The organism is Flavobacterium sp. ZB4R12 (assembly GCF_048276375.1).
Taxonomy (GTDB): Bacteria; Bacteroidota; Bacteroidia; order Flavobacteriales; family Flavobacteriaceae; genus Flavobacterium; species Flavobacterium gawalongense.
Genome location: NZ_JBLNKS010000013.1, coordinates 1 through 57,671 on the forward strand (window position 1 = coordinate 1; position 57,671 = coordinate 57,671).

Sequence of the window (57,671 nt, forward strand, 5' to 3'; positions counted from 1 at the left end):
AAATCAATATTTGGAACATCATAGAAATCCGAATGAAAATAATAATGATAACTTCATAATTGAAGACTAGCAAGCGTGCAGACTTTAAGTCTGACAACCAAATCTATGGACTTTCAGCCCATAGTGGTTTAGTTTGATAATCGATGTAACGTGAAAGTCATTGCGGTCAATAAGAAAAAAGCACTAACTTGATGTAAGAGTCCTAACCACAAAGGAACGCCATATAACAACGTTAAAACCCCTAGTCCAAACTGAATAAAAACTAATAACAAAAGTAAATTAATTCCTTTGGTTTGTGCTTTGTCTAAAGAAAAATTTATGCTTTTGAAGTACAATAAAACTATTAATCCAACTACAAAATAAGCCAGAGTTCTATGTATAAATTGAACCCCACTTTTTCCTTCGGTAAAACTCAAAAATAGGTTTTTTTGTTCCAGAAAAACGCTGTCATGGATAAATTGTCCATCACTCATTAAAGGCCAGTGATTGTGAATTAAACCAGCATTTAAGCCCGCAACGAAGCCACCGTATATAATTTGTAACAATAGAATAGCAAGAGCTACACGGGCAATGGTTCGTAATGATTTTTCAATGGTTGCCTTTTTAGGATATAGTAGATCCAAAGCTACCCAAAACGTGTATGCAAAGGTGATAAAAGCTGTAGTCAAGTGAAGTGCCAGTCTAAAATGACTTACATCAGGATTATCAATCAATCCGCTTTTTACCATAAACCAGCCAAAAAAACCTTGTAATCCACCTAAGAATAAAAGAATTACGCATTTTTTAATGGTGCTTTTGTCTAATTTTTTTCTGATTAGAAAGTACACAAACGGAATAATAAAAACCATTCCGATGGCGCGTCCTATAAAGCGGTGAAACCACTCCCAGAAGTAGATGAATTTATAATCAGAAAGGGTAAAATCGTTATGAATATTAATTTTTTGATATTCGGGAAATTGCTTGTATCGCTCAAAAGCTTCTTGCCATTTTGCTTCTGAAAGTGGCGGAAATGTATCTGTTACCAAATGCCAGTCGGTCATAGAAAGTCCTGAATTAGTCAATCGGGTAATTCCGCCTACGACAACCATTATAAAAATTAATACACATCCGGATAACAACCAAATAATAACTGATTTATTCTCTTTTTTCATTTTTTTTTATCTTGAGTTTCAAAGTAGCATAGCTTTAGAGTTACAAAGTTTCTTTCACTTTGCTTATAAATGAACTTAACATTCGTTCGAGTTCTCTACTATTTTTATGTAGTTTATTAAAATCAATTTCAGATATATATTAAATTGTAAGCAATTTTTATTTGTGTTTGAAATTCAAATAAAGATTCAAGAAAATCTTAAAAAACGGTGATAATCTTTATTTGTACCTCTTCCATAACCTTCAGAAATGTTACTTGGTATTGAGATAAAACATCTTCTAATTTGTGAAGCCAAACCAAACAGCTCTTCTCTTGGAAAGTTTGATGAAATAGAGTAGCAATTAGTCACTAAAGTCATTGCTTTTTGCCAAATTAGTAAATCTCTAAATGTTTTCATTTTTTACTTTGTAACTCTGCTACTTTGTAACTTCCTTCAATCCTATTTTTTTTGCTCTTTTTAACATAAACCCGTAAGCAGCCTGGTATTCGTTTGGAATTTCTCCTTCTAATATGGCTTCTTTGATGGCCTCTTTGAGTATTCCAATTTCTTTTGATGGCTTTAAATTGAAGATTTCCATAATCTCTTCTCCCGATATTGGAGGTTGAAAATTTCTAACATGGTCGCGCTCTTCGACTTCCACAATTTTCTTGCGAACAATTTCAAAATTATTGTGGTATTTTTTGAATTTATTCGGGTTCTTGGTGGTGATATCGGCTTCACACAAAGTCATTAAATTTTCGACATCTTCACCCGCATCAAAAACCAAGCGGCGTACGGCTGAATCGGTAACAGTGTCTTGTGATAAAACAATGGGACGTGAACTCATCATGACCATTTTTTGTACAAATTTCATTTTGTGATTCAAAGGCATGTGTAAACGTTCGAAGATTTTCTTTGCCATTTTTCCGCCAAGAAATTCGTGTCCATGAAATGTCCAACCTTGTTTTTTATTAAAGCGTTTCGTTGGTGCTTTTCCAATGTCGTGCAATAAAGCCGACCATCGTAACCAAACATCGTCCGTATGTGGACAAATATTATCAACTACCTCTAAGGTGTGGTAAAAATTATTTTTGTGGGTATGACCTTCTATTTCTTCAACCTGATTCAAAGCAGTTAATTCCGGAAGAATGATATCCAAAAGCCCAGTTTTGAACAGTAACAAAAATCCAACAGAAGGTTTGTCCGTCGAAAGTGTTTTATTCAATTCATCTACAATACGTTCTCCGGAAATAATTTTAATTCGGTCCGCATTTTTCTCAATTGATTTCAGTGAATTTTCTTCAATTTCAAAACCCAATTGATTAGCAAAACGAATACCTCTCAACATTCTTAAAGGATCATCAGAAAAAGTAATATCCGGATCCAAAGGTGTTTTGATTCTTTTATTTTTTAAATCTTCCAGACCATTAAAAGGATCGGATAATTCTCCAAAGTTTTTTGTATTTAATGATAAAGCCAACGCATTAATGGTGAAATCACGTCGGTTTTGGTCGTCTTCCAATGTTCCATTTTCTACAACCGGATTGCGACTTTCAAAATGATACGATTCTTTTCTAGCGCCTACAAATTCAATTTCGGTATCTTCAAAACGCAACATCGCTGTTCCATACGTTTTGAAAACCTGAACTTTTGGTTTTTTTGGAAGTAATTGGGAAACTTTCAAAGCTAATTCAATTCCGCTGCCAACGGCAACGATATCAATGTCTTTTTTGAAGTCTCTGTTCAAAATCAAATCTCTCACGAAACCACCAATTACATAACTTTCAATGTTAAGTTCTTGAGAAGCTTGGGAAATGACTTCGAAAATTTTATTGTTTAATGCTTTTGTATAATTCATTCATTTTCTGTGTTTTGTCATTTCGACGAAGGAGAAATCACATTATTTTAATCACTTGATGAGATTTCTCCTTCGTCGAAATGACAAACAATAACGTAATTTATTTCCGAATCACTTTTACCTGTGAATCATTCGTCAATTTTATAATTGTTGAAGGGTTACAGGCAATTTTTTCGCGATGCAAATTTACAACATAGTCCACGCCTTTTATAATTTCAGGACTAATTTCTTTGAAACTTTTTGGAGTAGGTTGTCCAGAAATATTTGCTGATGTTGAAACTAATGGTTTTTTCATCTTTTCCATTAACTTAAAACAAAAAGGTTCTTTTACGATACGAACTCCCAAGGAGTTGTCTGATGAAACTAAATTTGAAGCGACGTTTCTGGGTTTGTCCAGTATCAGGGTAGTTGGTTTTTCGGATAAGTCCATGATTTGCCAAGCCACTTCAGGAATATCTTTGAAAACGTTATACATCATTTTTTCACCATTCATCAAAACAATCATGCTTTGGGTTTCGGCTCTTTGCTTGAGTTTATAGATTTTGGCAACAGCCTCAGCGTTTGTGGCATCACAACCTATTCCCCAAACGGTGTCAGTAGGATATAGGATGATCCCGCCTTCTTTTATGACTTCGTAGGCATTTTGGATTTCTTGGTTCATTATAATTATTTGGTTTTATTAATATTCATTAATGGTAATTCAATTAATTTGTAGGTTATTTGGCTTAAAATAATTACGGGAAATACACTAATTGCAATAATTCCCCAGTATTTTAATTCAGATAATTTTGAAACTTCTTCATAACATATGATATAGCGAAAAATTATAAATAGAACAATTCCATGGATTAAATAAATGCTATACGTTATTTGGCCAAATTTTCTAGAAAAAGCAGTTGATAAAATGCCGAAAAATGAGTTTCCGGATGCTATGATAATAAATAGAAATGTAGAAATAATTATTGGAACAATAGCTCTTCCATTATTAAAATATAAAACAGATAAAAACAAAAGAAATACAGCTATAAAAGTGAATTTTGTTTGTTTTAATATATTGCAATTTATATTTTTTAAAAGTAATGCACTAAAAATGCCTCCTAGGAATGGGATGAATTTTTTTAAAGACGATTGATTTATGTAAAGGATGATTAAAAAGACCAGCATAAGGATATTACTACTTTATAATTAACTTTAACTTTTAAAAAATCACAAAAATTGGAAGTAAAAAATAAAACATCAATTCATAGGGTAATGACCATGCAACTCCAGAATTAATTTGGAAAGTATTTTCTAAAGAATTAACATTAACTGAACCGTCAATGCTAAAGAAAATCCACGATAATGAGTTTTTAATAACTGTAGTAAAGGATTCTCTTAATTCAAAATTAGTTTCAACGGCTACAATAATTAAGACCAAACAGACTGAAAAAAAACACATAGGAAACATTCTAAAAAAGCGAGCAATGATATATTTGTTCCAATCAAAATCAATCTTTTTTTTATCGATTAATTTAGTAATAAATAGAAACGCAGTAATAATAAAAAAGAGTGTAACACTTGTTTGACCAAATTGATTAAAGAGATTCGATTCCGGCTCTTCCCATTTATTTGTTTTTAAATAGTGCGACCAAATATAGCTGTGATGTAAAAAAACAAAGAAAGCCAAATACCCTCTTAATCCATCAATTTCGGGATATTTTACTGGGACAATAGACAATTTTATCAGTCTGTTAGCTATTGTGATTGATAAATAGAGTGTTGTAATAACTAAACTGAGGTAGAGCAAATATTGGTATTCCATTTTGAATATATTTCAAATTTAATAAGTGATTGATTTTAAGTATTTTCTTTCAATAGAACTCTCTCCACCCACCCATCTAAAGTATATTTTTCAAGTATTTCTCGTGGAATTTCTTCATATTCATTATCAAAAAAATCTATTGGTATATTAGGTTTATTTTCATCAATGATTAAAATGTTATTAGGATTGTAAAAATCGTAATTTTTTATATCAAGATTTGTTGTTATCAGTTTTTTTTGCAATCCCATACTTTCAAATACTCTGAAAGTTAATCCTAACTGACTCCTTCGGTTGATGTCAAGCATTACTCTTGAATTATTTATATATTCATTTACCTCTGATAATGGAACATGTTTAGATATATATTCTAAATTTTTGTCTTTGCCTTTGTTTTTTTTGTCATAAATAATAAACTTATAATTTATTTTTTTTGAAACCAAATCACTTGCAATTCTTGATAGTATAGGTATTCGTTGATCCATAGAAATGATGTTGAAAACCTCATATTTTATAGAATTTTGTGTGTGAATTGTTATGTTAGAGTTATAAATCCAATTGGGAGCGAATTTTAAATTATACCTTTCGCAGTCTTGCTTTTCAAAGGAATAAACTTCGTCGAAACTAGGAATTACTCGAATAATTTTTGGGCATCTATAAGTGTTGTCATTAAAAAAACCAATTGATTTTTTTGTGAATTGTTTAAATTTTAATATACTTTTTCGATCTATAAAATCACCTTTTACGGTTAAGATAATATCTTGTGTTTCGCCAATTTCGTTAAGACGTTGAATGATTTCCTTCCCGTAATACAAGGTTTTTAAATTGGTTTTAAAAAAAGCTTTTAGAATAAAATTATAAATCTTATAAAAAAAATTAGGGTATTTATAAGTAAAAGTATTAAAATTAATATGGTGTACAAGATGTCCTTTTTCTTCTAAAGAAGTTACAATGTGATTATTAAAGCCCCAATTGTCAAGACTTATTAAAGTTATTCGCATAGGTTTAGGGAAGATATTTGTTAATTCCATCATTTATAAAAAACATTTTTTTTTCAAAGGTTTCTCTTTGGATAATTTCATTATTTGTGGTGTTACTTTTGCTGGCTTCAGGATGAAAAATATGATATTCAATACCAGCGAATTTCAATCGTCTTCCTGCAATACCGCTATTATGCAATCTATATCCCAATTCATAATCATCGCAACCCCAACCAATAAATTTCTCATTGTAACCATTAATTTTTATAATATCATTCTTCCAAAACGACATATTACAACCTCTTAATTTCGAGGAAACTAGATGGTTTTGTTTTATAAAATTAGTGTAAATTGGAATTCTTATTGTTCTAAAACGTTTTTTAATTCCTTTTGAAAAAAAGTTAAAATGTATTTTTTTTATTATAAAAAGCTCTTGTAGAAAGACTTGCTTTATATTAACTCTAGAACCAAATAAGAATTGACCCTTTTGAGCGTGTGTTAGATGGTCTTTTATAAAATTTTTATTTATTATAATATCACCGTCTATTTGAATAATATAATCAGACTTAGTAGTTGCAATTGCTTTATTAAGTATTTTTGATTTTTGAAACCCATTGTCTTCTTGCCAAATATGAAATAAAGGAAAGGGGAGTTTTTTTTTAAAATCATCAATTAATTGTTTGGTGTCTTCTCTTGATCCATCATCTGCAATGATCACTTCGTTCGGGAAAACCGTCTGATTTAAAACACTTAATAATAATAATTCTAATGCTTCAGGCCAATTATAAGTAGTAGCAATAAGAGCGCAAGAAGGATATTCTTTCATAAAAAATAAATTTTGATGTAAATTTAATTGATTTATTTCAAGTCTAAAAGACATTTGGTTACTTTTGTGATTAATATAAATATTTTAGTCTTTAGCACATGTCATTAGTCATCAATAAGAAATTTAAAGCAAAGGAAATCGAATTAAGAAATTACATTGTTAATTTTAATTCTTCAGGAGTTCTTTTTGGCGATGGGAAACGAAATAAAATAAAGCTCTTTGATTTAGAAGACAAAACGATTAATATCAAATCGTTCAAAATCCCAAACATAGTGAATCAAGTTGCTTATAAATATTTCAGAAAATCTAAAGCCAGACGCTCTTACGAATATGCAAACAAATTGCTTGAAAACGGAATTGGTACTCCGCAACCCATTGCTTATGCTGAAAACTTCAAATTATCAGGATTAGAAAAGAGTTTTTATATCAGTGAACATCTCCAAGCGGAATTGACTTTTAGAGAATTAGTACAAAACCCGGATTATCCAGATCATGAGAATATCTTACGTCAGTTTACCAAGTTTACTTTTGATTTACATGAAAAAGGAATTGAGTTTCTGGATCATTCGCCAGGAAATACGTTGATAAAAAAAATAGCCGAAGGAAAATATAATTTCTACTTGGTGGATTTAAACCGAATGAATTTTCATGACGATATGGATTTTGATTCCCGTATGAAAAATTTTAACAGGCTTACGCCAAAGATAGAAATGTTGGCAGTAATGAGTGACGAATATGCTAAACTTTATAACAAGGAATATGAGGAAGTTTTTAGTAAAATTTGTTTCTATACAAACGATTTTCAGTTCAAATTTCATAGAAAAATAGAACAGAAAAAAAAACTCCTATTTTGGAGATAGCTATTGTCCTTTATTCCAAAGCTTCTTTAGTTCTTGGTGCCTGATATGAACACCATAAGCATTTAGATAACAAATAATCAGTCCCTTTTTTCCGTCAAGAAAACCCAAACGGACAAAATAATTGTATAAAAAATTATAGGAAGGATGAAGAATTTGAAGTAAAATAGATGGTTTTTGGTTTTTAATGAACTTCTCTTGAGCTTTCAACTTCCCGTAACGGGTAGTTTTTGATTTATAACATTTGTAATCTGAATAGGAATAATGAATAAGCTTATTTTTAAAAACATCTGTTTTTCCAGTCACTGTTAATTTTTCATGAACCAATCGATCAGTAGTGTATTTTGCGAAGTTTTTATCAAAAAGGCGGAATATTTTATCGGTTTGCAATCCGCTAAAGTGTAATACTCTATTCTTGAACATGAAGGTTCTATAAAAGAAGAAAGCAGCATAAGTTTTGTTAAATCTTATCGTGTTTAATATTTCATTCTTCAATTCAGGGGTAAGTCTTTCGTCAGCATCAAGAAATAAAATCCAGTCATTCTTTGCCTGTTCAATAGCAAAATTTCTTTGAGAAGAATAATTTTCAAACTTATTTTGAATGAATTTTACTTTTTCGAATGATTTGCAAATAGCTTCCGTATTATCTGAACTGAATGAATCTACAACAATAATTTCGTCAGCAAAATCCAGATTAGCTAAAAGCGCTTTCATTTGATTTTCTTCGTTTAATGTAATAATTAAAACAGATAAATTAGGAGTCGATTTTGAATCCATTAATTGATTTTATTATGTCACAATATATAATTTATTAATTACTTTTGTCAACTATAATTTCAAAAAAATATATGAAAGCATCAGTTATTATGAGTACCTATAATGCAGTCCAATGGCTTGAGAAAGTTTTATGGGGTTTTAGTGTGCAAACAACGGCTGATTTTGAGGTTATTATTGCTGATGATGGTTCTAACTCAAAGACCAAGGAAAAAATTGATGAACTCCGAAAATTAATAGCTATTCCTATTATTCATGTTTGGCATGAAGATCACGGATTTCAAAAAACTAAAATTCTGAATAAAGCCATTTTAGCTTCCAAAACCGACTATCTAATTTTTACCGATGGCGACTGTATTCCTAGAAATGATTTTGTTGTAACTCATCTAAAATATAGAGAAAAAGGTTTTTTCCTTTCGGGAGGCTATTTTAAACTTCCAATGTCAATTTCCAAGCGTATCACAAAAGAGGATATTCTAAATCAAAATTGTTTCGATTTGAAATGGCTTAAAAATAATGGTCTTAAGTCAAATCTAAAGAATATAAAATTTACGACTTCTCCTTTTTTATCAAACCTATTAAATAAGCTTACGCCAACCAAACCAACTTGGAACGGACACAATGCTTCTGGCTGGAAAACAGACTTATTAGCTGTTAATGGTTTTAATGAAGAAATGCAATATGGTGGAGAGGACAGGGAATTGGGGGAAAGATTGGTCAATATGGGACTTTCATCTAAACAGATAAGATATAGTGCCTTTTGTCTGCATTTAGATCATGAAAGAGGGTATGTTTCCGAAGAAATTTGGAAAAAAAACAATGCAATTCGAGCCTACACAAAAGCGAATAAAATAATAAAAACGAGCTCAGGAATACGTCCTAATTAGATTTTATATATTTCTTTAAAATAGGTAAAATTAAATCTGGAGTGAATTTGTCGTATAAATTTAAAGCTTCATTTTTCATTTCTTTCGCTGTTTTTTTACCGTATAATTCAGGTTTATAGTCCTTTAAATGTACAGAAACAGTTGTAGTTTCGTTTTCAAACGAATTCCATGCTTCCTTAATTATCCAAGTTGAAAAAATAGTAAAAGTAGGTTTGTCCAATGCTTTTGCCATATTTACTGCACCTCCTTCATTTCCAATTAAAGCATTGCAATGATACGTCACGGATAAAAATTCACGAATATTTCTCAGCATTAAATCAATTTTAATTTTTAGTTGAGTCTCAGGAAGACACAAGTTATAGATAGTTTGTGCTTCTTCTTTTTGCGAAGGCATATAATTAAAAAGTAAAGTAGCATTTGTTTCTGCAACTATAGCATCCAACACTTTAGCCATATACGGAAATGGATATGTTTTGTTTTTGCCGCTACCCAGCACACCAATCATGTATATTTTATTCGAAAAATCAATGTTATTCTTTTCTAAAATCTGTTTTCCATTTTCAATTTCATCAGAAGTAAGAAAAATTTTTGGTTTGATATCCAGTTGTTTCTTGTTATCATTAAAATCAGATAATAATAAAAGTCTATTTTCAAGAGCTAAACCTGCATTAGTTGAAGGTTGCGATAATTCTTTTATGGTATCGGTATAGATAAAATGACTATATTTTTTATAGATACCTATTTTCTTTTTTGAACCTGAAAACAGTGTGATTAGGTTGCTTTCTGTTTTTCCGTAGGCATCAATAACAAGGTCGTAACGTTCTTTTTTTATTTTGAGTAAAAATTTAAAAAAAGCAAATTTACTTTTTCTATAGCCGTCTTTAAAAAGAATCAGATTATCGATATTAAGATTATTTTCAACAACAGGACTGGTAAATGGATAAATCAGATAATCCACTTGTGATTCGGGATATATGATTTTCAGATTATTGCATATAATGCTGCTTGCCAAAACATCACCAATCATTTTTTGTTGTATTACTAGTATCTTCATAATATAAAAAACCTCCCGTTTGAGGGAGGAATATACAATAATTTTTTATTTAAAAAAAGCATTAAACCGCTACGTCATATTCGCGTAACGCATTATTTAATGACGTTTTTAAATCAGTTGAAGGTTTACGGGTTCCAATGATTAAAGCACAAGGAACTTGAAAATCTCCTGCTGGAAATTTTTTAGTATAACTTCCCGGAATTACTACCGAACGAGCAGGAACAAAACCTTTCATTTCAACTGGAGTATCTCCTGTAACATCAATAATTTTTGTAGAGGCTGTCAAACAAACATTGGCACCAAGAACTGCTTCTTTACCAACATGAACACCTTCAACAACAATACAACGAGAACCAACAAAAGCACCGTCTTCAATAATTACCGGAGCTGCTTGTAATGGTTCAAGAACACCACCAATTCCTACACCACCACTTAAATGTACGTTTTTACCAATTTGTGCACAACTTCCTACGGTTGCCCAAGTGTCCACCATAGTTCCTTCGTCTACATAAGCACCAATGTTTACATAACTTGGCATCAAGATAACACCGCTAGAAATGTAAGCACCGTAACGCGCCACAGCATTAGGAACTACACGAATTCCTTTTTCTGCATAACCTCTTTTCAATAACATTTTGTCATGGTATTCGAAAATTCCAGATTCCCATGTTTCCATTTTTTGAATAGGGAAGTACATCACTACCGCTTTCTTAACCCATTCGTTTACTTGCCATCCTCCCGAAGTTTCGGGATCAACCGGCTCGGCAACACGTAATTTTCCTGTGTCTAATAATTCAATAACTGCTCTGATAGCATCAGTAGTTGTCGTTTCTTGTAACAAAGCACGGTTTTCCCAAGCTTGTTCTATAATAGTCTGTAATGGATTCATTTTAATTAGATTTTTGACAAAGATATGTTTTTTACCGAAAAGCAAAAAGGCAAATTGATTTGAAAATGTTACAGATTTAACTTGCTTTATATTTAATGTTTTTTAAATGTTGTAAATTTGGCGAATAAATGAAAATCATGGGAATATGAAAGATAATTTCTCCAAACAAGCTTCGGAATATTCTAAATTCCGACCACAGTATCCAAATAAAATGATTGATTATTTGGTTTCATTTGTCAAAAATAAATCCGTTGCGCTCGATATAGCTACTGGAAATGGACAAGTAGCGCATAAACTTTCTCGCTTTTTTGAAACAGTTTATGGGATTGATATTAGCCAGAACCAACTCGAGAATGCTGTTCCAACGGAGAACATAATTTATAAAGTGGCAGCTGCTGAAAATACCTTTTTTAAAAATCATGAATTTGATTTAATCACAGTGGCACAAGCGGTTCATTGGTTTGATTTTGATTTGTTTTACAAGGAAGTATACAGAATTTTAAAACCAGAAGGAATCTTTGCTGTGCTGGGTTATGGGCTGTTTTCTACCAATGCGGATTCGGATAAAATAGTACGAAATTTTTATCATAATATAATTGGTCCGTATTGGGATGCTGAACGAAAGTATTTGGATGAAAATTATAAAACGATTCCATTTCCATTTGATGAAATTGTTACAGAATCTTTCGAAAATCATTTTACATGGACTTTTGAAGAACTCATAGGATATCTTGAAACATGGTCAGCCACGCAACATTATATTTCAAAAAATAATCAAAATCCTTTAGACTTGATTTATGATGAATTGAAGGCTTCTTGGCAAAAAAATGATATGAAAGTGACTTTTCCTTTGTTGCTAAGAATTGGAAAATTAAAATAGTTATGTTGCTGATAATTATATTTTAAGGATTGTGAAATGCTAAATTAAAAAAGCAAAGCCGTTTTTTTGAACTCTGAAATTTTGTATATTTGTGTTATCAATACAATTAACATGGAAACAATTAGATTAGAATTTCAACCAAAAATAAAAGCCAAAATTCTGGAGTTATTGAGTTCGTTTTCATCAGATGAACTGAAAATAGTTCAAGAAGATTCTGACTTTGAAGAAAATAAACGAAAATTGGATAGTGCATTGGTTAAAGTTAAAAACGGAACAGCAGAATGTTGCTCTTTAGATGAATTAGATTTATTTCTTGAAGAGGCAATTTCTAAATATGAAAATTGATATTACCAAAGACTTTAGACTTGCGTTGTTAGATCAAGTGCTTTATATTTCTAAGGATAAACCAATAGCATCTAGAAAATTTAAAAATGAATTAATTAAAAATATCAGAAAAGATTTAAAAGAACCTTTTCGTTTTAAAAAGTCTGTTTATTTTAATGATGAAAATATAAGAGATTATGTTTTCAAAGGTTATACTTCTGTTTATGAAATTGATGTAAAACAAAATACCATTTTTGTTTTTGGATTTATCAAATATAAAGATTCCATTTAGTTTTATAAATCTTCCTTTCTATTCTTTACAAAAAAAAATAAAATGCCAAGAATACTCTCCATAGATTACGGACAAAAACGAACAGGAATCGCCGTTACCGATGAAATGCAAATCATAGCTTCGGGTTTAACTACCATTCCATCAGCAACTGCAATTGCTTTTTTGAAGGATTATTTTGCCAAAGAAAAAGTAGAAGCGGTCCTTATTGGTGAACCCAAACAAATGAATGGCGAACCCTCAGAAAGCGCTTCCATCATTAAAGGATTTGTAACGCATTTTACTAATCATTTTCCGGATATGAAAGTCATTCGGGTGGATGAACGATTTACTTCAAAAATGGCTTTCCAAACCATGATTGACAGTGGCCTGAATAAGAAACAACGTCAAAATAAAGCACTTATAGACGAGATTTCGGCAACGATAATGCTTCAGGATTATTTGACCCGAAAAATATTTTAAAATTCTTATTTAGAATGCTGTCTAATGGCTTAAACGTTTTCGTAAAATGTAACTTTTCAGCCGAAATTTATGCTTTTTTTTGCAATTTTATAAAGTATCTTTGCACTTTAAAATTTTGTTATGCCTGACACAACCATTCGTTCACAAAGTGAAGTAGTTCTTATAGGAGCTGGAATAATGAGCGCCACTCTTGGCTTAATCCTAAAAGAATTACAACCCGATATAAAAATTGAAATTTACGAGAGATTAGATATTGCCGCTGCCGAAAGTTCTGATGCATGGAATAATGCAGGAACGGGACATTCTGCTTTTTGCGAACTTAATTATACTCCAGAAAGTGCTGATGGTACTATTGATCCCAAAAAAGCAATTAGTATAGCAGAATCTTTCGAAGTTTCTCGCCAGTTTTGGGCTTATTTAGTCCAAGAACAAAAAGTTTCATCCCCTGAAAATTTTATAAAAAGTATTCCACACATGAGTTTTGTTTGGGGTGATAAAAATGTAGAATACCTTAAAAAAAGATTTGAAGCATTACATGCTAATCCACTTTTTAAGGATATGCTTTTTAGTACCGATTTTTCTCAGTTAAAGAAATGGATGCCTTTAGTTATGGAAGGCAGAAATGAATCTGAAAAAGTTGCGGCAACTTCTATGGCAATTGGAACGGATGTGAATTTTGGAGAATTAACCAGAAGCATGTTCAATTATTTAACTCAATTGGATGGTGTTACGATTCATTTTCATCACGAAGTTAAAAAAATGAGACAACGTGAGGATAAATCCTGGAGAATAAAAATTACTGATTTGGCTTCGGGCCAAAAGAGAAAAGCATATACCAAGTTTGTTTTTATTGGTGCTGGAGGTGGCTCCTTACCATTATTAGAAAAAGCAAACGTTCCTGAAGGGAAAGGTTATGGCGGTTTCCCTGTGAGCGGACAATGGTTAAAATGTACGAATCCTGAAGTGATTGCAAAACATCAGGCAAAAGTATATGGTAAAGCCAGTGTAGGCGCACCACCAATGTCAGTTCCACATATTGATTCCCGAATGATAAATGGAGAAAAAGCATTGCTTTTTGGACCTTTCGCAGGGTTTTCAACACGCTTTTTAAAAAATGGATCGTATTCGGATTTGCCATTATCTATAAAAACCGATAATATCATTCCAATGATTGCTGCCGGGGTTAAAAATATTCCACTTACAAAATATTTGATTGAGCAAGTGCGTCAATCACCAAAAGATAGAATTAACGCGTTAAGAGAATATGTTCCTGGTGCAAGATCTAAAGACTGGAAATTAGAAAGAGCAGGACAACGGGTACAAGTTATAAAGAAAGATGAAAAAGAAGGTGGAATACTAGAATTTGGTACTGAAGTAATCACAACTGCTGACGGTTCATTATCTGTTTTACTTGGAGCTTCTCCAGGCGCTTCGACTGCAGTTTCGATTATGATAGATTTAATAGGAAGATGTTTCAAAGAAGAAATTGGAACACCACAATGGCAGGAAAAATTAAAAATGATGATTCCGTCGTATGGTCAGGCTTTGAATACGAATCCAGCTTTATTAGAGGAAATTAGAAAAGATACTGCTGAAATTCTAAAACTGAATAATTAGACATTTTAAAATAATATAAAAAGCGCTGGTTTTTAGATATTCAATCTAATTCCGGCGCTTTTTGATTTTAGGAATCCATTAATTCTTTTGTCGTTTTTACAATGTTTTTGGATAAATTGGTCAACCAGATTAGCTGTTCTATAACCAATTGGGCTTCCTGCATTTTCAATTGAAATGCTTCCTCATCAATAGGAATACCTTCTTTTAATTCTTTTTCTCTAATGTTTTTTAACTCCGTAAAACGCATTGCTAAATCTTCTTTTGGCAGATTTTCTTTTATATCTAAATCATTTTCTTTCAAAAGCGCAATAGCGTTATCCAGATTTTTAATTACAGTATCGACCACAACATTAAATGCCTCTGAAGCCGATGTTGTTTTGTGCGATTGAATGTAAGTTCCCAATGATGCTGAAGCCGAAAGCAGGGAGTGATTGAGTATGGCCAGTTTATATACTTGTGGCAGTTGTTTTTGTTTTGATTTGGGTTCTTGAACCATTCTTTGAAAAGAAGCCATTAAATTGCCTATTTCGATAAAAGCATTCTTTCTGGCTAATCGGTAGGAAGTGGAAATAGTTCCTTTTTTGTTATAAAAAATAGAGATTTCCTTCAGGTAATTTTCATTTGCTTTAATAGATTTTTCCAAATAGATGGGGATATTTAAAAACTCCCATGAAGGCCATAAAAAGTGATTGGCAAGAAATGCTAAAGCCGCTCCAACAATAGTATCAAGAATTCTATATTGAATAACATCGGTAATATTAGGAGTTAATATTCCATAAATAAAAACAATATACATGGTCACAAATGTTGCGCTGACTTTATAATTTGTTTGCGTAAAGGAGAATCCCAAAAGCATACAAAGAATCGAAAAAATACTGATTGCAATGCTATTGTGTACCAATGAAAGAACTCCAAATGCAATTAATCCACCTAAAATAGTTCCAAAAATCCGATGAAAAGAACGTTGTTTTGTTAGGCCATACCCAGGTCGCATGATTACGATGATAGTCAACAAAATCCAATAAACATTGTGAAAAGGCAGTACATTACCAATGATAAAACCAATCAGAATGGTTATGGTTAGTCGTGAGGAATGTCTGAAAATAGTAGAAGAAAAACTGAGATTTTCAATCAGAGTACTCAAAGGATAATATTGTGGCGTTAGAAATTTCTCTAAGTCTTTATCTTTGCCTTTAAAATCCAGTGAATTGATAGCTAAGGTAAATGCGCGTTCTACAATTTTTATTTTTTCGACTTGTTTTTCGGCATATTGAAGCATGGTCGTCAGCATGAAAACACCTTCAGAAGCGGCAACTTTTCCTAAGTCATTTTCGTATTCTGTAATTGCAATTTGTAAGGCATTCAAATCCCCAAGTAAATTATGTTTAGAAACATATTTGGTTCGGTTTTGTACACTTTTGTGTACTTGTTTTAAACTTGCTGCAAGATTGTAAGCCAAGCTTTGATAGGTTAGTAACACCTTTGGATGATCGTCAAATTTTTGATGTAGTTTATCATGATCGAAAGACGTGGATAATGCAAGTTCCAGTATTTCGATTAATGAAATGAAAACAATAAGCATTTTTCGGTTTTGATTAGAAGAACCGGAATTAGTATGACTGCTAATAAGTACTTCTCTTATATTTTGGCGAATGGTATTCAGTTCTACCTGAAGATGTAATTGTTTTTCAATAATTGCTTTTTTATCAGCATTAATGGTCCATAAATCACCTCTTAGTTTTAAATATTTTGCCGTAAGTCTGATACATTCTGCAATTTGTAATTCGACATAGCGATGGGGTCTGATGTAATGAAAAGTAAGCGAAATGGTGAGGTAGAATAAACCTCCGGCAAGAATTAAGCCCGAATGTTGTACCATTGCCCAGCCTGTATTTATATTTGCAAATGCCAATGATACTGCAAGTAAAGCGGAGAAAGAAACCATAGTAGCTCGTTGCCCATAGACAGAAATCATTGATAAAAGGAAAATTAACACAGCTAGAAAAGGATAGAAAATCCAAGAATAGGGATACACAATATTCACTAACAAATTAACACCCGCAACTAGTAAAGCAGTAACCAGAACACCATTGATTTTATGCTTTAGACTGCTTGGAATGTCGCTCGGATACGTGAAAAATGCCCCAAGTGCTATTGTAAAACCCATTTCAAAATTACCAAAAAAAGAAAAAAGTAAAACGGGGATAACCGCTGCTATTGTTACTTTTAAAGCATTGGTGAAATAAGTGCTGTCGGTAAATTTTCGGATTTTGTAAATCATAGAATTGGATTACACACAAAGGTAAGAATTGTACGAATTATTCAAAGGATAAACAGAGGTCTTTTAAACTAAACTGTAAATATTAGCTAATTATCAATGGAGGATTATTCATTGTCTATTTTTTTACTATTTTTGCAAACTGAATTAAACTCGATTATATTTAGATTTTCAGTAGATAATACTTAATACAACAATAATGATTTTACCAATTATAGGATATGGTGATCCTGTTTTAAGAAAAGTAGGGGAAGTTCTTTCACCGGAACATCCAAACTTGAAAGAAACAATTACCAATATGTACGAAACGATGTATAATGCCTATGGTGTGGGACTTGCTGCACCGCAAGTAGGATTGGCAGTTCGCTTATTTGTAATCGATACGACTCCTTTTAGTGATGATGAAGATTTAGAAGATGCTAAACAAAAAGAATTGAAAGGATTCAAAAAAACTTTTATCAATGCAAAAATGATAAAAGAAGAAGGTCCAGAATGGAGTTTCAACGAAGGATGTTTAAGTATTCCTGATGTTCGTGAAGATGTATATCGAAATCCAACCATAACTATTGAGTATTGCGAAGAGGATTTTGTAATGAAAACTGAAGTTTTCGGCGGATTAATCGCCAGAGTAATCCAACATGAATACGATCATATTGAAGGGATTTTGTTTACAGATAAAATTTCGTCCTTAAAAAAACGGTTAATTCAAAAGAAATTAAAAAACATTCTGGAAGGAAAAACTTTTCAAGAGTACCGAATGAAATTTTTTGGCAAAAAAGGAAGATAAATTCCTATTTATAGCCTTATCTTGGTATGGTTTTTGGTTTTAAATGAAAAAATAAATAAGTCAAATTCTTAATAAATAATTACAAAAAAACATGAATTTAGAAAAAATATTAGCCATTTCCGGGAAACCTGGTTTATATGTTTTGAGAGTACAAACACGTACTGGGTTTGTTGCGGAATCATTATTAGACGGAAAAAAAATCACAGTAAATTTAAAAAGCAATGTGAGTTTATTATCTGAGATTTCTATTTATACGTATGAAGGCGAAAAACCATTAGCTGAAATCATGCAAAAAATTGCTGATAAAGAAAACAAAGGTCAAGCAATCTCCCATAAAGAAGACAATGCTACCTTAGCAGCTTATTTCAAAGAAATTTTACCTGATTATGATGAAGAAAGAGTTTATCCATCAGATATTAAGAAAGTTTTAAACTGGTATAATATGCTTCAGGCAAAAGGGTTAGTTACTGATGAAGAATTGGCTACAACAGAAGAAACACCAGTTGCTGAAGAACTTGTTGCTGTTGCTGATGAAACTCCAATAGCAGAAGTGAAAACTCCAGCAAAAAAAGCAAAAGCTAAAAAAGAGTAATTTCTATTTTAAAATATTATTTAATCCTGTTCAGCTATTTTTCTGGACAGGATTTTTTTATTTTTACCAAAAACCATTTCTTATGAATTCAAGACAAGACCAACTGCAAGCTTTCGAAAGACTATTAGATATTATGGACGATTTGCGGGAAAAATGTCCTTGGGACAAAAAGCAAACCATGCAAACTTTGCGTCATCTTACCATAGAAGAGACATACGAATTAGGCGATGCTATTTTAGATAATGATTTAAATGAAGTCAAAAAAGAATTAGGGGATTTGTTATTGCATATTGTTTTTTATGCCAAAATAGGAAGCGAAACGAACGATTTTGACATGGCAGATGTATGTAATGAAATTTGTGAGAAGTTAATTCATCGTCATCCACATATTTATAGTGACGTAGTGGTTAAAGATGAAGAAGAAGTAAAGCAAAACTGGGAAAAACTGAAGCTCAAGGAAGGAAAAAGATCAGTTCTTGAAGGGGTTCCCAAAAGTTTACCTGCATTAGTAAAGGCGAGCCGAATTCAGGATAAAGTAAAAGGAGTAGGATTTGATTGGGAAGAATCGCATCAGGTTTGGGATAAAGTACAGGAAGAATTAGAAGAGTTACAAGTTGAGGTTGAAGCCGGTGATCAGGATAAAATTGAAGCCGAATTTGGAGATGTTTTATTTTCGATGATCAATTATGCTCGATTTTTAAATGTAAATCCCGAAGATGCTTTGGAACGAACCAATAAAAAATTCATTAAACGCTTTCAATATTTAGAAAGTAAAGCGGGAGAATTAGGAAAACCATTGATGGATATGACTTTGGCAGAAATGGATGTTTTTTGGGAAGAAGCGAAGCGTCTTTAAGTAGTGTTCAGTGATCAGTATTTAGTGATCAGTAATAAACGTTAATAGAGATACTTATGGGTATTAAACCTTGTAGGTGTTTTTTAAATGTTATCACGAAAACTTTTGGACAATTGCTGTCGGGATTGAAGTTTTGCATATGAGCGTAGAGATTAGACTGAACACTAAATACTGAACACTTTATTTTGGGTCATAATCCGCCATTTTTTTCAGTTTGTTGATTTCTTTCAAAACTATCTTTTTACCGGTCAATTCAATGAGTCCTAATTTATTAAAATCAGATAGTAAACGGATACAGCTTTCTGTGGCTGTGCCAATCATACTAGCTAATTCGTCTCTTGAAAGTTGGACTTTTAAGGAGTTATCTTCATTTTTTCCAAAAGTATCGTGTAAATAAAGAAGTGTTTCTGCTAATCTTTCTTTTACTGTTTTTTGGGCTAAATTAACCATGTTATCATCAGCTTCTTTTAGATCACCACAAATAGTTTTCATCACATTCATCGAAAATTGATTGTTCTTATCAAAGAAACTCATTACTTCCGACTTTGGAATAAAACAAACCTCCATGTCTTCAAGAGCAACAGCACTTAGATTTACAGGTTCGTCACTAATCATGGAACGTTGACCTAATAATTCTCCTTTAGTTACTAATTTCACAATATGGTCCTTACCATTCGGACTCAGTTTTGTGAGCTTACAAATACCATCCTTAACGCAATAGATACCATTGACGTTTTCCCCCTCTTCAAAAATCACTTCACCTTTTTTAATAGTGTAAGATGTTTTGCAGTCAGAAAGTTGTAGTAATTCGTCTTTAGTAAGTGCTTTTAAAGAGCTAAATTCTCTAACGATACATTGTTCGCATTTGCTCATATTGGAAGGTATTTTAAATCTATTACAAATTTAGACATTTATATGACATATATCATATTTTTAACTCATTCAATTTGTCACCTTTGTTTCAGGTAAAATGAGCAAATTTATGGACACACAAAACTGTTTCCATTGTGGATTAGATATTATAAAAGAAGATGAAATTATTTTTGATGCCAAAAATTTTTGTTGCAACGGTTGCAAAACCGTGTACGAGATTTTTAGCCTCAATGATTTGACATGCTATTATGATTTTGAAAAATCCCCTGGAACAACCCCGCAAGAAATTAATGGTAAATATGATTTTTTAGATAATGAGAGTATTGTATCCAAACTTTTGGAATTTGAAGAAAATTCAACTGCTATTATTTCACTTAGTATTCCTCATATACATTGTAGCTCGTGTATTTGGATTTTGGAAAATCTACAGCGTCTTCAAAAAGGAATAAGCACTTCTCAGGTTAATTTCCCTGAAAAGAGAGTCCGAATCACTTTTAATCCGGAAGTGGTTTCCATCAAAAACATTGTTTATTTGTTGAGTTCTATTGGTTATGAGCCCTACATCAGTTTAGAAAACTATGAAATGGGGAGTAATAATGTTGATAGAAGTTTAACCTATAAATTAGGTGTTGCCTTCTTTTGTTTTGGAAATATCATGCTGCTTTCGTTTCCTGAATATTTTGAAGTAAAAGAATATTGGTTAGACCAATACCGTGGTTTTTTCAGATGGCTGATTTTTACTTTAGCGTTACCCAGTTTCTTTTATTCGGCTAGTGGTTATTATGTTTCAGCCTATAAAAGTATCAAGTCTAAAATGCTCAATATCGATATTCCGATTGCTTTAGGAATTATTGTAATGTTTATTCGAAGTACGTTTGATATTGTGATGGACTACGGGTCTGGTTTCTTCGACAGCTTAACAGGATTGATATTCTTTATGCTTTTGGGCAAAATGTTCCAAATCAAAACCTATAGTTTTTTGAGTTTCGAAAGGGATTTTAAATCGTATTTTCCAATAGCAATTACCAAAATTAATACGGATGCTTCGGAAGAAAGTGTGGCTATTTACGAAGTTCAGAAAGGCGACCGATTACTCATTAGAAACCAGGAACTCATTCCAGTTGATGGGATTTTAATTTCCGAAAAAGCGGAGATTGATTACAGTTTTGTCACTGGGGAAGCTATTCCCATTACCAAACAATCGGGGGATAAAGTATTTGCCGGTGGAAAACAAATTGGTAAAGTAATAGAAATGGAAGTCTTACATTCCGTTTCACAAAGTTATTTGACGCAATTATGGAGTAATGATGTGTTCCAAAAAAATGTAGAACAAAAACACAAAACCATAACCGATCGAATTAGTCGCTATTTCACGCCAATTTTATTGTTAATTGCCTTTTCAGGATTTGTATATTGGATTTTTATCGACGCTAATATTGCGTTCAATGTATTTACGGCTGTACTAATTGTTGCTTGTCCCTGTGCATTGGCATTGACGGCGCCATTCACTTTTGGGAATGTATTGCGAATTTTAGGGAAACAGAAATTCTATCTAAAAAACGCTTTGGTTATAGAGCAATTAGCCAAAGTAGATACCATAGTTTTTGACAAAACAGGTACTATTACCGCCAATAAGAAATCGAATATATCTTATGAATCCTCCCCCAACCCCTCCGAAGGAGGGGAGCAAAAAACAGTAGAGACAGATACAAATTTAATATTGATAAAAAACGCACTTCGTGGATCAAACCATCCATTGAGTAGAATGCTGTATGACTTTTTACCTGAAATGAAAAGATTAAAAATAGATGATTTTGAAGAGATTACAGGGAAAGGAATTAAAGTAAAAATAGAAGGGAATATAATTCAAATTGGTTCGGCAGAATTTTGCGTACCTCCTTTATCCGTATCGTCTCCCTCCCCTTCGGGGAGTCCCGAAGCATCGGGAGGGGAGGGGAATACCTCTGTCCATATAAAAATTAACGGTGTTTATTATGGAAAATTTATTTTCAACAATCAATATAGAGATGGGTTAGAGGAGCTTTTCAAGAATTTAAGCAGCAAGTATCAAATTAAGGTTTTGTCAGGCGATAATGAAGGAGAAAGGTCAACATTAGAAAAACTTTTGCCGAAAGGCACGGAATTAATTTTCAATCAAAAACCGGAAGAGAAACTGGAATTCATTAAGAAATTACAGGAAGAAGGCAAAAATGTAATGATGGTAGGTGATGGATTGAATGATGCAGGAGCTTTGGCACAAAGTAACGTTGGGATTTCAATTTCAGAAAACGTGAATGTTTTTTCACCGGCTTGTGATGCTATTCTAGATGCTAGTGAGTTTGAAAAATTGAGCTATTTCTTAAAGCTTTCTAAAAATGCAATAACCACTATAAAAATGAGTTTTACGCTTTCTCTTTTATACAATGTCGTAGGATTATCATTTGCCATTACAGGTAATTTATTGCCTTTGGTTGCGGCTATTATTATGCCATTAAGTACAATTACCATCGTTAGTTTTGTGACTGTGATGAGTAGTTATTATGCAAATAAAAAATAGAATTATGTAAGTTTTTTATTTTTTATTTCACATAAGTTTAACATGTATCAAAAGTATGACAAATGTCATATTTTACCACAAAACGTAAAAGTAACTTTGTTAACACAAATTAAGGTATGAGTGTCATTTATTTATTAATCTCCATCAGTATAGTAGTTGCTATTGGTTTTTTTATTGCTTTTATACGAGCTGTAAAAACAGGCCAGTATGACGACGATTATACACCATCGGTCAGAATGCTTTTTGACGATGAACTAATTCAGTCTAAAGTTGAAAAGCCTAAAGTCAAAAGTCCAACGACTTTATAATTTTCAACAATAATCTTTAAATTTTTCAATCATTTAATATTTTAATTTATGGAAATGCAGCAGTTTTATTATGACAACAAAATTGTAAAAAAATTCATTTACGCGACCATCGTTTTTGGAGTGGTAGGAATGTTAGTGGGTCTTACATTGGCCTTCATGTTTCTTTTTCCAAATATAACTGATGGAATTTCGTGGTTGAGTTACGGTCGATTAAGACCTTTACACACGAATGCCGTTATTTTTGCCTTCGTTGGAAATGCAATGTTTGCAGGGATTTATTACTCGTTGCAGCGATTGTTAAAAGCTAGGATGTTCAGTGATTTTTTGAGTAATCTTAATTTTTGGGGTTGGCAATTAATCATTGTTGCTGCAGCTATATCATTGCCATTGGGTTATAGTTCTTCAAAAGAATATGCCGAATTAGAATGGCCAATAGATATTGCGATTGCATTGATTTGGGTTGTTTTTGGTGTCAATATGATTGGAACCATTTTAAAACGAAGAGAGCGCCATTTATATGTTGCGATTTGGTTTTACTTGGCAACATTCGTAACAGTTGCGGTTTTACATATTTTCAATAGTTTATCATTGCCGGTTTCTGGTATGAAAAGTTATTCTGTTTATGCAGGAGTTCAAGACGCTTTAGTACAATGGTGGTATGGTCATAATGCGGTTGCGTTTTTCTTGACAACACCTTTCTTAGGATTAATGTATTACTTTGTTCCAAAAGCGGCGAATCGTCCGGTATATTCTTATAGATTATCAATTGTTCACTTTTGGTCGTTGATTTTTATTTATATCTGGGCTGGACCGCACCATTTATTATATTCAGCATTGCCTAACTGGGCACAAAATTTAGGAGTTGCTTTTTCTATTATGTTGATTGCGCCATCTTGGGGTGGTATGATAAACGGACTTTTAACGTTGAGAGGAGTTTGGGATAAAGTACGTGTAGAGCCAGTTTTGAAATTCTTTGTTGTGGCGATTACAGGTTACGGAATGGCTACTTTTGAAGGCCCGATGTTATCGCTGAAAAATGTGAATGCTATAGCGCATTATACGGACTGGATTATTGCCCACGTTCACGTAGGTGCATTAGCCTGGAATGGATTTATGGCTTTTGGTATGATATATTGGTTGGTTCCTAGAATGACCAAAAGTAGTTTGTACTCCCTTAAGTTAGCTAATTTTCACTTTTGGATTGGTACTTTAGGGATTATATTATATACGATTCCAATGTATGTTGCAGGTTTTTTGCAAGCATCTATGTGGAAACAATTCAATCCAGACGGAACTTTAACCTATGGTAACTTCCTTGAAACAGTAACTCAAATCATGCCAATGTATTGGATGAGAGCAATAGGAGGTTCTTTGTATTTAATTGGAATGCTTGTTTTGGTTTATAATGTTATTCAAACAGTAAAAGCAGGAGCTTCAATCGAAGATGAATTAGCCGAAGCGCCGGAATTATTGAAAATCAGCTCTGGAAGAGTTCAAGGAGAGAAATTTCACCCTTGGTTAGAAAGAAAACCGATTCAGTTAACCATTTTAGCAACAGTCGCTATTTTAATTGGTGGGGTTATCCAAATTGTACCAACGATTATGGTAAAATCGAATATTCCAACAATTGCAAGCGTGAAACCCTATTCTCCATTAGAATTAGAAGGTCGCGATTTATACATTCGTGAAGGTTGTGTGGGTTGTCACTCGCAGTCTGTTCGTCCTTTCCGTAGTGAAGTAGAACGTTATGGACCACAATCTAAAGCAGGGGAATTCGTGTATGATCATCCATTCCTTTGGGGTTCAAAACGTACGGGCCCGGATTTATTAAGAGTTGGAGCAAAATACAATGACAATTGGCATTTTAACCACTTTTGGAATCCTCAAAGTATATCAGCAGGTTCAATTATGCCAGGTTACAAATGGTTGTTTGCCAATAAACCAATGGATATTTCTTTAACTCAAAAGAAAATGCAAGCTATGGTTACACTTGGTGTACCTTATACAGAAGCTCAGGTTGCAAGTGGTTTAGATGATTTAAGAAAACAAGCTATTGAAATTGAAGAAAGCTTGAAAAACGATCCTGACTTTGTAAAAAGCTATGATGAAAGCAAGAAAAAAGCGGAAGCAAGAGGAGAAAAATTTGTTCCAATGAACGAAAGAGAAATTGTAGCGATGATTGCTTATATGCAAAGACTTGGAACCGATATTAAAGTAAAAGATACTGCTAAAAAATAAAAGTCATGTTCGAACAAATAAAACACAATATGGAAACGATTGAAGATGTGGCGATATATCCCATCTTATCATTATTAATTTTTTTCGTCTTTTTTGTAGGTCTCGGTTTATGGGTATTCTCCTATAAGAAAGAAACGATTAATGAATTGAGTCAAATTCCATTGAGAGACAATTAAATAGTATAATTTTTTAAAATTCAGAAAATGAAAAAATTAATTCCAGCATACGTTAGAGTACCAGTTATTTTCTTTGCTGTATTTATGGCAATGGAATATTTTATTGACTCAGGAGATAGACCTGCTTTTATAAAATTTCCTATGGTTTCTATCTTCTTATTCGTATTTCTTTTTTTACTGATAGCGATAGAAATTACGTTGAGTGCAGTCGATACTATTACATACAGTTTATTGACAGAAGAGCAGAAATTAAAGTTGGATTCAGCAAATGAGTTAGGCTTCAAGGAAAGTGAATGGTACAAAAATCTGATGAAAAGGGTGACTAAATCCGAGTCATTAGAGCATGAAGATCAATTGTTATTGGAGCATGATTACGACGGCATCAAAGAGTTAGATAATAATTTACCGACATGGTGGGTGTATTTATTTTATGCTTGTATCGTTTTTGGGGTTGTTTATATGGTGCAATATGAAGTATTAGGGGCTGATAATCAGGAAATGGAACTTAAAAAAGAAGTTGCTCAAGCCAAAATTGATATTGCAGAATATATGAAAACGGCTCCAGATTTAATGGATGAAAAAACAGTTACCTTGTCAACAGAACCTGCAGATTTAGCTGAAGGGAAAGAAATTTTCACAACGAATTGTGCTGCCTGTCACAGAGCAGACGGAGGAGGGCAAATTGGACCAAACTTAACGGACGATCAATGGATTTTAGGTGGTGGCATAAAAAACATATTCCATACTTTGGTAAATGGCGGTAGAGATGGAAAAGGAATGATTGCTTGGAAAGGAACGCTGAAACCAAAAGAAATGCAAAAAGTGGCCAGTTACATTATATCATTGAAGGGAAGTAATCCTGTAGATCCAAAAGCACCGGAAGGGGAAGTATGGGTGGATGAAAATGTACCGGTAGCGGTTAAATAAAAAGTAAAAACACGAATTTTATTTAGCTTTTAAATTTTTTATAAAAATGAATAAAATTTGTGTTTAAAATAAAAAAAATGTCAAAATTACCAGACGAAGCTTTTAGAGATACCATCGGAACGATTGATGAAGAAGGAAACAGAAAATTTATTTTTCCAAAAAAGCCTTCAGGAAAGTTTTATGATTATAGAAAATGGGTCAGTTATTTTTTGTTGATTGTTCTTGTTGCTAATCCCTTTATAAAGATAAATGGCAATCAGTTTATGATGTTCAATATATTGGAAAGGAGATTTAATATTTTCGGATTTCCATTTTGGCCACAAGATATTTATCTTTTCGTTCTTTTTATGATTATTGGCGTCGTTTTCGTCATCCTTTTTACGGTAATTTTTGGACGTATATTTTGCGGATGGATTTGTCCGCAGACCATCTTTTTAGAAATGGTTTTCCGAAGAATTGAATATTGGATTGAAGGCGATCGTGGTGCTCAGATCCGATTGGAAAAACAAGAATGGGATGCAGAGAAAATCAGGAAAAAAGGATTTAAGTGGTCTATATTTCTGATCATTTCTTTTTTTATTGCCAATGTCTTTCTTGCCTATCTTATCAGTAGCGATAAGTTGTTTTTAATGATTGAAGAAGGACCGGAAAACCATGTAAGCACCTTGGTTTCTGTATTGATTTTTACGGGAGTTTTCTATTTTATTTTTGCATGGTTTAGAGAACAGGTTTGTATTATTGCCTGCCCTTACGGAAGATTGCAAGGCGTTTTATTAGACGATAAATCGATAAATGTAGCCTATGATTTTGTTCGAGGTGAAAAAGAAGTTGGTAGGGCTAAATTTAATAAACAGGAGGATAGAGCCGCAACAGGAAAAGGAGATTGTATTGATTGTAAACAATGTGTGAACGTTTGTCCAACCGGAATTGATATTCGGAACGGGACGCAAATGGAATGTATTAATTGTACCGCTTGTATTGATGAGTGCGATACTATTATGGACAATGTGGGATTGCCTAGAGGACTGATTCGCTATGCTTCTGAAGATGAAATTGAGAAAAAAGTCAAGTTCAAATTTACGCCCAGAATGAAAGGCTATTCCGCTGTATTGTTTATTTTGACAGGAATTTTAATTGGATTATTGTTTTTACGTTCCGATGTCGAAGCCAGTATTTTGAGGTTGCCAGGACAATTGTTTCAACACAAAGGGGATAATATCAGTAATGTTTATACTTTTAAAATTATCAATAAAACCAATACTGATTTTAATGATATTCATTTCAAATTAGTGGGTATAAAAGGAGCTTTAAAAGTAGTTGGTAAACAAGCTTTAAAAGTACCGAAACAAGGGATGAATGGAGGAACACTGTTTGTTGAAATCAATCAAAATGTATTGGACAGCGATAAAACAAAATTGAAAATCGAGGTTTATAATGGGGATAAAAAAATTGAAACCAGCACAACAAGTTTTTTAAGTCCTCGAAGTTTTGATTAAATCCCCTAACCCATGATGGGGGAACTCTAATAGGAAAGGAAAATGGGAATAGAATTTTAATTTGTACAAAACATGGAAAATAATAATATAAAAGATTTAAATACTCTAACAGCAGTTCCCCCTTCGGGGGCTAGGGGGATTAATTGGGGAGCAGGAATCGTTATTGCTTTTGGTTTGTTTATGACCTTCATTTTGTATTTTGTTTTTACAGTTCAATCCGATTCAAAATATGATAATGAGCTGGTTGTAGAAGAATATTACAAGCATGATGCTCATTTTGGAGATGAAATGGGACGGATTCAAAACGTACAAAATTTGGCTCAAAAGCCAAAAATAACGACTACTTCAGAGGGAATTCTAATTGTATTTCCAGATGTATTCATTCCGAAAAACATTAAAGGAAAAGTGTCCCTTTACAGACCGTCTAACAAAAAATTAGATTTTGAAATTCCAATTTCGTTGTCTAATCCTACTTTGCTCATACCTAAAAAAAGTTTGGCAGGCGGTCGTTGGGACATTAATATGGAATGGCAATATGAGGGAAAATCCTATTTGTCCAAAGAAACGATATATATCAATTAGTCATAAAGTCAAAAGTCATAAAGTCCATCGTTTGACTTTAAGACTTTTGACTTTATGACATTAGACTAAAAAAATGCTTTACACTGCCTTTATTTTCGGTTTAATAAGTAGTTTTCACTGCATTGGTATGTGTGGTCCTATTGCTATGATGTTACCCGTTGATAGAAATAACCAGACTAAAAAAGTCACCCAAATTATTACCTATCATTTAGGAAGATTAACGGCGTATGCCACCATTGGATTTGTTTTTGGGCTGGTTGGAAAAGGATTTTTTATGGCTGGTTTACAACAGAAATTATCCATATTCATTGGCGTAGCCATGATTATTGTAGTTTTAACTCCGAATAAACTTTTTGCTAAATATAATTTTTCAAAACCTGTTTTTGAATTGATATCTAAAATAAAAACAGCATTAGGAAGTCAGTTTAAAAACAAGAGTTACAAATCATTATTCACTATTGGTTTACTCAACGGTTTTTTACCTTGTGGAATGGTTTATGTCGCCTTGTTTGGGGCTATTGCCATGCAGAGTGAAAGTCTGGGTGTTTTATATATGATATTATTCGGATTAGGAACCGTTCCTATGATGAGCAGTGTCGTGTATATTAATTCATTTTTAACGGTGCCTGTCCGAAATAGAATCCAAAAAGCAATCCCTTATTTTGCTGTTGTTATTGGAGTGTTATTTATTTTAAGAGGTTTGGGATTAGGAATTCCTTATATTTCTCCATCCAATATGAGTTTGTTTGTACAGGCAAACCCTAATTGTCATTAATTTTAAAATATATATTAAAAAGCAAGGTTTCAACCTACTGTCTGGACACATCTGAAAATAGAACACAGATAACACGGATCGAACAAATTAACAGATTTAAATTTGTTTTTTTTTTATTCTAATTAAAAAAGTCGTGTCCTGAAGTGTCATAATCATGTTGTTTTTTTCATGTTATAATCAAAAAAATCTGTGAGAATCCGTTTAATCTGTCAAATCTGTGTTCTATTCTAATGTATAAAATTTGTGTCCAGACGTTAGGCCATTAAGCGTACTTTTTTATTTTTTAAGAGTAGCAATCACTAGATTGTCATTGAGAACAATTCGGTTTCTGGAGCTTTTCTTTTCAAACGCAAATCAAATGCCATACAAATATTGCGTACATAAGGTTTCCCTTTTTCTGTGACTTGGATACTTTTATCACCGATAATCACTAATCCGTCTTTTTCTATTTCTTTTAATTGAAGTATAACTTCAGGTATTTCGTCAAAATAACCCTCTTTATTTTTCCAGGAAGTTTCAAATTGACACATTAAATTCAGAATGTGTTTTCTAATGACAAGGTCTTCATCAGTCAATAGATGTCCTCTGAAAACAGGTAATTTATTCCATTCCAGGATTTGATAATAATCTTCCAATACTTTTACATTTTGAGCAAAGCTATACCAACTGTCACTGATGGAAGAAACACCTAAACCAATCATTAATTGTGTTTTTGAGGAACTGTAGCCCATAAAATTACGATGCAATTTACCATTTTGAAAAGCGTCATACAAACTGTCTGTTTTTAATGCAAAATGATCCATTCCTATTTCGCGATACCCGTTTTCATACAATAATTTTTTACCTGTTTCATACAATATTCGCTTTTTCTCATCCGTTGGAATATCTTCATCATTAAATCCGCGTTGTCCATTCCCTTTAATCCAAGGAACATGGGCGTAACTATAAAATGCCAATCGGTCGGGCTGTAATGATTTTGTTTTCTCAATGGTATCAATAACATCTTCAATTTCCTGAAACGGCAATCCAAAAATAATATCGTGACCAATCGAAGTATAACCAATTTCTCTTGCCCAAAAAGTAACTTTTGCGACATTGTGAAAAGGCTGCTCTCTATGAATTGCTTTTTGAACTTTTTCTGAATAGTCCTGAACGCCAAAACTCACTCTTCTAAAACCTAAATCGTAGAGCTTTTGCAAATGTTCGTGTGAGGTATTGTTAGGGTGGCCTTCAAAACTAAATTCATAGTCTTTGGCTTTATTGGCATGGGAAAAAATACCGTTTATTAAATCCTCTAAATTTTTAGGAGAGAAAAATGTTGGGGTCCCGCCGCCTAAATGAATTTCTTTGATGGTTGGTTTTTCACCAAGGATTTTACAATAGAAAGTCCATTCTTTCAAAACTGCATCAATATAAGGATTTTCAACGGCATGATTTTTTGTGATACGCTTGTTACAGCCACAAAAAGTGCATAAGCTTTCGCAAAAAGGCAAATGAATATAAAGACTGATCCCCTCTGAACTATTACTTGCTGCAAATGATTTTTTCAGCGTTTCGGTCCAAATTTTATCCGAAAAATCAGTTTCATCCCAATATGGAACTGTTGGATAACTGGTGTATCTGGGCCCTGGAACATTGTACTTTTGAATTAAGGAATTTTTCATGGTAAAGTCATTTAGCAATAACCAAAAGTAACATTACGGCTAAATATTTAAAATGATAATTATCATATTAAAATAGCATTCGCAAAAAAAAAGAGACTGTCTTTTGGAACAGCCTCTTGGTGAATAATAATTAATTATGACAGTCCGCAATATGTTCCAAAGGATAAAATATGGCACACAGATAACACGGATTGAACGGATTTTGCACAGATTTAAATAACAGTTTGATTCACCGAGTAAAAAAATCCGTGTAAATCGGTATAATCTGTACAATCTGTGGGCTAATATTTATGCTTTATAAATGTACAAACGACGAAAATTGTATTCGAAATGATTTTAGTCTGCATTACGGATAGTCATATAATTAATAGTTAACGGGAAATACAATTTTCAATAATTCCCACCCATTTTTTTGCTAATTGATGGTCTTCATGCAAACAGACTAGACCAATTTGATCATTCTCCATTTTATAAAATGGGATAAATTCTATTTTCTTGCCTTCTTTGTGCAGGAATTCAAATTCAATTTTTAGAATGGTATCGGTGTTATTCTCAGTTGTATGAACCAGTTTGGAGGACTGAACATCATTTAAGTTTACAAAAGAGACAACCTCTTCCTTAGAACTAAAATCCATTAAAAGGAATCCTTTATTTTTTTCGTCTAAAGCCAATACTTTTTTATTTTGGGTTTCCGTTAATTCAAAATTAAAATGATTGTTTTGGCTGAATTCGTTTTTTATTGCTTTGATTTTTGTTTTGTTAATTGAATTAGATCTTATGACATAGAAAAGAGGAATTCCCATTAGTAATGTTAGTATAAGTCCTATTATAGTTACGGATGTATCCATTTTTTTATTTTTTGAGTTATTTATATAGCATGATAAGTTGAACTGAAAACCAAAAGGAATCAATTCGAAAAACAGAAAGTAATTTTGTCTGCTATTACTAAATCAGAGCTTTAAATCACCAAAAAAAATGAAAGGGAAAGAGTAGGAGCGAAACCGTTTCACATCGATTGATGTCCTGTTTTGCGAAACGAGAGAAGAATGTGTTGACTTTAAAATCCGGAATTACAATTAGAAAATTTTCAAAATACTTCGCAATTGTATAATCGGTAGTTTTGTAATGTAATGTAAATGTGCCACTTACCTGAGGTTGAATAAAAACCGAGGAATGAATGGGGTCCGCAGAAAAGGAAGAACTTGATTTTTCTAATTGGATTTTCTCTATAGATGATTCACTTGCATTAAAAGCAAATAAAAGAACCAACGAAAGCCCAATAAAAACAACTGTTTTTTGAATCCAATTCATTTTGCAAATTTAAAATTTGCGGTTAACTTTAGGTAGCTTTTTCTGATAAATGAAAGTTAAAATTTTAAATTCTAAAAGTCTTTTGCATAAAAAACCTCGAACTATTTAAGAACGAGGTTTCTAATTTTTAACTATTGTTGAAAATTATTCTATTTTCAAATTTCTCAATTGTTTTAGTTTTTCTTTCCAAACATCAAGGCTTTCTTTATGGATAGCGATGTTTTTACGAACTTCTAATACAATGGAATTTTCTTTTTTTGCATTTCTGGTGTTGGTAAAAAACTGAATGTTATTTTCTAATTGGAAAATTTCATTCTGTACTTCATCAATTTTACGCATCAGGAATATCTTCTCGTTATCCAGTTTGCGAGTATCATTACTTTCTGATAAATTGTCTATTCTATTGGCAAAACGTATCATATCAGTGTCTTTTTTACTCAAACTCAATTTTTCAAAAAGAGCATCCAGAATTTTATTGAATTTTCCTTCAATATGTCTTCTTGGGAAAGGAACTTTTCCAAAGTTTTTCCAGGTTTCGATGTGTAATTTTATAGCATCCAGATCTGTCTTGTGATCACCAGTCAATTGGTATTCTCTCAACGTTTCTAAGTAGGTTTTTTTATTGTCAAAAGCTTCTACTTCTTCACTGTTTTCTTCATTTTTTTGCTCTTTTAATTTGTCAAAATAATGATTACAGGCATCTTTAAACTCTTTCCAGATTTTATCTGAGTATTTTCTAGGCACATGTCCAATCTGTTTCCACTCATCCTGAATTTGTTTCATGATGGGAGTAGTCGCAGCAAAATCAGTACTTTCCTGTAATTCTTTGGCTTTTGCAACAAGGGCCGTTTTTTTGCATAAGTTGTCGTTTTGATCTTTCTTAATGTCTTTGTAAAACGAATTTTTGAAAGAATTAAAATTTCTAACAGCAGTTTTGAAACTAGCCCAAGTTTCCTCATTTACATCCGATGGTACTTTTCCGGCAGAGAAGAAAGCAGTACGTAACACTTCTACTTTTTCTATTTGAGTCAGCCATTGCGAATGAGCATTCACTTTCTCAGTTGCTAAAACTTCAATTTTAGAAATAATTTCTTTTTTCTTTTCTAAATTTTCAAGTTCCGTTCCTCTTTGATTTTCGAATAAAACTTCGCGTTTATCATGCATTTGTTTGGTCAAATCACTAAACTTGTTCCAAATGGCATCACGATGTTCTCTAGAAACAGGCCCAATGTCTTCTTTCCAGATTCTATGTAAATCTTGTAATTCTCTGAACGCTTTGTTGACATCGGCTTCTTTTACCAATTCTTCAACACGTGCGACAATTTTTTGTTTTTGCTCTAAATTATGTTTGAAATCCAAGTCTCTTGCTTCTCTGTCAAGATGCAAATAGTCATAGAAATTTTCTACATGAAAATGGAAATTATTCCAAACGTGATTGTATTTGTCTTTAGGAATTGGTCCTGCATTTTTCCATCGCTCTCGTAAATCATTAAAATGTTTTAAGGTGTCCTTGATGTTTTCCTGCGGATTGATTAACTCTTTTAGTTCCTCAACAATCACCAATCGATTTTCTAAATTGGTTTTTAGATTCGTTTGTAAGCTTTTGAAATGTGTATTTTTAGTATCTCTAAAAAGAGAGTAATGTTTGTCAAATTGTGTTTTTAATGGAGAGTGATATTGAAATTCTTCATTTGCATCTTGATTTTCTGCAAGAAATTCTTCTTTTTTCTCTTCAATAAGATGATTGTATTTGGCTAAGAATGCTTTTTTAATTTCTTCAATATGATCTTTTACAGACATCACTTTTTCACTGGAAACTAAACTCTTCAGTTCCTCTACCAGTGTTTCAAGAGACAGTGTGTCATAATCCTGCATCGGAATGTCGTGACGCTCTTTTAGCGTTTCATCTTCACTTTCGGCGGCATTTGTTTCGGCAATTGCATCGAGTGCAGTTTGATTTTCAGTTTCTGCAATAGGTGCAGTTTCTGGCAATTCTTCATTAGAAGGGATAACAACATTTTCTTCTGCAGGCACATCAATAGGCTCAGACAATGCTGTTTTTTCCAAAACTTCAGTGTTGGATTGACTTGATTCAACGGAATTGTTTTCTAAATTTCCATCTGCTTCCAGCAGGTTATCATTCTTTTCTTCTAACATTTTTTCAATGTGTAAGGTTTCTATTTTTTTTATCGAACACGAAAGATAGTAAAGGAGCATGAAATTACAAAATAAATCCTTTATTTATAGTCGTTTTATGTTAAAAAATAGTTTTTTTTGAAGCAATTTCCTGCTATTCGCTGTATCTTTTTTGTTCGCCGAAAAGGCGAATAAAAAAGGATGCCGCTGCAAATGAAATTCGCTGAACTCCTATGAAAACAAATGTTTAGTGAAGTAATCAGGGCTAGGGTTTTGGGATTTAAATTAGACGTTTGTTGTTTATAATACGAATTGTATTTTAGCTTATAATTCCCAACTTATCTTAACGGGCGTACCTTGGTAGTTTAGTTGTGAATTGCTTTCAAAATTGTATTTTAGCTTATAATTCCCAACATCCAGCAGCTCCAGCACAAGGTGCGTTTGGTTGTGAATTGCTTTCAAAATTGTATTTTAGCTTATAATTCCCAACATAAAACCCCTCCGGGAAACTCCTTATTTGTTGTGAATTGCTTTCAAAATTGTATTTTAGCTTATAATTCCCAACATCAGTATCCTTAATTGTTTGGTTCAATAAGTTGTGAATTGCTTTCAAAATTGTATTTTAGCTTATAATTCCCAACGGAATGGTCCCGATTGGATATTCTTCACGGGTTGTGAATTGCTTTCAAAATTGTATTTTAGCTTATAATTCCCAACCCTGCAATGTTGATTGTTCAGCAATCAATAGTTGTGAATTGCTTTCAAAATTGTATTTTAGCTTATAATTCCCAACAGACCAAAGGTATTACAATGTGCCATGTATGTTGTGAATTGCTTTCAAAATTGTATTTTAGCTTATAATTCCCAACGGTAATTAATTTAATTTCGATTTGTATAATGTTGTGAATTGCTTTCAAAATTGTATTTTAGCTTATAATTCCCAACTCTTTACTAATCAATGCGTTCGCTTATCGTGTTGTGAATTGCTTTCAAAATTGTATTTTAGCTTATAATTCCCAACTAATTTTCGTGAAATTGATTTTAACAACATGTTGTGAATTGCTTTCAAAATTGTATTTTAGCTTATAATTCCCAACATACCGCGATTCAATCGTTTGATATGTTGGCAGTTATGAGCTTATTTTGAAATCGAAAAAAAAAGGTGTTTATATGTTGTGATAGAGGACGCTAGTCTTTTTTCTAATCCTGTAAGACTAAAATAATTCTAATTGTTGTGAAGGTTTGTCTGTTTCTACCAATTTTTTTCCATAAAAAAGTTCCATCATCCCAAATTGTTTATCGGTTATCTGCATGACGCCAATTTTGCCGTGTTCGGGTAAGTTGTTTTTTATTCTTTTGGTGTGTACTTCGGCATTTTCTCTACTGGCACAAAAGCGCATATAGATCGAAAATTGAAACATGGAAAAGCCATCGTCTAATAATTTCTTACGAAATGTACTGGCTATTTTGCGCTCTTTGCGTGTTTCGGTGGGCAGATCAAAAAATACTAATATCCACAAACTTCTATATTGGTTTAAACGGGTGTAATGTTCATCATACATAAACAGGGTATAAAATTTTCCTTGTCGTTCCCTCAAAACATTCGTGTAAGGAATGTGTTGTTCTACTCATGGCAACCATCAACGGACTATTTTTTCCGTCAATAAAAACATCGATGCTGGCAATACTTAATAATTGTTTTTTCATGTCAATGGTCAATTCTTCAAAAGTATCTTCGGTTTCCATGATGTGACATACAATCAAATCGACATACGGGCGATACGGTTCCATAATATCATCGGCAAGACAATAGGCATTGTATTTGTTGCGATGAAAAATACCTAAAGTGGGCAGCATTCCGGAACTAACAATAGCTCGTGCCGTAATAGCCCGTAGAATGGCGTAGCCATAATTCAACAAATTATTGGGTGGAATTCCTTTTTGTCCCCGAGTAAAATTTTCTATTTGAATGAGGTTCTGCCAATAATATACTGCCGCTCTTGATTCGTGATTGAGTGCGTCTCCTGATGTGACTTCTTTTGCCCAAAGTTCCATTTTTCGGAACGGAATTCCTTTTTCTTTGAGCAATCCAGCTTGGTTCATAATTTTTGCACTAATGGTTTGTTGCCACAAATTCTTTTTGAGCGGGACAGAAGCATTAATTTGATTTTTGAATCGTTCAGATTGTTCTGTATGACCGTTCAAAGGCATCAACAAACCGATAGGCAAATGGTATTGGTCGCAATTGATTAATGCTACATTGTTATGAATTAGTTTTTCGAGCAAACCATTAGTAATTGTAATTTGTTGGTTTTCCAGAACGATAACACCAATATCTTCAATAGCCACCGTTTTGGTCTCTTGTTTTTTAACTCCCTCTCCTTCGGGGAGGGTTGGGGAGGGGCTGGGATAAGATATTACTATTTGCTCGTTTTTGGTGCTCAAATAAGCAGGATTACCGAAGAAAAGGGTGCGTTTTATCATTTTTTTTGATTTACAAATTTATGATCAATTTCTTTAAAAAATGCTTAACAAATTTTTTTGGCTAAAGCCTTTTTAACTCAATTTTTTTGTTGAATGGGCTAAAGCCCAATCCTATTGATTTTGGAATTATTATATATTGAATGTGCTAAAGTCTAATTCTATTGAATGCTGCAACTTTTGAATTGCCTCCAGCTTTTGAATTGCCTCCAGCTTTAGCTGGAGGGGAAAAAATGATAATAATGTAAATGGCTTTAGCCAAATTCTATTCTTTTTGAAATTTATATTTAGCAATAAATTTGTTGTATTCTTCTTGAAATGTTTGTTTGCTATGATGTTCTTCTTGGTTTCTAATGTAATTTCTAACTTTATCGAGCATAGATTCCGAAACAGAAACAGCAAAATATTCATCTTGCCATTCAAATTTTTCTAAACACAATTTGTTTTTGTTAATCCAAAACGAAGATTCCCCTTTTATGAGTTGCATTATTTTTTGAATACTTTGATCAGCTCCTAAAGAAACCAAACAATGACAATGATCTGAATATCCATTAACGAAATCAACAAAAATTCCTTTCTCTTTGGCATTTTCTTTGATATGTTGCCAAACTTTTTGTCTTAATTCTCTACTGTCCAAAAATGAAATTCTATTTTTTGTACTCCAAACAAAATGAATATAGGTTTTGATATAAGGCATAATTTATTGTTTAAATTGTATGATTTTTGAATTTTATCAATTGTCTCCATTTTATGAATTGCCTCCATTTTTAAATGGAGGGGATATAAAATTTATCTCTAATTAGGCTTTAGCCGAAAATGTTTTTGGCTAAAGCCTTTTTTATTTATTCCTATTTTGTCGAATGGGCTAAAGCCCAATCCTATTGATTTTTTAATCTATAATTAATTATTCTCCAATTTTTACAATATCACCAAGATGATTGAGGCGGACTTTGATAATTTCACCGATAGCATTTAATCCCAATTGTGGTTTATATGCAATATCTTTTAATTCTTTCTTTTCTTCAACAGTTGTTTCCAAATGATGTCTGAAAAAATAATTTTTCGTCGCTAACTTCTGTACCCTAAACAAATTCGGGCTTATTAATTTTTTATTCTTTGTATCTAATAAATCAATATCTTTTGGATTAAAACCTGTTTTTTCGTTCGGGAAGATGAAGTATTCGTTTTGTTTCATTGTGAACAGAAATTGCCAACCGATACCTTGATTATACGATTTATCAATTACAAATTCGCCAGCGTTTACCAGCTGAACGGCATCAAATAACGATACTACTTTTTCTTGTAAATTCCCTTTTTCGTCTCTGTAAATAGCTACGTGATGATTATTCCCTGTACTCACAAAATCTACCGGAATTTTTTTGCCATCATCATCTAAAATTTCGTTTCCTAAATGGTCTTTTTTGTAATGCAAAAATTCGGCATTTTTCACCCCAGAAATGGTAACTCTTTTTATCGAAATTCCTTTTGCTTCGTTTAGCCAAATTGGGTTTTTATCTAAATCTGAAAACGCTTTTTTAAAATCTCCATTAAATTCATCAACTCTATCTTGAATAATTTTTCTTACACCTAAATCTAAAATATTTTTTAGGTTTTTCTCTTTTGCAGAATTTGTTTTCTGTGGGTCTGTAAAAACTTTTGCAATGTCAATTCTTTGAGTGTAACACGGAATTGAAACTTCAACTTCTCTTAACTGCTTCTCATTGAATTTTAATTGTTCCAATTCTTTATCGGAGAAGGCTTTAGCAATACCTCCATTGCTTTTAATGTAATCCTGTAAAAACTCTTTTATTTTTATATCAATAATTTTATCTATTTCTCCTTTAGATATTTTTTTAGACAATTCTATTCTACTCCACCAATTCTGTCCATAAACTGTTTGGTCGTGCAATTGTCCTCTCGGTGTGAGTTCTACCTTTATTTTTTCGCCGTTTTTAGATTTGGTTTTGTTCTTGTTTTTCGTAACAACTTTGTTTTTTGCTTTGTGCGAAACCAACACGTTTTCCAAATGTTCTTTGGCTTGTTCTCTAAAATTTGGAATGGGTAGATTAAACACTCGTTTTTTGTTGCCTTCATCATCGTATTTCCAAGTGGTTTCTTTGCCTTCGATACCAATAATTGCGTTATGCTCTTTGTGATTTTCGTTTTTTCTGGCATTCAAAAAGTTGAGGAATTGAATGTGGTTGTGCTTGGTAAATGCAATTGTTAAAGCGTCCATTGCGTGATGGCGATGGTCGTTACGTTTGCTCCAATCTACAATTCGTTCTTTGAAACTTCCATCTTTTTTCTCCACCATTTCGGTCAGTCCCAATTGCTTGAATTTATCAAAATTAAGCTCTTGCATAATGTTGATTAAATCCCAATCTTCCCTTAATCTATCAGTAATACTTCCAGTTGTCGGCGTAACTACACGGCAAATTTCGTGCAACAGATTTCTCGCTTTTTTTGCAATATATTGGCTGTCTCGCAAATCTCTATCAATAAAACCATCGCCAATTTCTGCCTCTGTTTTTAATAATTTTTGATATTTGGCTTTAGAAATTCCTTCATCCTTATTTTTCTTGTTTTGCTCAAAAAGCATTTCAATTCTTTGCTTAAATTCTTCCAAACCATTTTCGCCATATTTGCCCGAAATATAATCGTAGGTTGTTTTGTTTCCTTTTTCCAGATTGTCTTTTCTAAACACCACTGTTTTGTTAGAAAAACTATCATCAAACACTTTAGATTGCGGAATAATATGTTCAATATCAACTTGTTTACTAAATAAAGTTTCTCTTGGCACATAAGTGTTAGAATACAAATCTTTGTAGCCGTTATTTTTTAATTCTTCATACAAACGGTAGCGAATAATGTCGTTTCGGGTTGGGTTTTTGATGTGAAATTCATTTTGCAAAAGCTTGAAAATTTTTTCATGAGCTATTTTTGAAGCATTAATGTTTGTGGTCATTTCTGCCCGCTCTTTGGCATTTTTCTTCAGTTCACGGGCTAGTTCGATGCGGATTTCATCAAATTTAAAATAGTCTATAATGTTTCCGTCTACATCTTTTTTACTATTGGTTTCGATGATGGTATTCACCACATTTACCAACTGATTGAGGATTTTTTCGACCACAGGATTTCTTAAACTGTTCTTTTTGAGCAATTCCAATTTATCTTTCAACGGACGGTTTGCAATTTCTTCTTTGGTTAATGAAGAAGCGGAATGCTTGTAATCTGCTTGAAAACAGGCTTTATCATAGGTCAATTCTTTTATGTGTGGATAAATTTTTCGAATGGCTTTCGTACTCAAATTCCCATAATCATCAGAAAAAGCAACGTTTGCCAAAATCTGCGAATGTTCTTTTTTGAAGCCAAATTTTTCTTCTAACAATCTAAATAAAGTATCGTTTCCTGTTTTAGAATTGTCTTCCTGATACGAATACAGCAAATGCCAAAGTTGGTAAGACGCTTGTTTTTCAAAATCTTTACCGTCTAATTCGGCGTTAAATTCCAAAATTTCGGTATTGATGTTGAGCATTTCAAAAATACGTTTTACCATATCTTTTATGTCCGCAACTGGCGCTTTCAATTCCGAAACATCAATATCATCTTTGCCTTGTAATTTCAATAAATCTTCATCGTAACCTTCTAATTCTAAAATTTTTAGGAAAGCATCGTATAAAACTTTATTAGTTCTATTACCTTCTATTTCAGAATAATTCATTTCCCAATCGGCTGGTTTATAGCCCAAAAGTTCAATGATTTTTGCCGATTTTAAATTGCCTTTAATGTTTAATTCATCAAACAATTTTTGTTTGGTTTCTAAATCGAAAACAAAAATCTCTTTTTCTTCGTCAAATAATACAGGCTGATTGGTTGCTTTCGCTACTCTTTTTTTACTTCCTTTTTTTCGCACCAAAACATTATTCAAAACCTGCCAAATTTTAAATTCTTGAAACAAAGGCGAAGATTTTGGAGCAACTTTTAGTCCGATGATTTTCTTATGGTCGTTGATGATTTTTTCTTGGCTTTCAAACTCACAAAAACTCACCAAACCTTTTTGCGATTTAAGTTTCCGTTGATAAAAAATCACAATATCCCGAATTTCGGTTTTTAATTCATTGGTTAATTCAACATAAAATTTCGCTTGTGTTTCCCATATTTTTTCAAATTCATCTAAATAATCTTGGCGATAAAATACCTGATTTTTTAATCTCGTATGCGGATTTTTCTTTAATTGCTCATACAAATATTGCCCAACGGTTTGATTATTAAAATACAATTCTTTACTTCGGTCGCTAATGGCACCTAGATAGCCGCTAGAGCTGTTGAGATTGTTGTTGATTTCTGTTAAAACATACGCAACTTCTTCCTTTTCTAATTGTTTATTGATGGCTTCGCTTCGCCATTTGTAAGCTTGTAATTTTTTCTCATCTCTGTTGCCTTTATTTTCGGCAGTATTAAATCCACATTTCGACCAAAAAATAGCAGAAGTTGCTCGTTGTCCTTTTCCTTTCAGTTCTTTATACAATTCATCAGTGAAAATTTCAGGATAAAATTTCTTTTGAAAATCCCAAGCTTTATCAAATTCTGCCTGCAAATCGGAACGGTAAAAATCCGGTAAATATTTTTTGCCATCTTTTAATAATTGATAAGCCAACTGACCGGGTGTGAGATTTTCTTCGTACAGCCTTTTGGCAACCGCCATTCCGTCTATAATCTGACCTTCATCTTCATTTTTGGCTTTTCGGCTACTTTTATAACCTCTTTTTTTATTGATGGCTAAAAAAACTCTAGCCAATTCTTCTTTTTCAATTTTCCCAACCGCCGATTTTGCCCGAAAAGCATAAGTAGAATGCGTGGTGTTTTTCCCGTTTTCGGCTAAAATGGTATCTTTTGTAATGATATTTGCCTTTGCCAAAGCATCAATTAAATTAGAACGTCTATCTTGGTAACGGTCTAAATTTCGCCTTGTACCACGTTTCAGCGTTCTATCTGCATTTACAGAAACAGGTTTTCCTTTTTCAAAATTGGTTTGTTCATCAGTTGATAAAGGATTAACACGAGAACCGATTTTTATAATTTCTGATTGTTCAAGTATATCGCTTTCTATAACGTGTGCGAAACCGATGGAAGTGGTGCCGAGATCGAGACCGAGGATATTTTTCTTCATTTCTAACTATATTTTACAATGATTTTTCTGTTTATCTAAATTACTCTCGAAATTTAATCAAAAGAAAATTAACTACTTTACGGTTTTCCACATTCAAACTATAAAATTTTTGTTGTATTATTGCAGTACAATTTGAAAGCAATTCACAATAAGGATTATTCCGTTGTGAAAACATTTAGCGCCTCGACTATCTTCGGGGCTTTTTTATGTCTTATAAACTCTCTGAGAAGTAATAAGTGATTTAACATTCAAAGTGACCTCACAAGGGGCGTTTTTTGTATAAAAAAAAGCGTCTTGTTTTAAAACAGCATTATACTGTTTTAAAACAAGACGATCTCTAAAAATTCAATGCTAATTAATGGAATTAATTAGTTTAAGCGAGAGTTAAAACAATTATACCTGTAAAACAAAAATCTCGACTGCGCTCGATTGACAAGAAATAAACTTCTTAACTATTTATTCCAAATTTTCCAGGCTTTCTCCGCTTGAAAAATAAGCATATCCAAACCATTTTTGATTTGTGCTCCTTGTGCTGCGGCTTTTTTAAGGAATTGTGTTTCAGCAGGATTGTAAATCAAATCATAAGCAATGTGTTTATTCGTGAAAAACTCATACGGGATTAATGGAAATGCATCCACATTAGGGCTTGTTCCTACTGGAGTGGAATTTATTATGATTTGGTAATTATCGAATGTTGTCGCGTTGATTCGGTCATAATCGATAGCATTTTCTTTGGCTTCTCTGGAAACAAAAGTGTACGGAATGTCCAGTTCATCCAGAGCAAAAGCAACCCCTTTAGAAGCGCCTCCTGTGCCTAAAATCAAGGCTTTTTTATGGTGTGGTTGCAATAAAGGTTCTAATGATTTCTTGAAACCATAATAGTCTGTATTGTACCCTTTTAATTTTCCTTTTTTGGTAATTTTAATGGTATTTACAGCCCCTATTTGCTCCGCTTTTTTTGATAATTTATCCAGAAATGGAATTACCGTTTCCTTGTACGGAATGGTAACATTCAATCCTTTTAAATCCGATGTATTTTTAATTATCTCTGGAAAAGCAGTTATTTCTTGAATATCGAAATTTTCATAGGTACAACCTGTGAAGTTTTCATTATTGAATTTATCGGTAAAATATCCTTTCGAAAAAGAATAATTAATGTTGCGTCCTAATAATCCAAAGCGTTTTTTAACTGTATCAACCATTATAATTTTTTATGTTTTGCAATATAATTCTGAACCATTTTTTTTGCCCAAACCACTGGGAATAAGTCTTCAATAAGAATATAATTGTCAAAATTCAATCGCATGGCATTGCTCAAATGGAATTTTGCTTTGGTGTTTTGTGATATCATGAAATACAATCCAGCCAAACGGTATTCGACTTCATTTTCTTCCGGAAAATATTCAGATGCTTGTAATAAAGTTTGAATAGCGCTTTCGAATTCCCCCAAAAACTGAAGAATATCAACCCAAAATAACCAAGTGTCTAATTGATAATCACCAAATTCGACTGCTTTTCTATATCCAAATTCGGCTTCTTCAAAGAAGTTCATTTGTTTATTAATGGTTGCAAAGCGTTTCCAATACAACCGATTTTGATTGTCAATTGCTAATGCTTTGTTGACATAAAATAATGCTTTCTGATAGTTTTTTTGGCGTACATAAAAATCAGTAATGGCAATCCATCCTTTGTCTAAAAGGGGGTCTTCATGAACAGTTTTGTTGAAATATTTTAATGCTAAAACTTTGTTTCCTAATTTTTCATAGCATTTCCCCATTCGAAGTAAAGCATACGAAGTCGCATCATCTAATTCTATGGTTCTGCTATAACTTTCTATGGCTTCTGCGTATTTTTTTAAACGTTCGTAAGCTTTTGCTTTTTCCATGAAAGCACCAAGGAATTCATCGTCGATTAAAGTAGCATAATCAAAGGCGCGAATTGCATTTTCATATTCTTTAACTCCATAATGCAAACGACCCAGTTGATGCCAGGCGATTTCGCTGTATGGGTTTTTGTCAATATATTTATTCAAATAGGTTATAGCCTCTTGATTTTGATCTAAAAATTCAAAACAATACACTACGTTATATAACGCTGATTGGTCTTCCAAATCTTCTTCTAAACACTTGATAAAGCTTTCTTTGGCCATTTCAAGATTATCCATAAAAAGATATTCCATGCCCATTAAATTATAGACATCAGCATAATCATCGGTATATTGTAACGCTATGTTTAGTAATTCAACCGCCTTTTCGTGTTGGTCTCTTTTAGAACAAATATTAGCTTTTTGAATGTAAATTTCTTCATTGGTTGGTTCAATGGCGTACAACTCATTCAATAGCTTTTCGGCTAATTCGAGTTTGTCATCATAGACAAGCATTTCCACTTGGACCAGTTTTAGTCCGGTAGATTTTGGATGTTGTTCCAATGCCAGTTTGAGCGCTTTTTTTGCCAAAGCGGCCTTACCCATATCGAGATAATGAAGAATAATTTCTTCAAATTCTTCGGAGTCAAAAAAGAGCACTTTGTTGGTTTTCAACATGGACTCAAATTTAGACAATGATAAGTTATAGTCTTCTTCTTCGTTGCTTAATTGCATACTGTGTGTTTTTAATTTGGCCTAAATAAATTTAGGTAATCGTGCTTGTAATGTGAGGGAAAGTTAGAATTGTTGTGAACAATTTAATTAACAAAAATAGCTTTGGTTTAATACTGATGCCATAGCCCTGATAAGAGTGGAAATCCTTTCCTGACCTGAACTTGTTTTCAGGTTCCTGAAACTCGTTCAGGGCAGGAAAGATTACTTCACAATACTCTTGTTTTTATTGGAGTTCAGTGAATTTCATTTGCAACGGATAGCAGGACACGAGCGAAGCGAACTGACGAAGTAAATAGCTCCCAATTGCGATATTTTTAAATATTCTTGTTCAAAATTTCATTCATTACTTCAAGCATTATGGAACAGCCTTCACGTATTTCCTCATTGGAAATGGTTAGTGGCGGTGTAATTCTAATTGCGCATCCTTCAAATAGCAGCCAGAATAAAATGAGTCCTTTGTCTTGACATTTGAGAATCACTTCGTTTGTTATATCGGCACTTTCTGTCATTGCGGCCAGCATTAATCCTTTTCCTCTTATTTCTTCTATCAAAGGATGTACCAAAAGTGTTCTGAATAGCTTTTCTTTCTCCATTGCTTCGGCCATGAGGTTGGTCTCAGTTATTTCCTGCAAAGTCGCCAAACAGGCTGACGCAATGACAGGGTGACCCCCAAAAGTCGTGATGTGTCCCAGTTTTGGGTCATGACTCAACAAATCCATCATGGCTGATGAAGCCGTAAAAGCACCTACAGGCATGCCGCCGCCCATTCCTTTTCCCATAACCACAATATCAGGAACGACATCATAATTTTGGAATCCGAAAAGTTTTCCCGTTCTCCCGAAGCCAGGCTGAATTTCATCCAAGATCATTATAGCACCCACTTCGGTACATCGTTGACGTACTTTTTGGAGGAAATCGTTATGCGGTTGTATAAACCCAGCACCACCTTGAATGGTTTCCAGAATAATTCCTGCAGTTTTGGTCGTTATTTTTTGTAAATCTTCTTCGTTGTTGAACGTAATGAAATCAACATCGGGAATCAACGGACGAAAAATTTGTTTGCGTTCTTCAAATCCCATGACGCTCATAGAACCCATGGTGTTCCCGTGATAGGCATTGTGACACGAAATCAGTTGGCTTCTTCCGGTAGTTCGTCTGGCGAGTTTTAAAGCACCTTCAATGGCTTCTGTTCCTGAATTCACCAAATAGGTTTTGTCTAAAGGTGCGGGCAGGAGTGAGGCCAATAGCTTGCAATACTGAACGGCGGGACTTTGTGAATATTCGCCATATACCATTACGTGCGAATATTTGTCTAACTGATCTTTGATGGCCTGATTAACTCTCGGATGTTGATGTCCCAATGCGCAAGCGGAAACTCCGGCTACAAAATCCAAGTATTTTTTATTGTTGGAATCGTAAATATAAGAACCTACAGCATGCGATACTTCCATACCTAATGGATAAGGAGATGTTTGTGCTTGGTATTTTAGGAAATCGGTATTCACGGTTTTGTGAGTTTAATTTTGAGCTACAAAAATATTTCTTTTAAACAATAAAACCACCCCATTTTGATTCTAAAATGGGGTGGTTTGTAAAATTTAGAATAAATTAACTTTTATTGGTCACAAGCATAGTTTAAAACTATGCACTTTAGTGTATTTCGCTTTTAGCTTCTAAAAAAAATCAAACACGAATTTCACAAATTACCACGAATTAATTTGTGAAAATTAGTGAAATTCGTGTTTAAGTATTACATTTTTCATTCTTGCAGACTTTCAGTCTGCCAACCAAATCTATGGACTTTTAGTCCATAGTGGTTTAGTTAGTTGATTTAGTTGATTTAGTTGATACGTTTGAATTTGTAATTATTTCCTTCAAAGCTACTTGATTGGTTTAGTATTAATTGGATGGGGGGTATAATCATTTTACCCCAAAAAGCTACGTTTTAAAATACTAATTTTTTTCTAAGGACAGATTAAAAATTAGTCAATCTTTGTAATAAAATGGGGAATTCATGTTTGAAATCACGTATAAAGTAAGTGAAAAAGGAGGTAAATTTTTTCATAATAGAAAGTATTTAATGGTTTCACCAACCAAGATAGAACATTAAATAACCAAAAAAAAAAGAAATCGATGAGAAGCTAAATTAGCCGATAAAACTAGTGTTTGAGGATTGTTCGCTTGGCTTTTTATAGAATTATTGGTTAATTTTTTTTTTTTTGATGTACCAAAAAAGCAAGGAATAGCTAATGGCGACGAAGTGTACTGCACCAACCGAAATAATCCGTGTCCTATTTTTAATTAATCTTCATGATAATAAGACACTGCAATCTAAAATTTGCGATCTGAACACTATTTTTTGCTTTTTTTCTTATCATAATTCAATGTTTCCTTTCGGATTTTCATCGGAACACCTTTCTTATCATCTTCAGCTTTGGTTTCTTTGGCTATTTTTTCGTTGCCTTCATTCTCCTCCGGAGGAAAAATATCGTCTTTGGATTTTATTCTTTCATCGCCACGCCAGACTAAACCTCGAAGTTTTCGTGCATTTTCAGGTAAATCTTTTTCAGGATAAATATCACCATCCACTTGCTTAAAAAAGGTGATGGTTTCTATCGCATTTTTATCAAAAATGATATTGATTTTACTGCTCACATTTTTGTTGATTCCAATGAGTTCTTTAGCATCGTTTCGCATGTAATAGATGACCTCCGCATTTTTTACAATATCTACCTCGTGCAATTTTCCTTCTATAAACTTACCATAGAGGTTTTGTCCTTTCACTTGATTATAGCCCGTTCCCAGCGTATCTTTCGAGACCAGGAAAGTATTATTGAGGACTTTGAGCGAATCGAGTTCTTGGGTGTTGTTATTTCCAATAAGGTGCATAACGTCGCCTGTAATTTGGTTTTCGCCATTCCAAAGTATCGGATTTCCTATCAGTTTTGTTAAGGCTGTTTTTGAACTCGAATGAATCGAATCACATTTGCCACTCATGTCTGTTTTATAAAATCGAACATTGTTGAACGCCCGAATAATACGATTCCCTTCTTTACCGGTAACCATTAATTTTTTGCCATGAATATAAACCGAGTCATTTTCGACAAAGTTTACAGCAACAGCTCTTTTGGTTACAAACATAGAATCTTGTTTTTTATATATTTCGGCATAATTTCCTTTAACAATTCCGCGATTGATAGAATCCGTTATTTTGACATTTCGTGTTGCCGATGCAAATTCCCTGTTTCGGTCATAATACAAACTATCGCCCTTTATAACCCGATCATCATATCTTATATAGGATTTATTGAGAAAATGGGCAAGATTTTTTTTGGTATCATAAAAACCTTTTTCAGTATAAATATAATTAGCTTTACTGGTAATTGTGGAAGGTCCAAAAAGATAGGAATGCCCCGAATTACTAAAATAATCCAAATGATTTGTTTTTATTACGTACGTTGGATTAGTGATAGTAACTGCCGTAAGAAATTGGAATTTTTTTTCGGCAACATAGTATTTTCCTGATTTGCTTTTTAAAGTATTATCCTTATTTACGATTGTTCCCGGCGAATTGTAAAACACTTCCTGGTTGTTTCTGTCAAAGTTGATGGTGTCTGTAGCCAAAGTAGCATCCGGAGAATTCATAACTGCATTTCCGGTAGCAAATGCTTTTTTTACATTTCCATTGTATTCGGCATATTTACTGTTTAAAAATAAAGTATCTCCTTGAACTAATTGTACATTTCCAAAAGCCTTAATGTAATTTTCCTTTTGAAAGTAATAGGCTTTATTACATGTTAAAACTACTCCGTCATGATTCACACGTACGTTTCCGGTAAGCAAAACAGCATCTGGTATTTCAACTTGATTAACATCAAAATAATCAGAATGTTCTACAACAATTTTTTTTGGTGCTTGCGCCAAAATCAAATTAGTACAAAGCAATAGCAAGCAACAACGAATGAAAAATAGCGGTTTCTTCAATGGATTTAATTTTTGTCAAATTTATGAAAAAGGAAACAACCATAATCTATATTAGGATTTATTTATAATTCCATAAAATGACATAGAAATCCATTTTGTATTATTTTTAAAGTTATCAACAAATAGCGTTACTCTTTCGTTGTAGTATGCGTTTTAAAAAACGCATCCATTTTAATTTTAACTGATATTGGCTTCTTTAATCTAAAATATATTAAATTTAAAAATTGATTTAGGATGTCGAAAAAAGTATTAAAATCAGCAGAATATTTTATATGATAAAAACAACAACTATTGTTGCAGGGATTAGCTTAGTGCTTTTGGCAACGGCTTGTAAAACGAAAGACTTAAAAATGAACACAGAACAGAAAGAGTCAGTCTCAAATAAAAAAGAAGTTGTATATCAGGTTTTTACCCGATTATTCGGAAATAAAAGTACCAATAATAGACCTTGGGGAACCATTGAGGAAAATGGAGTAGGGAAGTTTAACGATTTTACGGATACGGCATTACAGGAGATAAAGGATTTAGGAGTTACTTATATTTGGTACACTGGAGTTCCGCATCATGCTCTGATACGGGATTACACCGCAATTGGAATTTCTAATGATGATCCTGATGTAGTCAAAGGAAGAGCTGGTTCTCCTTATGCAGTAAAAGATTATTACAATGTAAACCCTGATTTAGCTGTAAATCCAGCCAATCGTCTGCAAGAATTTGATGCTTTAATTGCTCGAACGCATAAAGCAGGATTAAAGGTCATTATAGATATTGTTCCCAATCATATTGCACGTAAATACGAAGGAAAAAATAATCCGGAAGGAGTTAAAGATTTTGGAGCTGATGATGATGTTTCTGTTGAATATAAAAGAGATAATAACTTCTATTATATTCCAAATACTCACTTTGAAGTACCAGATACGGATAAACCATTAAATGGAGAAAAGAATCCATTAGTTGATGGAAAATTCGAAGAAAGTCCTGCAAAATGGACTGGTAACGGTTCTCGTATGGCAAAGCCCGACCGTAATGATTGGTATGAAACGGTAAAAGTAAATTACGGAATTCGTCCTGATGGTTCCAAGGATTTTCCAGAACTTCCCGTTGGTTTTGATACAAAATCATATCAAGAACATTTCGATTTTTGGAAAGGAAAAGATGTCCCGGATTCTTGGAAAAAATTCAAAGATATAGCCTTGTATTGGACTGCCAAAGGGGTTGATGGATTTCGATATGATATGGCCGAAATGGTGCCGTATGAATTTTGGAGCTATATGAATTCGGCAATAAAAATAAATAATCCGAATGCTTTTTTATTAGCCGAAGTGTATAATCCAAAAGAATATAGAAATTATATTCATCTTGGTAAAATGGATTATTTATATGATAAGGTAGAAACGTATGATAAATTGAAAGATATCATTCGTGGAAAATCGTTGCCTGACGGATTATCAAACATACAAAACGGAATGACAGATATTGAGCATCATATGTTGCATTTTCTGGACAATCATGATGAACAACGTTTGGCAAGTCCTGAATTTGCAGGAACTCCTCAGAAAGGGAAACCATTAATGGTAGTTTCAACCACTATTAGCACTTCGCCTACAATGATTTATTTTGGTCAGGAAGTGGGTGAGGCAGGAAATGAAAATGGAGGTTTTGGAACCCATTCCAGAACTTCAATTTTTGATTATGTTGGAGTTCCAAATCATCAGCGATGGATGAACGGAGGAAAATTTGACGGTGGTCAACTAACTCAAAGCGAAAAAGACTTACGCGATTTTTATAAGAGATTACTGAATTTCTCTCTCAATAGTTCTGCTTTAATGGGAAAATTCCAAGAAATTCAAACCATTAATCGTCAGGGAACTAAAAAGTATGATTCGGGAATTTATGCATTCACCCGTTGGTCCGATACTCAAAAATTAATAATAGTCACTAATTTTTCTTGGCTTACAAGGAGTAATTTCGAGTTAAAAATTCCTTCGAATATTATAAAAAAATGGAATTTGAAAGACGGTAATTATACTATAAAAGATCAATTGTATACTAAAAGCTCCATTCAATTAAAGGTTTTGAATGGTGAAGGAAAAGCCCAAATTAGTATTGCGCCTTCAGAATCGTTTATTTATCAATTATAGAAAATGAAGCAGCCATTTTAATTTACATAAGCTCATTTAGTTTTATGGTAATCTTGTAAATGGATACTATTCAAAAACAAAAAAATGCTGATACGAACTTATATCAGCATTTTTTTGTTTTTGAATTAAAAGCGATAAAATTATTTTTTTATCGCTGCATCGTAATTTTCACCTACTTTTTTCCAATTGATTACGTTAAAAAAGGCGTCTATATAACTTTTTCTTCGGTATTGGTAATCCAAATAATAAGCGTGTTCCCAAACATCTAAAGCTAATATTGGAGTTCCGGGAATAAGTGCATTTTGCATCAAGGGATTATCCTGATTTTGAGTACTGGTCACTTGGAGTTTTCCGGTTTTATCTACCACAAGCCATACCCAGCCGGAACCAAATTGTTTTGTAGCTTCATTTTTGAATAATGTCGCAAAGTTTTCAAATGAACCAAAATCTGTTGTAATAGTTTCGGCTAAAATATCTTGAGGCAGTCCGCCAGCTTTAGGAGCCATACATTGCCAGTATAAAGTGTGATTGTAATAACCGCCCGCATTATTTCTGATATTGGCATCGTTCAAATCTAATTTTGACAATACTTCCTCAATCGTTAGGTTTTCCAATACTGTTCCTGCTAGCGCCTTGTTCAAATTATTAGTATAGGTCAGGTAATGTTTAGAATAATGCATTTCTAGCGTAGCAGCCGAAATATTTGGTGCTAATGCATCATATGGATAAAGTAATTTTTCCAGTTGAAAAGCTCCTTCATTTGCTTTTACATCATCTGGAACTCCTAAGGATATTTTTTCTTGAGCCGTTGGTAGCGGAACCTCTACAACTTCGGTGAGTTTTTTGTTATTGCATGAGAGTAAGAGGGTTACTAATACTAAACAAGGGATACAAAAATTAAACTTTTTCATGACTAACATTATTTTTTCAAAATAGAATTGATGATTTCGATATACTGTTCTTTTGCTTCATCTGCAGTAAGATGACTAATTTGCATCCAAGCATTGGTTTTAAAAGCATCTCTCAAATGGTATGAAGAAGTTTGTTTTAAATCTAAAGTTCCAAAAGTAGCTTGTTTATAGAAAGCATAAAGACGCAATTGTACATCTTGAGGTAAAGATGCCTGTGTCATTTCAGAGGCTATTTCTACCGCTTCTAAAAACCGAGTATCTAAATCTTTTTTAATCATGCTTATTTTGTAGCAATAATAGTTTTTCCTCCGATTGCTTTTTGATTCAATACGACATTTACTTGTGTTCCCAATGGTAAAAAGAGATCTACTCTTGAGCCAAATTTTATAAATCCGGCATCAGTTCCCTGAATTACCTGCATTCCTTCTTGGGCGTAATTTACGATTCTTTTTGCCAATGCACCTGCAATTTGACGGTATAAAACAGCGCCGAATGTTTTATTTTCGACCACTATGGTTGTTCTTTCGTTTTCTTCGCTCGCTTTTGGATGCCAAGCCACCAGGAATTTTCCAGGATGGTATTTACTGAATTTTACAATTCCACTAAGCGGATAACGAGTGACATGCACATTAATGGGCGACATAAATATGGAAATCTGCAAACGTTTGTCTTTGAAATACTCGCTTTCAAAAACTTCTTCAATAACTACAACTTTTCCATCAACAGGAGCAATGATATGATTTTCATTGATTATCACTGTTCTTTTTGGGTTTCTGAAAAATTGCAGGATGATAATCAAAAGCAATAAAGTAGCTATTTGAATAGTCATTTTAATCCAGCTCGTGTCAATAAAATTGTCTGTCAATAAAAGTACAATAGCCGTGAAAATTGTAGCTAATAAAATAGATTGGGTTCCTTCTTTATGAAACATAGTTTAAAATTTGATAAAATAAAAAAATAATTGGTGCTACAAATATAACACTATCTAATCGATCTAGTATGCCTCCATGACCTGGCATTATGTTTCCGCTGTCTTTTACGCCTGCAATACGCTTGAATTTAGATTCAATTAAGTCTCCTATAGTACCTGCAATTCCAACAATAACAGCTATAGAAGTCCAAATTAGGATAGATCTGTCACTAAATTCAGGATTGGCCTTGATGTAGTATTTTGATATTAAATAACCCGCAAAAATCGCAAAAACGATTCCTCCTAAGAACCCTTCAATGGTTTTCTTAGGGGATATTTTTTCAAATAATTTGGTTCGGCCCATAGATTTACCTACAATATAAGCAAAGGTATCATTAGTCCAGATTAATATGAATAATCCAATTATAATTTTAGGATTATAGTCATATATTCCAAATGAAATTTTGGTAATAAATACAAATGGGAGTATAATATACCCTAATAAATACAAGTATTTTGAGGAAGTACTTATTTTTTGAATGTTGTCATAAAATAAGAAAAGAATGCATTTTATAGATACCACCAATGCTATAACCAATAATACGACGTCTAATTGTTGTATGTTTATTGAAATTTCTAAATTAGTATTGAATACCTGATTGATAGTATCAGTAGTAATTTTATTGTAATGACTTACCAAAGTTACTGTAGTATATAAAACTGTTCCGAAAAGAATTGGAAATAATTTATGTATTTGAATTAGATTACAAAATTCATAAACTGCTATAATAAGAAAGATACCAAAAAGAATAAAAAAACTTTCCGTTGAATATAAAATAGAAGCGAGTAATAATATAATATAAATAGCTCCTGATATACCTCGTTTTAGAGTTTCATTCATCTTAAAGATCTTCTAAAAGCAATAAATAAAGATTTTTGGCTGAACTTCCGTATTGTGTAAAATCTTCTTCTTTGACTTTCTCGAAATATTTTATAGTAGTAATATTGGTAGGGTAATCTCTTTCGTATTTCTTTTTTATAGCACTTAGTCCATCGCTTTTGGTTCCAATAATTTGGCTTGTATTTGCAAGAACAATAATGTTTGCAGGTAACTCGTTTGGTTTATTTTGTTTGATTTGTTTGGATGAGAATAAGATAGAACCTTCTTCAGCAATCAAATTTTCACAACGTGCAAGAATAAATTTAGGATTTTTAGGTTTGTCATAGCTTAGTTTGTTGTCATCTAATATCCCAAAAAGATTGGGTTCATAGCATAAAACTTCGCTTTCAAACCAGTCATTTTCTTCTAGTATGTTTTCAAATTGTTCTTTTACCTCTTCAGAATTTTCACAGTATAAAAATTTACCTCCATTTTTTTTGAAATTATAGATAAATTTTTCATCTATAGAGGTAGTGTTATCATCAGAGGATTTATTAAATTCACTTTCTTTATCTTCCTCAGAAGCCGGATTGCTAGAACCAAAAATTTTTCTAAAAAGACTCATATTCTTTTAAACTACTTTATTTATTATTTGAAAACGTTCAAAGATAAAAAAATCTTAATTCAAAAGAGGTTTTTGAATTAAGATTTTAAAAATAATTAAATAATATGTGTTTTTTAAGAGACTACTTCCTCAAGATTTTTATCAAATGTTCTTTTTCCAAAAATAGCTTCCAAATCATCTTTGAAAATAACTTCTTTTTCGATTAAAATATTTGCTAGTTGATTTAGTTTGTCTTTATTTTCTTCTAATATATCAATAGCTCTTTGATATTGACTTTCAATAAGTAATGAAATTTCTTCGTCAATAATTTTAGCTGTTTCTTCAGAATATGGTTTTGAAAAACTGTATTCACTTTGTCCGGTTGAATCATAATAGGTAACATTACCTATTTTTTCATTCAAACCATAAATAGTTACCATAGCACGTGCTTGCTTGGTTACTTTTTCTAAATCGCTTAATGCACCAGTAGAAATTCTGTTGAATGTTACTTTTTCGGCTGCTCTTCCGCCCATAGTAGCACACATTTCGTCTAGCATTTGGTCAGGACGAACAATTAATCGTTCTTCCGGTAAATACCATGCTGCACCTAAACTTTGTCCTCTAGGGACAATAGTTACTTTTATTAACGGAGCTGCATGTTCCAGCATCCAACTCACCGTTGCGTGACCCGCTTCATGAATAGCAATTGCTTTCTTTTCTTCTGGAGTTACAATTTTATTTTTCTTTTCAAGACCACCAACAATTCTGTCAACAGCATCTAAGAAATCTTGTTTGTCAACTGCTGTTTTGTTATGTCTTGCAGCAATCAAGGCTGCTTCATTACACACATTGGCAATATCAGCACCAGAAAAACCTGGAGTTTGTTTTGCTAAAAAGTCAGTATCCAATCCTTCTACTTTTTTCAAAGGAGCAAGGTGTACTTTAAAAATTTCAGCACGCTCACGAATATCTGGTAAGTCTACAAAAATTTGTCTGTCAAAACGACCCGCACGCATCAAGGCTTTGTCAAGGACGTCAGCTCTGTTTGTTGCAGCCAATACGATTACATTAGAATTGGTTCCAAAACCGTCCATTTCTGTCAGTAATTGGTTCAACGTATTCTCACGTTCATCATTTCCACCGGACATATTACTTTTTCCTCTTGCTCTACCTACTGCATCAATCTCATCGATAAAAATAATAGCTGGAGATTTTTCTTTGGCTTGTTTGAATAAATCACGTACACGTGAAGCACCTACACCTACAAACATTTCCACAAAATCAGAACCGGATAAAGAGAAAAATGGCACTTGAGCTTCACCTGCTACGGCTTTCGCCAACAAAGTTTTCCCAGTTCCTGGAGGTCCAACCAGTAAAGCTCCTTTTGGAATTTTACCACCTAGATTAGTATATTTCTCAGGGTTTTTAAGGAATTCAACAATTTCTTGTATTTCTTCTTTAGCTCCTTCAAGACCAGCAACATCTTTAAATGTAGTTTTTATATCCGTTTTTTCGTCAAAAAGCTTCGCTTTTGATTTTCCGATATTGAAAATTTGTCCGCCGCCACCGCCACCGCCGCCTGACATTTTTCTCATTATAAAAATCCAAACACCTATAATGATAATGATAGGCAATAGACTTATTAGGATGTCTGACCAATTGTTTTTTGGCAAGAAGTTAAAATCTTTCAATTTCCCTTCACTAACCGCTTTTTCAAGCTTAGTTTGAAATATTTGATCATTACCAATATCAAAAGAGTAATGTGGACCTTTATTAGGTCTGTCAAAAATATCTTTTGCAACTTTTTTGTGTGTTGCATCTTTTAATGCCGCAGCGTTTAAATAGACTTCTGCTTCTGTTTTATTGTAAACAATAACCTTTTCAATTTGACCTTTTTCTAAAAAATTATTAAATTTAGAAGAAGTTAATTGTGCTGGCTCTTGAATACTTGAACCCCCGGTTATAAAACTTATAAACAAGAAAATTAATAGTATTGCTGTATAAATTAACCAAGGACTTATTTTAAATTTATTCGAATTTTGATTATTATCTTTAGCCATTAGAAGTATGTTTCTTTAGTATTTGTTTTCGATTGTAGTAATTTTTGCATCACCCCAAAGACTCTCGATATTATAGTATTCTCTTATGTGTTTTTGGAAAACGTGAACTACGATATTTACATAGTCCATAAGAACCCATTCCGCATTATCAGTTCCTTCAACATGCCAAGGCTTGTCTTTTAATTCCTTTGAAACTGTTTTTTGTATGGAGTTAACGATAGCATTAACTTGAGTGTTTGAATTTCCGTTGCAGATGATGAAATAGTCGCAAACCGCGGTGTCTATTTCTCTTAAATCAAGAATATCGATGTCATTTCCTTTTACTTCTTCTATTCCTTTAATGATGTTCGCTAATAGAACGTCATTATTTATAGTCTTTTTCGCCATGAATTATTTTATATAAGTTTGTAAAGTTACCATTTTTTGTGATTATTTTTGAACCTTAACATAATATTAAATTCTGTTTCACAAAAAAACGTATATGAAAGTTATCAAACTCGATGCCATAGATTCAACAAATGAATTCCTAAAAGGGTTATCGAATAAACAGGAACTCGAAAACTTTACTGTTGTTACTGCTGAAAGCCAAACAAAAGGTAAGGGGCAAATGGGAGCTGTTTGGGCTTCTGAAGCTAGTAAAAACTTAATAATGAGTGTTTTGATTAAAGGATTTTTATCAGATATTTGTCAGATATACAATCTGAATATCGCAGTCTCTCTTGCTGTAATCGAGGTTCTGGAAACCAGCAAGATTCCTGATCTTAGCATAAAATGGCCTAACGACATAATGTCATATAATAAAAAAATAGGTGGCATTTTGATAGAAAACAGTATCAAAAGTGACGGAAGTATTATTTCTATTGTGGGCTTAGGTCTAAATGTAAATCAAACTAATTTTGAAAATTTGCCCAAAGCATCTTCTTTGGCGGCTATTTGCAATACAAAATTTGACAAAGAGGAGTTGCTTTTTTCGATTATGGATAAAATAGAAAATAATGTAAAGTTATGGGAACAAAAATCTGATTTTTTATGGTCCAATTACACCGATAAACTGTTCAAAAAAGCGGTTCCAATGCCTTTTTCTAATCAAAATAATCAAAATTTCATGGGAATTATTCAAGGTGTTTCCTCTGTTGGAAAACTTCAGGTCCTTTTAGAAGATGATAGTATTTCTGAGTTTGACATCAAGGAAATTCAGATGTTGTATTAAAAAAAGATGTTTAAAGTTGAAATAAATTCATACTCTAAACATCTTTTTTAATTGATTATATCGTCTCTTACAATTTTACCATGTTAACAGCTAATGTTTCGATAAATTTCCCGATAGGACCTTTAATCATCATAGCCATCATAGGATTAAAGTCTCCTTCGAAATCAAGTTTTACATCACTGGAATTATCCGAAACAGCATCAATATTTGCTATTAAAGTAAAAGGAAGTTTATCGCTTGCAGCACCCAGGACTATTTTATTTGGCGCTACTTTTTCTTTCATTTTTAATTTTATTTCCGGCATACCTTTCAACCCAAAAATGAATGCATCATCACCAATAACTTCAAATTTAGCGATAGTATCAGGCATCAATTTTTCAAAATTTTTGACATCACTCAATAATTCAAACAATTCTTGTGCTGATTTTGGAACAGTAACTTTTGGACTTTCTAAGTTCATGGTTTAGTGTATTGTATTTTTATATTTTCTTTACTTAGACACTCCAAGTTGATGGACTCACGTTCCATTCTCTAAGCGTT

General features: G+C 32.8%; 54 protein-coding genes and 1 CRISPR repeat array (1 of these 55 running past the window's edge). Of the genes, 21 read left to right on the forward strand and 33 right to left on the reverse strand.

The features are described from left to right. Window positions 1-128: 128 nt before the first annotated feature. The 4 genes from ACNO7W_RS10550 to ACNO7W_RS10565 all read right to left on the reverse strand — a co-directional run bounded on the left by ACNO7W_RS10550 (window position 129) and on the right by ACNO7W_RS10565 (window position 3,649). A complete protein-coding gene (locus tag ACNO7W_RS10550) occupies window positions 129-1,151 on the reverse strand; it encodes a COX15/CtaA family protein (RefSeq protein WP_417938096.1) in 1,023 nt (340 codons plus the stop codon). A gap of 186 nt (window positions 1,152-1,337) precedes the next feature. Further along, window positions 1,338-1,547 carry a four helix bundle protein gene (locus ACNO7W_RS10555; protein ID WP_417938097.1) on the reverse strand — a complete coding sequence of 70 codons (210 nt, stop codon included), beginning with the start codon at window positions 1,545-1,547 and terminating at the stop codon, window positions 1,338-1,340. A gap of 19 nt (window positions 1,548-1,566) precedes the next feature. Then, window positions 1,567-2,988 carry a CCA tRNA nucleotidyltransferase gene (locus ACNO7W_RS10560; protein ID WP_417938098.1) on the reverse strand — a complete coding sequence of 474 codons (1,422 nt, stop codon included), beginning with the start codon at window positions 2,986-2,988 and terminating at the stop codon, window positions 1,567-1,569. Window positions 2,989-3,088: 100 nt separating this feature from the next. Then, window positions 3,089-3,649 (reverse strand): L-threonylcarbamoyladenylate synthase, encoded by a 561-nt coding sequence (locus ACNO7W_RS10565; protein WP_417938099.1) that lies wholly within the window; start codon window positions 3,647-3,649, stop codon window positions 3,089-3,091. Window positions 3,650-3,844: 195 nt separating this feature from the next. Here ACNO7W_RS10565 and ACNO7W_RS10570 point away from each other — a divergent pair, with 195 nt between their 5' ends. After that, window positions 3,845-4,120, forward strand: a complete 276-nt coding sequence (locus ACNO7W_RS10570) for a hypothetical protein (protein ID WP_417938100.1) — start codon at window positions 3,845-3,847, stop codon at window positions 4,118-4,120. A 66-nt stretch (window positions 4,121-4,186) separates the two neighbouring features. On the opposite strand, the gene ACNO7W_RS10575 is transcribed toward ACNO7W_RS10570, so the two are convergent. Genes ACNO7W_RS10575 through ACNO7W_RS10585 form a run of 3 tightly spaced genes read right to left on the reverse strand, consistent with a single transcriptional unit; the run spans window position 4,187 to window position 6,592 of the window. Continuing rightward, complete coding sequence (locus ACNO7W_RS10575) at window positions 4,187-4,789, reverse strand: acyltransferase family protein (protein ID WP_417938101.1); 603 nt, start codon at window positions 4,787-4,789, stop codon at window positions 4,187-4,189. Between the two features lie 35 nt (window positions 4,790-4,824). Further along, window positions 4,825-5,820, reverse strand: a complete 996-nt coding sequence (locus ACNO7W_RS10580) for a hypothetical protein (protein ID WP_417938102.1) — start codon at window positions 5,818-5,820, stop codon at window positions 4,825-4,827. Continuing rightward, window positions 5,792-6,592 (reverse strand): glycosyltransferase family 2 protein, encoded by an 801-nt coding sequence (locus ACNO7W_RS10585; RefSeq protein WP_417938103.1) that lies wholly within the window; start codon window positions 6,590-6,592, stop codon window positions 5,792-5,794. Before ACNO7W_RS10585 ends, ACNO7W_RS10580 begins: the two co-directional genes overlap by 29 nt. Before the next feature lie 98 nt (window positions 6,593-6,690). Here ACNO7W_RS10585 and ACNO7W_RS10590 point away from each other — a divergent pair, with 98 nt between their 5' ends. Further along, on the forward strand, window positions 6,691-7,452 hold the full coding sequence (locus ACNO7W_RS10590) for a lipopolysaccharide kinase InaA family protein (protein WP_417938104.1): 762 nt from the start codon (window positions 6,691-6,693) through the stop codon (window positions 7,450-7,452). Here the strand turns inward: ACNO7W_RS10590 and ACNO7W_RS10595 are convergent, their stop codons facing one another. Then, window positions 7,453-8,226 (reverse strand): glycosyltransferase family 2 protein, encoded by a 774-nt coding sequence (locus ACNO7W_RS10595; protein WP_417938105.1) that lies wholly within the window; start codon window positions 8,224-8,226, stop codon window positions 7,453-7,455. Between the two features lie 71 nt (window positions 8,227-8,297). Here ACNO7W_RS10595 and ACNO7W_RS10600 point away from each other — a divergent pair, with 71 nt between their 5' ends. Continuing rightward, window positions 8,298-9,110 carry a glycosyltransferase family 2 protein gene (locus ACNO7W_RS10600; protein WP_417938106.1) on the forward strand — a complete coding sequence of 271 codons (813 nt, stop codon included), beginning with the start codon at window positions 8,298-8,300 and terminating at the stop codon, window positions 9,108-9,110. Here the strand turns inward: ACNO7W_RS10600 and ACNO7W_RS10605 are convergent. Both ACNO7W_RS10605 and ACNO7W_RS10610 read right to left on the reverse strand, forming a co-directional pair. Then, window positions 9,103-10,164 (reverse strand): glycosyltransferase family 9 protein, encoded by a 1,062-nt coding sequence (locus ACNO7W_RS10605; protein ID WP_417938107.1) that lies wholly within the window; start codon window positions 10,162-10,164, stop codon window positions 9,103-9,105. The genes ACNO7W_RS10600 and ACNO7W_RS10605 overlap by 8 nt on opposite strands. A 61-nt stretch (window positions 10,165-10,225) precedes the next feature. Next, on the reverse strand, window positions 10,226-11,053 hold the full coding sequence (locus ACNO7W_RS10610; protein ID WP_417938108.1) for a 2,3,4,5-tetrahydropyridine-2,6-dicarboxylate N-succinyltransferase: 828 nt from the start codon (window positions 11,051-11,053) through the stop codon (window positions 10,226-10,228). Window positions 11,054-11,198: 145 nt separating this feature from the next. Between ACNO7W_RS10610 and ACNO7W_RS10615 the strand changes: the two genes are divergently transcribed. The 5 genes from ACNO7W_RS10615 (at window position 11,199) to ACNO7W_RS10635 (ending at window position 14,625) form a co-directional block, all read left to right on the forward strand. Then, entirely contained in the window at window positions 11,199-11,933 is a 735-nt protein-coding gene (locus tag ACNO7W_RS10615) for a class I SAM-dependent methyltransferase (protein WP_143386711.1), read from the forward strand. A gap of 111 nt (window positions 11,934-12,044) precedes the next feature. After that, window positions 12,045-12,278, forward strand: a complete 234-nt coding sequence (locus tag ACNO7W_RS10620) for a hypothetical protein (RefSeq protein WP_417938109.1) — start codon at window positions 12,045-12,047, stop codon at window positions 12,276-12,278. Continuing rightward, complete coding sequence (locus ACNO7W_RS10625; protein ID WP_417938110.1) at window positions 12,268-12,549, forward strand: type II toxin-antitoxin system RelE/ParE family toxin; 282 nt, start codon at window positions 12,268-12,270, stop codon at window positions 12,547-12,549. The genes ACNO7W_RS10620 and ACNO7W_RS10625 overlap by 11 nt, the downstream gene beginning before the upstream one ends. Window positions 12,550-12,591: 42 nt before the next feature. Beyond that, on the forward strand, window positions 12,592-13,008 hold the full coding sequence (gene ruvX, locus ACNO7W_RS10630) for a Holliday junction resolvase RuvX (RefSeq protein ID WP_417938111.1): 417 nt from the start codon (window positions 12,592-12,594) through the stop codon (window positions 13,006-13,008). Between the two features lie 120 nt (window positions 13,009-13,128). Then, window positions 13,129-14,625: a malate:quinone oxidoreductase gene (locus tag ACNO7W_RS10635; protein WP_417938112.1), complete on the forward strand. Its 1,497-nt coding sequence runs from the start codon at window positions 13,129-13,131 to the stop codon at window positions 14,623-14,625. A gap of 67 nt (window positions 14,626-14,692) precedes the next feature. Here the strand turns inward: ACNO7W_RS10635 and ACNO7W_RS10640 are convergent, their stop codons facing one another. Continuing rightward, entirely contained in the window at window positions 14,693-16,906 is a 2,214-nt protein-coding gene (locus ACNO7W_RS10640) for an FUSC family membrane protein (RefSeq protein ID WP_417938113.1), read from the reverse strand. A 196-nt stretch (window positions 16,907-17,102) separates the two neighbouring features. On the opposite strand from ACNO7W_RS10640, the gene def reads away from it, so the two are divergent. From def to mazG, 3 genes are all read left to right on the forward strand, one after another. Further along, window positions 17,103-17,690 carry a peptide deformylase gene (def, locus tag ACNO7W_RS10645; RefSeq protein WP_417938114.1) on the forward strand — a complete coding sequence of 196 codons (588 nt, stop codon included), beginning with the start codon at window positions 17,103-17,105 and terminating at the stop codon, window positions 17,688-17,690. Between the two features lie 91 nt (window positions 17,691-17,781). Beyond that, window positions 17,782-18,282: a DUF5606 domain-containing protein gene (locus ACNO7W_RS10650; RefSeq protein WP_314896044.1), complete on the forward strand. Its 501-nt coding sequence runs from the start codon at window positions 17,782-17,784 to the stop codon at window positions 18,280-18,282. Between the two features lie 82 nt (window positions 18,283-18,364). Continuing rightward, window positions 18,365-19,138 (forward strand): nucleoside triphosphate pyrophosphohydrolase, encoded by a 774-nt coding sequence (gene mazG / locus ACNO7W_RS10655; RefSeq protein WP_417938115.1) that lies wholly within the window; start codon window positions 18,365-18,367, stop codon window positions 19,136-19,138. Between the two features lie 180 nt (window positions 19,139-19,318). On the opposite strand, the gene ACNO7W_RS10660 is transcribed toward mazG, so the two are convergent. After that, the gene (locus tag ACNO7W_RS10660; RefSeq protein WP_143386703.1) at window positions 19,319-20,011 is read right to left on the reverse strand and encodes a Crp/Fnr family transcriptional regulator; all 693 of its coding nucleotides are present in this window, start codon (window positions 20,009-20,011) and stop codon (window positions 19,319-19,321) included. Window positions 20,012-20,120: 109 nt separating this feature from the next. Between ACNO7W_RS10660 and ACNO7W_RS10665 the strand changes: the two genes are divergently transcribed. The 8 genes from ACNO7W_RS10665 to ACNO7W_RS10700 all read left to right on the forward strand — a co-directional run bounded on the left by ACNO7W_RS10665 (window position 20,121) and on the right by ACNO7W_RS10700 (window position 29,070). Beyond that, window positions 20,121-22,568 (forward strand): heavy metal translocating P-type ATPase, encoded by a 2,448-nt coding sequence (locus tag ACNO7W_RS10665; RefSeq protein ID WP_417938116.1) that lies wholly within the window; start codon window positions 20,121-20,123, stop codon window positions 22,566-22,568. A gap of 116 nt (window positions 22,569-22,684) precedes the next feature. After that, window positions 22,685-22,876, forward strand: coding sequence for a cbb3-type cytochrome oxidase assembly protein CcoS (gene ccoS / locus ACNO7W_RS10670; RefSeq protein WP_417938117.1), 192 nt, complete (start codon window positions 22,685-22,687; stop codon window positions 22,874-22,876). A gap of 48 nt (window positions 22,877-22,924) precedes the next feature. Then, a complete protein-coding gene (ccoN, locus tag ACNO7W_RS10675) occupies window positions 22,925-25,114 on the forward strand; it encodes a cytochrome-c oxidase, cbb3-type subunit I (protein ID WP_417938118.1) in 2,190 nt (729 codons plus the stop codon). 5 nt (window positions 25,115-25,119) lie between these two features. Then, window positions 25,120-25,290 (forward strand): CcoQ/FixQ family Cbb3-type cytochrome c oxidase assembly chaperone, encoded by a 171-nt coding sequence (locus ACNO7W_RS10680; RefSeq protein WP_417938119.1) that lies wholly within the window; start codon window positions 25,120-25,122, stop codon window positions 25,288-25,290. 27 nt (window positions 25,291-25,317) lie between these two features. Then, window positions 25,318-26,217: a cbb3-type cytochrome c oxidase N-terminal domain-containing protein gene (locus tag ACNO7W_RS10685; protein ID WP_417938120.1), complete on the forward strand. Its 900-nt coding sequence runs from the start codon at window positions 25,318-25,320 to the stop codon at window positions 26,215-26,217. A gap of 77 nt (window positions 26,218-26,294) precedes the next feature. Beyond that, entirely contained in the window at window positions 26,295-27,713 is a 1,419-nt protein-coding gene (ccoG, locus tag ACNO7W_RS10690) for a cytochrome c oxidase accessory protein CcoG (RefSeq protein WP_417938121.1), read from the forward strand. 180 nt (window positions 27,714-27,893) lie between these two features. Beyond that, window positions 27,894-28,295 carry a FixH family protein gene (locus ACNO7W_RS10695; protein ID WP_235890167.1) on the forward strand — a complete coding sequence of 134 codons (402 nt, stop codon included), beginning with the start codon at window positions 27,894-27,896 and terminating at the stop codon, window positions 28,293-28,295. 73 nt (window positions 28,296-28,368) lie between these two features. Beyond that, window positions 28,369-29,070 (forward strand): sulfite exporter TauE/SafE family protein, encoded by a 702-nt coding sequence (locus tag ACNO7W_RS10700; protein ID WP_417938122.1) that lies wholly within the window; start codon window positions 28,369-28,371, stop codon window positions 29,068-29,070. 299 nt (window positions 29,071-29,369) lie between these two features. Here the strand turns inward: ACNO7W_RS10700 and hemN are convergent, their stop codons facing one another. The 12 genes from hemN to ACNO7W_RS10760 form a co-directional block, all read right to left on the reverse strand. Beyond that, window positions 29,370-30,734, reverse strand: coding sequence for an oxygen-independent coproporphyrinogen III oxidase (gene hemN, locus ACNO7W_RS10705; protein ID WP_417938123.1), 1,365 nt, complete (start codon window positions 30,732-30,734; stop codon window positions 29,370-29,372). A 371-nt stretch (window positions 30,735-31,105) separates the two neighbouring features. Next, the gene (locus ACNO7W_RS10710) at window positions 31,106-31,582 is read right to left on the reverse strand and encodes a hypothetical protein (protein ID WP_417938124.1); all 477 of its coding nucleotides are present in this window, start codon (window positions 31,580-31,582) and stop codon (window positions 31,106-31,108) included. 115 nt (window positions 31,583-31,697) lie between these two features. Next, the gene (locus tag ACNO7W_RS10715) at window positions 31,698-32,045 is read right to left on the reverse strand and encodes a hypothetical protein (RefSeq protein ID WP_417938125.1); all 348 of its coding nucleotides are present in this window, start codon (window positions 32,043-32,045) and stop codon (window positions 31,698-31,700) included. A 144-nt stretch (window positions 32,046-32,189) separates the two neighbouring features. Next, window positions 32,190-34,202: a DUF349 domain-containing protein gene (locus ACNO7W_RS10720; protein WP_417938126.1), complete on the reverse strand. Its 2,013-nt coding sequence runs from the start codon at window positions 34,200-34,202 to the stop codon at window positions 32,190-32,192. Window positions 34,203-34,549: 347 nt separating this feature from the next. After that, window positions 34,550-35,278: a CRISPR direct-repeat array (repeat unit 46 nt; unit sequence GTTGTGAATTGCTTTCAAAATTGTATTTTAGCTTATAATTCCCAAC). A 117-nt stretch (window positions 35,279-35,395) separates the two neighbouring features. Next, window positions 35,396-35,743, reverse strand: a complete 348-nt coding sequence (gene cas2, locus ACNO7W_RS10725; RefSeq protein ID WP_132066196.1) for a CRISPR-associated endonuclease Cas2 — start codon at window positions 35,741-35,743, stop codon at window positions 35,396-35,398. After that, complete coding sequence (gene cas1, locus ACNO7W_RS10730) at window positions 35,736-36,665, reverse strand: type II CRISPR-associated endonuclease Cas1 (RefSeq protein ID WP_417938127.1); 930 nt, start codon at window positions 36,663-36,665, stop codon at window positions 35,736-35,738. The genes cas2 and cas1 overlap by 8 nt, the downstream gene beginning before the upstream one ends. A gap of 262 nt (window positions 36,666-36,927) precedes the next feature. Next, window positions 36,928-37,359, reverse strand: a complete 432-nt coding sequence (gene tnpA / locus ACNO7W_RS10735) for an IS200/IS605 family transposase (protein ID WP_417938128.1) — start codon at window positions 37,357-37,359, stop codon at window positions 36,928-36,930. A gap of 207 nt (window positions 37,360-37,566) precedes the next feature. After that, window positions 37,567-41,832 (reverse strand): type II CRISPR RNA-guided endonuclease Cas9, encoded by a 4,266-nt coding sequence (cas9, locus tag ACNO7W_RS10740; protein WP_417938129.1) that lies wholly within the window; start codon window positions 41,830-41,832, stop codon window positions 37,567-37,569. A 452-nt stretch (window positions 41,833-42,284) separates the two neighbouring features. Beyond that, window positions 42,285-43,034, reverse strand: a complete 750-nt coding sequence (locus ACNO7W_RS10745; RefSeq protein ID WP_417938130.1) for a shikimate dehydrogenase family protein — start codon at window positions 43,032-43,034, stop codon at window positions 42,285-42,287. After that, the gene (locus ACNO7W_RS10750) at window positions 43,034-44,431 is read right to left on the reverse strand and encodes a tetratricopeptide repeat protein (RefSeq protein WP_143386688.1); all 1,398 of its coding nucleotides are present in this window, start codon (window positions 44,429-44,431) and stop codon (window positions 43,034-43,036) included. The genes ACNO7W_RS10745 and ACNO7W_RS10750 overlap by 1 nt, the downstream gene beginning before the upstream one ends. A 314-nt stretch (window positions 44,432-44,745) precedes the next feature. Then, window positions 44,746-45,936 (reverse strand): aspartate aminotransferase family protein, encoded by a 1,191-nt coding sequence (locus tag ACNO7W_RS10755; RefSeq protein WP_143386687.1) that lies wholly within the window; start codon window positions 45,934-45,936, stop codon window positions 44,746-44,748. 847 nt (window positions 45,937-46,783) lie between these two features. Beyond that, complete coding sequence (locus tag ACNO7W_RS10760; protein WP_417938131.1) at window positions 46,784-48,415, reverse strand: OstA-like protein; 1,632 nt, start codon at window positions 48,413-48,415, stop codon at window positions 46,784-46,786. A gap of 272 nt (window positions 48,416-48,687) precedes the next feature. Between ACNO7W_RS10760 and ACNO7W_RS10765 the strand changes: the two genes are divergently transcribed. After that, window positions 48,688-50,556: an alpha-amylase family protein gene (locus ACNO7W_RS10765; protein ID WP_417938132.1), complete on the forward strand. Its 1,869-nt coding sequence runs from the start codon at window positions 48,688-48,690 to the stop codon at window positions 50,554-50,556. A gap of 140 nt (window positions 50,557-50,696) precedes the next feature. Here the strand turns inward: ACNO7W_RS10765 and ACNO7W_RS10770 are convergent, their stop codons facing one another. From ACNO7W_RS10770 to rsfS, 7 genes are all read right to left on the reverse strand, one after another. Further along, window positions 50,697-51,467 carry a superoxide dismutase gene (locus ACNO7W_RS10770; RefSeq protein ID WP_143386685.1) on the reverse strand — a complete coding sequence of 257 codons (771 nt, stop codon included), beginning with the start codon at window positions 51,465-51,467 and terminating at the stop codon, window positions 50,697-50,699. Window positions 51,468-51,475: 8 nt separating this feature from the next. Next, window positions 51,476-51,745, reverse strand: a complete 270-nt coding sequence (locus ACNO7W_RS10775; protein ID WP_417938133.1) for an acyl-CoA-binding protein — start codon at window positions 51,743-51,745, stop codon at window positions 51,476-51,478. A 2-nt stretch (window positions 51,746-51,747) separates the two neighbouring features. Then, window positions 51,748-52,398 carry a phosphatidylserine decarboxylase family protein gene (locus ACNO7W_RS10780; protein WP_417938134.1) on the reverse strand — a complete coding sequence of 217 codons (651 nt, stop codon included), beginning with the start codon at window positions 52,396-52,398 and terminating at the stop codon, window positions 51,748-51,750. Next, on the reverse strand, window positions 52,388-53,278 hold the full coding sequence (locus ACNO7W_RS10785; protein WP_417938135.1) for a phosphatidate cytidylyltransferase: 891 nt from the start codon (window positions 53,276-53,278) through the stop codon (window positions 52,388-52,390). The genes ACNO7W_RS10780 and ACNO7W_RS10785 overlap by 11 nt, the downstream gene beginning before the upstream one ends. A 1-nt stretch (window position 53,279) precedes the next feature. Continuing rightward, entirely contained in the window at window positions 53,280-53,882 is a 603-nt protein-coding gene (locus ACNO7W_RS10790; RefSeq protein ID WP_417938136.1) for a lactate utilization protein B/C, read from the reverse strand. 113 nt (window positions 53,883-53,995) lie between these two features. After that, window positions 53,996-55,921 carry an ATP-dependent zinc metalloprotease FtsH gene (gene ftsH, locus ACNO7W_RS10795; protein ID WP_417938137.1) on the reverse strand — a complete coding sequence of 642 codons (1,926 nt, stop codon included), beginning with the start codon at window positions 55,919-55,921 and terminating at the stop codon, window positions 53,996-53,998. Between the two features lie 15 nt (window positions 55,922-55,936). After that, a complete protein-coding gene (gene rsfS, locus ACNO7W_RS10800) occupies window positions 55,937-56,308 on the reverse strand; it encodes a ribosome silencing factor (protein ID WP_039109645.1) in 372 nt (123 codons plus the stop codon). A gap of 94 nt (window positions 56,309-56,402) precedes the next feature. Here rsfS and ACNO7W_RS10805 point away from each other — a divergent pair, with 94 nt between their 5' ends. Beyond that, on the forward strand, window positions 56,403-57,131 hold the full coding sequence (locus ACNO7W_RS10805; RefSeq protein WP_314896073.1) for a biotin--[acetyl-CoA-carboxylase] ligase: 729 nt from the start codon (window positions 56,403-56,405) through the stop codon (window positions 57,129-57,131). Window positions 57,132-57,198: 67 nt separating this feature from the next. On the opposite strand, the gene ACNO7W_RS10810 is transcribed toward ACNO7W_RS10805, so the two are convergent. Together ACNO7W_RS10810 and pyrE are read right to left on the reverse strand one after the other, a co-directional pair. After that, window positions 57,199-57,591: an SRPBCC family protein gene (locus ACNO7W_RS10810; RefSeq protein ID WP_143386678.1), complete on the reverse strand. Its 393-nt coding sequence runs from the start codon at window positions 57,589-57,591 to the stop codon at window positions 57,199-57,201. Window positions 57,592-57,625: 34 nt separating this feature from the next. Next, a protein-coding gene (gene pyrE, locus ACNO7W_RS10815) for an orotate phosphoribosyltransferase (RefSeq protein WP_314896075.1) crosses the window boundary here: on the reverse strand, window positions 57,626-57,671 show its final stretch. The gene runs 596 nt beyond the window's last position; only the last 46 of its 642 coding nucleotides appear in the window; the start codon falls outside the window, past its right edge — the gene reads right to left on this strand; its stop codon occupies window positions 57,626-57,628.

Excerpts from the sequence above, each read along its gene's own strand:
- ccoN (WP_417938118.1), top strand. The coding sequence starts at position 22,925 with ATGGAAATGCAGCAGTTTTATTATGACAACAAAATTGTAAAAAAATTC.
- ACNO7W_RS10615 (WP_143386711.1), top strand. The coding sequence starts at position 11,199 with ATGAAAGATAATTTCTCCAAACAAGCTTCGGAATATTCTAAATTCCGA.
- ruvX (WP_417938111.1), top strand. The coding sequence starts at position 12,592 with ATGCCAAGAATACTCTCCATAGATTACGGACAAAAACGAACAGGAATC.
- ACNO7W_RS10595 (WP_417938105.1), bottom strand. The coding sequence starts at position 8,226 with ATGGATTCAAAATCGACTCCTAATTTATCTGTTTTAATTATTACATTA.
- ACNO7W_RS10665 (WP_417938116.1), top strand. The coding sequence starts at position 20,121 with ATGGACACACAAAACTGTTTCCATTGTGGATTAGATATTATAAAAGAA.
- ACNO7W_RS10635 (WP_417938112.1), top strand. The coding sequence starts at position 13,129 with ATGCCTGACACAACCATTCGTTCACAAAGTGAAGTAGTTCTTATAGGA.
- def (WP_417938114.1), top strand. The coding sequence starts at position 17,103 with ATGATTTTACCAATTATAGGATATGGTGATCCTGTTTTAAGAAAAGTA.
- ACNO7W_RS10600 (WP_417938106.1), top strand. The coding sequence starts at position 8,298 with ATGAAAGCATCAGTTATTATGAGTACCTATAATGCAGTCCAATGGCTT.
- ACNO7W_RS10560 (WP_417938098.1), bottom strand. The coding sequence starts at position 2,988 with ATGAATTATACAAAAGCATTAAACAATAAAATTTTCGAAGTCATTTCC.
- ACNO7W_RS10550 (WP_417938096.1), bottom strand. The coding sequence starts at position 1,151 with ATGAAAAAAGAGAATAAATCAGTTATTATTTGGTTGTTATCCGGATGT.
- ACNO7W_RS10565 (WP_417938099.1), bottom strand. The coding sequence starts at position 3,649 with ATGAACCAAGAAATCCAAAATGCCTACGAAGTCATAAAAGAAGGCGGG.
- ACNO7W_RS10680 (WP_417938119.1), top strand. The coding sequence starts at position 25,120 with ATGTTCGAACAAATAAAACACAATATGGAAACGATTGAAGATGTGGCG.
- tnpA (WP_417938128.1), bottom strand. The coding sequence starts at position 37,359 with ATGCCTTATATCAAAACCTATATTCATTTTGTTTGGAGTACAAAAAAT.
- ACNO7W_RS10685 (WP_417938120.1), top strand. The coding sequence starts at position 25,318 with ATGAAAAAATTAATTCCAGCATACGTTAGAGTACCAGTTATTTTCTTT.
- ACNO7W_RS10695 (WP_235890167.1), top strand. The coding sequence starts at position 27,894 with ATGACCTTCATTTTGTATTTTGTTTTTACAGTTCAATCCGATTCAAAA.
- ACNO7W_RS10625 (WP_417938110.1), top strand. The coding sequence starts at position 12,268 with ATGAAAATTGATATTACCAAAGACTTTAGACTTGCGTTGTTAGATCAA.
- mazG (WP_417938115.1), top strand. The coding sequence starts at position 18,365 with ATGAATTCAAGACAAGACCAACTGCAAGCTTTCGAAAGACTATTAGAT.
- ACNO7W_RS10780 (WP_417938134.1), bottom strand. The coding sequence starts at position 52,398 with ATGTTTCATAAAGAAGGAACCCAATCTATTTTATTAGCTACAATTTTC.
- ccoG (WP_417938121.1), top strand. The coding sequence starts at position 26,295 with ATGTCAAAATTACCAGACGAAGCTTTTAGAGATACCATCGGAACGATT.
- ACNO7W_RS10555 (WP_417938097.1), bottom strand. The coding sequence starts at position 1,547 with ATGAAAACATTTAGAGATTTACTAATTTGGCAAAAAGCAATGACTTTA.
- ACNO7W_RS10765 (WP_417938132.1), top strand. The coding sequence starts at position 48,688 with ATGATAAAAACAACAACTATTGTTGCAGGGATTAGCTTAGTGCTTTTG.
- ACNO7W_RS10715 (WP_417938125.1), bottom strand. The coding sequence starts at position 32,045 with ATGAATTGGATTCAAAAAACAGTTGTTTTTATTGGGCTTTCGTTGGTT.
- ccoS (WP_417938117.1), top strand. The coding sequence starts at position 22,685 with ATGAGTGTCATTTATTTATTAATCTCCATCAGTATAGTAGTTGCTATT.
- ACNO7W_RS10620 (WP_417938109.1), top strand. The coding sequence starts at position 12,045 with ATGGAAACAATTAGATTAGAATTTCAACCAAAAATAAAAGCCAAAATT.
- ACNO7W_RS10660 (WP_143386703.1), bottom strand. The coding sequence starts at position 20,011 with ATGAGCAAATGCGAACAATGTATCGTTAGAGAATTTAGCTCTTTAAAA.
- hemN (WP_417938123.1), bottom strand. The coding sequence starts at position 30,734 with ATGAAAAATTCCTTAATTCAAAAGTACAATGTTCCAGGGCCCAGATAC.
- ACNO7W_RS10605 (WP_417938107.1), bottom strand. The coding sequence starts at position 10,164 with ATGAAGATACTAGTAATACAACAAAAAATGATTGGTGATGTTTTGGCA.
- ACNO7W_RS10570 (WP_417938100.1), top strand. The coding sequence starts at position 3,845 with ATGCTATACGTTATTTGGCCAAATTTTCTAGAAAAAGCAGTTGATAAA.
- cas9 (WP_417938129.1), bottom strand. The coding sequence starts at position 41,832 with ATGAAGAAAAATATCCTCGGTCTCGATCTCGGCACCACTTCCATCGGT.
- ACNO7W_RS10585 (WP_417938103.1), bottom strand. The coding sequence starts at position 6,592 with ATGAAAGAATATCCTTCTTGCGCTCTTATTGCTACTACTTATAATTGG.
- ACNO7W_RS10750 (WP_143386688.1), bottom strand. The coding sequence starts at position 44,431 with ATGCAATTAAGCAACGAAGAAGAAGACTATAACTTATCATTGTCTAAA.
- ACNO7W_RS10610 (WP_417938108.1), bottom strand. The coding sequence starts at position 11,053 with ATGAATCCATTACAGACTATTATAGAACAAGCTTGGGAAAACCGTGCT.
- ACNO7W_RS10775 (WP_417938133.1), bottom strand. The coding sequence starts at position 51,745 with ATGATTAAAAAAGATTTAGATACTCGGTTTTTAGAAGCGGTAGAAATA.
- ACNO7W_RS10785 (WP_417938135.1), bottom strand. The coding sequence starts at position 53,278 with ATGAATGAAACTCTAAAACGAGGTATATCAGGAGCTATTTATATTATA.
- ACNO7W_RS10590 (WP_417938104.1), top strand. The coding sequence starts at position 6,691 with ATGTCATTAGTCATCAATAAGAAATTTAAAGCAAAGGAAATCGAATTA.
- ACNO7W_RS10700 (WP_417938122.1), top strand. The coding sequence starts at position 28,369 with ATGCTTTACACTGCCTTTATTTTCGGTTTAATAAGTAGTTTTCACTGC.
- ACNO7W_RS10790 (WP_417938136.1), bottom strand. The coding sequence starts at position 53,882 with ATGAGTCTTTTTAGAAAAATTTTTGGTTCTAGCAATCCGGCTTCTGAG.
- cas2 (WP_132066196.1), bottom strand. The coding sequence starts at position 35,743 with ATGTATGATGAACATTACACCCGTTTAAACCAATATAGAAGTTTGTGG.
- ACNO7W_RS10805 (WP_314896073.1), top strand. The coding sequence starts at position 56,403 with ATGAAAGTTATCAAACTCGATGCCATAGATTCAACAAATGAATTCCTA.
- ACNO7W_RS10640 (WP_417938113.1), bottom strand. The coding sequence starts at position 16,906 with ATGATTTACAAAATCCGAAAATTTACCGACAGCACTTATTTCACCAAT.
- cas1 (WP_417938127.1), bottom strand. The coding sequence starts at position 36,665 with ATGATAAAACGCACCCTTTTCTTCGGTAATCCTGCTTATTTGAGCACC.
- rsfS (WP_039109645.1), bottom strand. The coding sequence starts at position 56,308 with ATGGCGAAAAAGACTATAAATAATGACGTTCTATTAGCGAACATCATT.
- ACNO7W_RS10650 (WP_314896044.1), top strand. The coding sequence starts at position 17,782 with ATGAATTTAGAAAAAATATTAGCCATTTCCGGGAAACCTGGTTTATAT.
- ACNO7W_RS10720 (WP_417938126.1), bottom strand. The coding sequence starts at position 34,202 with ATGTTAGAAGAAAAGAATGATAACCTGCTGGAAGCAGATGGAAATTTA.
- ACNO7W_RS10810 (WP_143386678.1), bottom strand. The coding sequence starts at position 57,591 with ATGAACTTAGAAAGTCCAAAAGTTACTGTTCCAAAATCAGCACAAGAA.
- ACNO7W_RS10710 (WP_417938124.1), bottom strand. The coding sequence starts at position 31,582 with ATGGATACATCCGTAACTATAATAGGACTTATACTAACATTACTAATG.
- ACNO7W_RS10580 (WP_417938102.1), bottom strand. The coding sequence starts at position 5,820 with ATGATGGAATTAACAAATATCTTCCCTAAACCTATGCGAATAACTTTA.
- ACNO7W_RS10745 (WP_417938130.1), bottom strand. The coding sequence starts at position 43,034 with ATGGTTGATACAGTTAAAAAACGCTTTGGATTATTAGGACGCAACATT.
- ACNO7W_RS10770 (WP_143386685.1), bottom strand. The coding sequence starts at position 51,467 with ATGAAAAAGTTTAATTTTTGTATCCCTTGTTTAGTATTAGTAACCCTC.
- ftsH (WP_417938137.1), bottom strand. The coding sequence starts at position 55,921 with ATGGCTAAAGATAATAATCAAAATTCGAATAAATTTAAAATAAGTCCT.
- ACNO7W_RS10575 (WP_417938101.1), bottom strand. The coding sequence starts at position 4,789 with ATGGAATACCAATATTTGCTCTACCTCAGTTTAGTTATTACAACACTC.